Origin of the sequence: Streptomyces hokutonensis, assembly GCF_042751305.1 — a bacterium.
GTDB classification, from domain to species: Bacteria; Actinomycetota; Actinomycetes; order Streptomycetales; family Streptomycetaceae; genus Streptomyces; species Streptomyces hokutonensis_A.
This window is the reverse complement of the sequence record NZ_JBHYWD010000002.1, coordinates 116,655-170,700: the sequence shown is the minus strand read 5'-3', so window position 1 is coordinate 170,700 and position 54,046 is coordinate 116,655. Positions and strand designations below refer to the sequence as shown.

The 54,046-nt window shown below is 70.7% G+C and carries 57 protein-coding genes and 2 pseudogenes (1 of these 59 running past the window's edge); 23 read left to right on the top strand and 36 right to left on the bottom strand.

Annotated elements, in window-relative coordinates:
* The 5 genes from ACFXC1_RS06920 to ACFXC1_RS06900 all read right to left on the bottom strand — a co-directional run.
* Positions 1-1,419: the 5' portion of an MFS transporter gene (locus ACFXC1_RS06920; protein ID WP_381241109.1), read on the bottom strand. The gene continues 72 nt to the left of window position 1, outside the view; the window shows 1,419 of its 1,491 coding nt (coding positions 1-1,419); the start codon lies at positions 1,417-1,419; the stop codon falls past the left edge of the window.
* Between the two features lie 93 nt (positions 1,420-1,512).
* The gene (locus tag ACFXC1_RS06915; RefSeq protein ID WP_381239834.1) at positions 1,513-2,730 is read right to left on the bottom strand and encodes an FAD-dependent monooxygenase; all 1,218 of its coding nucleotides are present in this window, start codon (positions 2,728-2,730) and stop codon (positions 1,513-1,515) included.
* 124 nt (positions 2,731-2,854) lie between these two features.
* Positions 2,855-3,223, bottom strand: a complete 369-nt coding sequence (locus ACFXC1_RS06910) for a roadblock/LC7 domain-containing protein (protein WP_262060447.1) — start codon at positions 3,221-3,223, stop codon at positions 2,855-2,857.
* 102 nt (positions 3,224-3,325) lie between these two features.
* Entirely contained in the window at positions 3,326-4,180 is an 855-nt protein-coding gene (locus tag ACFXC1_RS06905) for a hypothetical protein (protein WP_381239832.1), read from the bottom strand.
* Positions 4,177-4,467, bottom strand: a complete 291-nt coding sequence (locus ACFXC1_RS06900; RefSeq protein ID WP_381239830.1) for a hypothetical protein — start codon at positions 4,465-4,467, stop codon at positions 4,177-4,179. The genes ACFXC1_RS06905 and ACFXC1_RS06900 overlap by 4 nt, the downstream gene beginning before the upstream one ends.
* A gap of 222 nt (positions 4,468-4,689) precedes the next feature.
* Between ACFXC1_RS06900 and ACFXC1_RS06895 the strand changes: the two genes are divergently transcribed.
* Positions 4,690-5,055 carry a hypothetical protein gene (locus ACFXC1_RS06895; protein WP_381239829.1) on the top strand — a complete coding sequence of 122 codons (366 nt, stop codon included), beginning with the start codon at positions 4,690-4,692 and terminating at the stop codon, positions 5,053-5,055.
* Positions 5,056-5,218: 163 nt separating this feature from the next.
* Here ACFXC1_RS06895 and ACFXC1_RS06890 read toward each other — a convergent pair whose 3' ends face one another.
* Positions 5,219-5,917, bottom strand: coding sequence for a ribonuclease H family protein (locus tag ACFXC1_RS06890; RefSeq protein WP_381239827.1), 699 nt, complete (start codon positions 5,915-5,917; stop codon positions 5,219-5,221).
* A 132-nt stretch (positions 5,918-6,049) separates the two neighbouring features.
* On the opposite strand from ACFXC1_RS06890, the gene ACFXC1_RS06885 reads away from it, so the two are divergent.
* Positions 6,050-7,219 (top strand): low temperature requirement protein A, encoded by a 1,170-nt coding sequence (locus tag ACFXC1_RS06885; RefSeq protein ID WP_381239825.1) that lies wholly within the window; start codon positions 6,050-6,052, stop codon positions 7,217-7,219.
* Between the two features lie 13 nt (positions 7,220-7,232).
* On the opposite strand, the gene ACFXC1_RS06880 is transcribed toward ACFXC1_RS06885, so the two are convergent.
* Complete coding sequence (locus ACFXC1_RS06880; protein ID WP_381239823.1) at positions 7,233-7,490, bottom strand: nuclear transport factor 2 family protein; 258 nt, start codon at positions 7,488-7,490, stop codon at positions 7,233-7,235.
* A 121-nt stretch (positions 7,491-7,611) separates the two neighbouring features.
* A pseudogene (locus ACFXC1_RS06875) lies at positions 7,612-7,701 on the bottom strand (nuclear transport factor 2 family protein); the annotation flags it as partial.
* A 49-nt stretch (positions 7,702-7,750) separates the two neighbouring features.
* Here ACFXC1_RS06875 and ACFXC1_RS06870 point away from each other — a divergent pair.
* Positions 7,751-8,371: a TetR/AcrR family transcriptional regulator gene (locus ACFXC1_RS06870; protein WP_381239821.1), complete on the top strand. Its 621-nt coding sequence runs from the start codon at positions 7,751-7,753 to the stop codon at positions 8,369-8,371.
* 16 nt (positions 8,372-8,387) lie between these two features.
* Here ACFXC1_RS06870 and ACFXC1_RS06865 read toward each other — a convergent pair whose 3' ends face one another.
* Entirely contained in the window at positions 8,388-9,182 is a 795-nt protein-coding gene (locus ACFXC1_RS06865) for a VOC family protein (protein WP_381239819.1), read from the bottom strand.
* Positions 9,183-9,474: 292 nt separating this feature from the next.
* Between ACFXC1_RS06865 and ACFXC1_RS06860 the strand changes: the two genes are divergently transcribed.
* The 3 genes and pseudogenes from ACFXC1_RS06860 to ACFXC1_RS06850 all read left to right on the top strand — a co-directional run bounded on the left by ACFXC1_RS06860 (position 9,475) and on the right by ACFXC1_RS06850 (position 12,899).
* Positions 9,475-10,917, top strand: coding sequence for a family 2B encapsulin nanocompartment shell protein (locus ACFXC1_RS06860; RefSeq protein ID WP_381239817.1), 1,443 nt, complete (start codon positions 9,475-9,477; stop codon positions 10,915-10,917).
* Positions 10,916-11,974: pseudogene (locus tag ACFXC1_RS06855) on the top strand (family 2 encapsulin nanocompartment cargo protein terpene cyclase); the annotation flags it as partial. The gene ACFXC1_RS06860 and the pseudogene ACFXC1_RS06855, both read left to right, overlap by 2 nt.
* Before the next feature lie 49 nt (positions 11,975-12,023).
* Positions 12,024-12,899, top strand: coding sequence for a geranyl diphosphate 2-C-methyltransferase (locus ACFXC1_RS06850; protein ID WP_381239815.1), 876 nt, complete (start codon positions 12,024-12,026; stop codon positions 12,897-12,899).
* A 3-nt stretch (positions 12,900-12,902) separates the two neighbouring features.
* On the opposite strand, the gene ACFXC1_RS06845 is transcribed toward ACFXC1_RS06850, so the two are convergent.
* Positions 12,903-13,295 carry an STAS domain-containing protein gene (locus ACFXC1_RS06845; RefSeq protein WP_381239814.1) on the bottom strand — a complete coding sequence of 131 codons (393 nt, stop codon included), beginning with the start codon at positions 13,293-13,295 and terminating at the stop codon, positions 12,903-12,905.
* A 232-nt stretch (positions 13,296-13,527) separates the two neighbouring features.
* Between ACFXC1_RS06845 and ACFXC1_RS06840 the strand changes: the two genes are divergently transcribed.
* The 3 genes from ACFXC1_RS06840 (at position 13,528) to ACFXC1_RS06830 (ending at position 16,889) form a co-directional block, all read left to right on the top strand.
* A complete protein-coding gene (locus tag ACFXC1_RS06840; protein ID WP_381239812.1) occupies positions 13,528-14,202 on the top strand; it encodes a response regulator transcription factor in 675 nt (224 codons plus the stop codon).
* 42 nt (positions 14,203-14,244) lie between these two features.
* Positions 14,245-15,909, top strand: coding sequence for a hybrid sensor histidine kinase/response regulator (locus tag ACFXC1_RS06835; RefSeq protein ID WP_381239810.1), 1,665 nt, complete (start codon positions 14,245-14,247; stop codon positions 15,907-15,909).
* Positions 15,910-15,986: 77 nt separating this feature from the next.
* Complete coding sequence (locus ACFXC1_RS06830; RefSeq protein ID WP_381239809.1) at positions 15,987-16,889, top strand: SGNH/GDSL hydrolase family protein; 903 nt, start codon at positions 15,987-15,989, stop codon at positions 16,887-16,889.
* On the opposite strand, the gene ACFXC1_RS06825 is transcribed toward ACFXC1_RS06830, so the two are convergent.
* The 7 genes from ACFXC1_RS06825 to ACFXC1_RS06795 form a co-directional block, all read right to left on the bottom strand.
* Positions 16,843-17,541, bottom strand: a complete 699-nt coding sequence (locus ACFXC1_RS06825; RefSeq protein WP_381239807.1) for a TetR/AcrR family transcriptional regulator — start codon at positions 17,539-17,541, stop codon at positions 16,843-16,845. The genes ACFXC1_RS06830 and ACFXC1_RS06825 overlap by 47 nt on opposite strands.
* Positions 17,508-19,514 (bottom strand): CocE/NonD family hydrolase, encoded by a 2,007-nt coding sequence (locus ACFXC1_RS06820; protein ID WP_381239805.1) that lies wholly within the window; start codon positions 19,512-19,514, stop codon positions 17,508-17,510. Before ACFXC1_RS06820 ends, ACFXC1_RS06825 begins: the two co-directional genes overlap by 34 nt.
* On the bottom strand, positions 19,511-21,241 hold the full coding sequence (locus ACFXC1_RS06815) for a dipeptide ABC transporter ATP-binding protein (RefSeq protein WP_381239802.1): 1,731 nt from the start codon (positions 21,239-21,241) through the stop codon (positions 19,511-19,513). The genes ACFXC1_RS06820 and ACFXC1_RS06815 overlap by 4 nt, the downstream gene beginning before the upstream one ends.
* On the bottom strand, positions 21,241-22,128 hold the full coding sequence (locus ACFXC1_RS06810) for an ABC transporter permease (RefSeq protein WP_381239800.1): 888 nt from the start codon (positions 22,126-22,128) through the stop codon (positions 21,241-21,243). The genes ACFXC1_RS06815 and ACFXC1_RS06810 overlap by 1 nt, the downstream gene beginning before the upstream one ends.
* Complete coding sequence (locus tag ACFXC1_RS06805; RefSeq protein ID WP_381239798.1) at positions 22,125-23,081, bottom strand: ABC transporter permease; 957 nt, start codon at positions 23,079-23,081, stop codon at positions 22,125-22,127. Before ACFXC1_RS06805 ends, ACFXC1_RS06810 begins: the two co-directional genes overlap by 4 nt.
* A 2-nt stretch (positions 23,082-23,083) precedes the next feature.
* Positions 23,084-24,667, bottom strand: a complete 1,584-nt coding sequence (locus ACFXC1_RS06800; RefSeq protein ID WP_381239796.1) for an ABC transporter substrate-binding protein — start codon at positions 24,665-24,667, stop codon at positions 23,084-23,086.
* 185 nt (positions 24,668-24,852) lie between these two features.
* Positions 24,853-25,611 (bottom strand): ABC transporter permease, encoded by a 759-nt coding sequence (locus tag ACFXC1_RS06795; RefSeq protein WP_381239794.1) that lies wholly within the window; start codon positions 25,609-25,611, stop codon positions 24,853-24,855.
* A 220-nt stretch (positions 25,612-25,831) separates the two neighbouring features.
* On the opposite strand from ACFXC1_RS06795, the gene ACFXC1_RS06790 reads away from it, so the two are divergent.
* Positions 25,832-26,686 carry a LamG-like jellyroll fold domain-containing protein gene (locus ACFXC1_RS06790; protein ID WP_381239791.1) on the top strand — a complete coding sequence of 285 codons (855 nt, stop codon included), beginning with the start codon at positions 25,832-25,834 and terminating at the stop codon, positions 26,684-26,686.
* A gap of 4 nt (positions 26,687-26,690) precedes the next feature.
* Here ACFXC1_RS06790 and ACFXC1_RS06785 read toward each other — a convergent pair whose 3' ends face one another.
* Positions 26,691-27,173 carry a VOC family protein gene (locus tag ACFXC1_RS06785; RefSeq protein WP_381239788.1) on the bottom strand — a complete coding sequence of 161 codons (483 nt, stop codon included), beginning with the start codon at positions 27,171-27,173 and terminating at the stop codon, positions 26,691-26,693.
* Between the two features lie 133 nt (positions 27,174-27,306).
* On the opposite strand from ACFXC1_RS06785, the gene ACFXC1_RS06780 reads away from it, so the two are divergent.
* The 3 genes from ACFXC1_RS06780 (at position 27,307) to ACFXC1_RS06770 (ending at position 29,875) form a co-directional block, all read left to right on the top strand.
* Positions 27,307-28,515, top strand: a complete 1,209-nt coding sequence (locus ACFXC1_RS06780) for an epoxide hydrolase family protein (RefSeq protein WP_381239785.1) — start codon at positions 27,307-27,309, stop codon at positions 28,513-28,515.
* Positions 28,516-28,617: 102 nt separating this feature from the next.
* Complete coding sequence (locus ACFXC1_RS06775) at positions 28,618-29,271, top strand: ATP-dependent Clp protease proteolytic subunit (RefSeq protein ID WP_381239782.1); 654 nt, start codon at positions 28,618-28,620, stop codon at positions 29,269-29,271.
* A gap of 1 nt (position 29,272) precedes the next feature.
* The gene (locus ACFXC1_RS06770) at positions 29,273-29,875 is read left to right on the top strand and encodes a ClpP family protease (protein WP_093630931.1); all 603 of its coding nucleotides are present in this window, start codon (positions 29,273-29,275) and stop codon (positions 29,873-29,875) included.
* A 9-nt stretch (positions 29,876-29,884) separates the two neighbouring features.
* Here the strand turns inward: ACFXC1_RS06770 and ACFXC1_RS06765 are convergent, their stop codons facing one another.
* Positions 29,885-30,274, bottom strand: coding sequence for a helix-turn-helix domain-containing protein (locus ACFXC1_RS06765; RefSeq protein WP_381239780.1), 390 nt, complete (start codon positions 30,272-30,274; stop codon positions 29,885-29,887).
* A gap of 87 nt (positions 30,275-30,361) precedes the next feature.
* Here ACFXC1_RS06765 and ACFXC1_RS06760 point away from each other — a divergent pair, with 87 nt between their 5' ends.
* Entirely contained in the window at positions 30,362-31,141 is a 780-nt protein-coding gene (locus ACFXC1_RS06760; RefSeq protein ID WP_381239778.1) for a class I SAM-dependent methyltransferase, read from the top strand.
* On the opposite strand, the gene ACFXC1_RS06755 is transcribed toward ACFXC1_RS06760, so the two are convergent.
* Positions 31,138-31,590, bottom strand: coding sequence for an ATP-binding protein (locus ACFXC1_RS06755; RefSeq protein WP_381239776.1), 453 nt, complete (start codon positions 31,588-31,590; stop codon positions 31,138-31,140). The two genes, ACFXC1_RS06760 and ACFXC1_RS06755, sit on opposite strands and share 4 nt — an antisense overlap.
* 80 nt (positions 31,591-31,670) lie before the next feature.
* Positions 31,671-32,933, bottom strand: a complete 1,263-nt coding sequence (locus ACFXC1_RS06750) for a DUF6777 domain-containing protein (RefSeq protein WP_381239774.1) — start codon at positions 32,931-32,933, stop codon at positions 31,671-31,673.
* A 162-nt stretch (positions 32,934-33,095) separates the two neighbouring features.
* Here ACFXC1_RS06750 and ACFXC1_RS06745 point away from each other — a divergent pair, with 162 nt between their 5' ends.
* Both ACFXC1_RS06745 and ACFXC1_RS06740 read left to right on the top strand, forming a co-directional pair.
* Positions 33,096-34,385, top strand: coding sequence for a streptophobe family protein (locus ACFXC1_RS06745; protein ID WP_381239771.1), 1,290 nt, complete (start codon positions 33,096-33,098; stop codon positions 34,383-34,385).
* Positions 34,386-34,416: 31 nt separating this feature from the next.
* On the top strand, positions 34,417-34,833 hold the full coding sequence (locus ACFXC1_RS06740) for a nuclear transport factor 2 family protein (RefSeq protein WP_381239769.1): 417 nt from the start codon (positions 34,417-34,419) through the stop codon (positions 34,831-34,833).
* 56 nt (positions 34,834-34,889) lie between these two features.
* Here the strand turns inward: ACFXC1_RS06740 and ACFXC1_RS06735 are convergent, their stop codons facing one another.
* The 4 genes from ACFXC1_RS06735 to ACFXC1_RS06720 form a co-directional block, all read right to left on the bottom strand.
* A complete protein-coding gene (locus ACFXC1_RS06735; protein ID WP_381239767.1) occupies positions 34,890-35,840 on the bottom strand; it encodes a serine/threonine-protein kinase in 951 nt (316 codons plus the stop codon).
* Complete coding sequence (locus ACFXC1_RS06730; RefSeq protein ID WP_381239765.1) at positions 35,830-36,378, bottom strand: thioredoxin domain-containing protein; 549 nt, start codon at positions 36,376-36,378, stop codon at positions 35,830-35,832. The genes ACFXC1_RS06735 and ACFXC1_RS06730 overlap by 11 nt, the downstream gene beginning before the upstream one ends.
* Before the next feature lie 9 nt (positions 36,379-36,387).
* On the bottom strand, positions 36,388-38,727 hold the full coding sequence (locus ACFXC1_RS06725) for an ABC transporter ATP-binding protein/permease (protein ID WP_381239763.1): 2,340 nt from the start codon (positions 38,725-38,727) through the stop codon (positions 36,388-36,390).
* Between the two features lie 86 nt (positions 38,728-38,813).
* Entirely contained in the window at positions 38,814-39,224 is a 411-nt protein-coding gene (locus ACFXC1_RS06720) for a hypothetical protein (protein WP_026178618.1), read from the bottom strand.
* 371 nt (positions 39,225-39,595) lie between these two features.
* Here ACFXC1_RS06720 and ACFXC1_RS06715 point away from each other — a divergent pair, with 371 nt between their 5' ends.
* Both ACFXC1_RS06715 and ACFXC1_RS06710 read left to right on the top strand, forming a co-directional pair.
* Positions 39,596-39,979: a nuclear transport factor 2 family protein gene (locus ACFXC1_RS06715; RefSeq protein WP_381239760.1), complete on the top strand. Its 384-nt coding sequence runs from the start codon at positions 39,596-39,598 to the stop codon at positions 39,977-39,979.
* 75 nt (positions 39,980-40,054) lie between these two features.
* Positions 40,055-40,342: a DUF1905 domain-containing protein gene (locus ACFXC1_RS06710; protein ID WP_381239757.1), complete on the top strand. Its 288-nt coding sequence runs from the start codon at positions 40,055-40,057 to the stop codon at positions 40,340-40,342.
* On the opposite strand, the gene ACFXC1_RS06705 is transcribed toward ACFXC1_RS06710, so the two are convergent.
* Complete coding sequence (locus ACFXC1_RS06705) at positions 40,332-41,261, bottom strand: AraC family transcriptional regulator (RefSeq protein WP_381239755.1); 930 nt, start codon at positions 41,259-41,261, stop codon at positions 40,332-40,334. The two genes, ACFXC1_RS06710 and ACFXC1_RS06705, sit on opposite strands and share 11 nt — an antisense overlap.
* A 104-nt stretch (positions 41,262-41,365) precedes the next feature.
* On the opposite strand from ACFXC1_RS06705, the gene ACFXC1_RS06700 reads away from it, so the two are divergent.
* Positions 41,366-42,352: an oxidoreductase gene (locus tag ACFXC1_RS06700; RefSeq protein WP_381239753.1), complete on the top strand. Its 987-nt coding sequence runs from the start codon at positions 41,366-41,368 to the stop codon at positions 42,350-42,352.
* Here the strand turns inward: ACFXC1_RS06700 and mgrA are convergent.
* Positions 42,342-43,334, bottom strand: a complete 993-nt coding sequence (gene mgrA, locus ACFXC1_RS06695; RefSeq protein WP_381239750.1) for an L-glyceraldehyde 3-phosphate reductase — start codon at positions 43,332-43,334, stop codon at positions 42,342-42,344. The genes ACFXC1_RS06700 and mgrA overlap by 11 nt on opposite strands.
* Before the next feature lie 125 nt (positions 43,335-43,459).
* On the opposite strand from mgrA, the gene ACFXC1_RS06690 reads away from it, so the two are divergent.
* Together ACFXC1_RS06690 and ACFXC1_RS06685 are read left to right on the top strand one after the other, a co-directional pair.
* Positions 43,460-44,350: a LysR substrate-binding domain-containing protein gene (locus ACFXC1_RS06690; protein ID WP_019069142.1), complete on the top strand. Its 891-nt coding sequence runs from the start codon at positions 43,460-43,462 to the stop codon at positions 44,348-44,350.
* Positions 44,351-44,377: 27 nt separating this feature from the next.
* Positions 44,378-44,893 carry a mycothiol transferase gene (locus tag ACFXC1_RS06685; protein ID WP_381239747.1) on the top strand — a complete coding sequence of 172 codons (516 nt, stop codon included), beginning with the start codon at positions 44,378-44,380 and terminating at the stop codon, positions 44,891-44,893.
* On the opposite strand, the gene ACFXC1_RS06680 is transcribed toward ACFXC1_RS06685, so the two are convergent.
* From ACFXC1_RS06680 to ACFXC1_RS06665, 4 genes are all read right to left on the bottom strand, one after another.
* Positions 44,875-45,945, bottom strand: coding sequence for an adenosine deaminase (locus ACFXC1_RS06680; RefSeq protein ID WP_381239746.1), 1,071 nt, complete (start codon positions 45,943-45,945; stop codon positions 44,875-44,877). The two genes, ACFXC1_RS06685 and ACFXC1_RS06680, sit on opposite strands and share 19 nt — an antisense overlap.
* A 51-nt stretch (positions 45,946-45,996) precedes the next feature.
* The gene (locus ACFXC1_RS06675; protein WP_381239743.1) at positions 45,997-46,392 is read right to left on the bottom strand and encodes a VOC family protein; all 396 of its coding nucleotides are present in this window, start codon (positions 46,390-46,392) and stop codon (positions 45,997-45,999) included.
* A 95-nt stretch (positions 46,393-46,487) separates the two neighbouring features.
* Positions 46,488-47,420, bottom strand: a complete 933-nt coding sequence (locus ACFXC1_RS06670; RefSeq protein WP_381239740.1) for a M48 family metalloprotease — start codon at positions 47,418-47,420, stop codon at positions 46,488-46,490.
* Between the two features lie 51 nt (positions 47,421-47,471).
* The gene (locus tag ACFXC1_RS06665) at positions 47,472-47,843 is read right to left on the bottom strand and encodes a BlaI/MecI/CopY family transcriptional regulator (RefSeq protein WP_381239737.1); all 372 of its coding nucleotides are present in this window, start codon (positions 47,841-47,843) and stop codon (positions 47,472-47,474) included.
* A gap of 224 nt (positions 47,844-48,067) precedes the next feature.
* Here ACFXC1_RS06665 and ACFXC1_RS06660 point away from each other — a divergent pair, with 224 nt between their 5' ends.
* Both ACFXC1_RS06660 and ACFXC1_RS06655 read left to right on the top strand, forming a co-directional pair.
* The gene (locus ACFXC1_RS06660; protein WP_381239734.1) at positions 48,068-48,778 is read left to right on the top strand and encodes a dienelactone hydrolase family protein; all 711 of its coding nucleotides are present in this window, start codon (positions 48,068-48,070) and stop codon (positions 48,776-48,778) included.
* Between the two features lie 113 nt (positions 48,779-48,891).
* Positions 48,892-49,350, top strand: a complete 459-nt coding sequence (locus ACFXC1_RS06655; protein WP_381239732.1) for a pyridoxamine 5'-phosphate oxidase family protein — start codon at positions 48,892-48,894, stop codon at positions 49,348-49,350.
* Positions 49,351-49,366: 16 nt separating this feature from the next.
* On the opposite strand, the gene ACFXC1_RS06650 is transcribed toward ACFXC1_RS06655, so the two are convergent.
* The 5 genes from ACFXC1_RS06650 to ACFXC1_RS06630 form a co-directional block, all read right to left on the bottom strand.
* Positions 49,367-50,272 (bottom strand): aldo/keto reductase, encoded by a 906-nt coding sequence (locus ACFXC1_RS06650; protein ID WP_381239729.1) that lies wholly within the window; start codon positions 50,270-50,272, stop codon positions 49,367-49,369.
* A 42-nt stretch (positions 50,273-50,314) separates the two neighbouring features.
* Positions 50,315-51,679: an RICIN domain-containing protein gene (locus ACFXC1_RS06645; RefSeq protein WP_381239727.1), complete on the bottom strand. Its 1,365-nt coding sequence runs from the start codon at positions 51,677-51,679 to the stop codon at positions 50,315-50,317.
* 134 nt (positions 51,680-51,813) lie between these two features.
* Positions 51,814-52,869, bottom strand: coding sequence for an NAD-dependent epimerase/dehydratase family protein (locus tag ACFXC1_RS06640; RefSeq protein WP_381239725.1), 1,056 nt, complete (start codon positions 52,867-52,869; stop codon positions 51,814-51,816).
* 84 nt (positions 52,870-52,953) lie between these two features.
* On the bottom strand, positions 52,954-53,586 hold the full coding sequence (locus ACFXC1_RS06635) for an SRPBCC family protein (protein ID WP_381239723.1): 633 nt from the start codon (positions 53,584-53,586) through the stop codon (positions 52,954-52,956).
* On the bottom strand, positions 53,583-53,948 hold the full coding sequence (locus tag ACFXC1_RS06630; protein ID WP_381239721.1) for an ArsR/SmtB family transcription factor: 366 nt from the start codon (positions 53,946-53,948) through the stop codon (positions 53,583-53,585). The genes ACFXC1_RS06635 and ACFXC1_RS06630 overlap by 4 nt, the downstream gene beginning before the upstream one ends.
* Between the last annotated feature and the right edge of the window lie 98 nt (positions 53,949-54,046).

Below are 54,046 nucleotides of genomic sequence, written 5' to 3'. Positions count from 1 at the left end.
GGGGTCGCCCGGGATGGTCAGTGCCGCCGCGCTCGCCACCAGGGCGATCACGCCCGCGATGCCGAACGCCATCAGGTATCCGTGCAGTGTGGGCAGCGGGAGCCCGCCGATGAGGCTGGTGTGGTGCACCAGGACGGCGGCCACCACGGCGCTGGACACGGCCTGGCCGATGGTCCGCATCAGGACGTTGACGCCGTTCGCGGACGCGGTCTGGCCGGCCGGGACGGCGCGCAGGATGAGGGTGGGCAGCGCCGAGTAGGCGAAGGTGGTGCCGGTGGCGACGACCGTCGCGCCCAGGATGATCGTCCACAGGTCGCGGCTGTCGGCGATGCGCACCACATAGCCGAGCGCGATGATCGCGGCCCCGAGGGCGAGCGTGATCCGCGGGCCGCGGGCCGCCGAGATGCGGGCCGAGACGGGTGAGAGCAGCAGCATGGTGATGCCGCCGGGCAGCAGGCACAGGCCGGTCTGGACGATGGACAGTCCGAGCCCGTAGCCGGTGGCCTTGGGCGCCTGTACCAGTTGGGCGGTGACCAGGGAATTGGCGTAGAACGCGAAGCCGGTCAGCAGGGCCGCCACGTGGGACAGGCCCACCCGGGGCCGGGACACCAACCGCAGGTCCACCAGGGGCTGTTCGACGCGCAGTTGCTGCCACCACCACAGGCCGAACACGACGACCGTGGCGAGGAACAGCGCCAGGATCCGCGTACTCCCCCACCCCCACTGTCCGCCCTGGGACACGCCGAGCAGCAGACACACCAGTCCTGCGGCGAGTCCGAGCGCGCCGAGCACGTCGAAGCGGCCCGGTGCGCGGACGGGCGACTCGCGCACCGCCCACCAGATCGCCCACACGCCGAGCGCGCCGAGTGCGCTGGTCGCCCAGAACATGACGTGCCAGTTGGCGTACTGGACGATCAGTGCGGCGAGCGGCAGTCCGAGGGCGGCTCCGATGCCGACCGTGGAACTCATCAGCGCCACCGCGCTGCCCCGGCGCTCCGGGGGCAGTTCGTCCCGCAGGATGCTGATCGACAGGGGGACGACGGCGGCCGCGGCACCTTGCAGGGCGCGGGCGGTGATCAGTACGCGGATGTCGGAGGACAGGGCGCACATGACCGAGCCGACGGTCATCAGGGTCAGGGCACCGATCAGGACCCGCCGTTTGCCGTACATGTCGCCGGCCCGGCCGAGCACGGGGGTGAGGACGGCGCCGGAAAGCAGGGTCGCGGTGACCATCCAGGAGACGGCGCCCGCGGAGGAGTGGGTCAGCCGGGGCAGGGACGGGAGCAGCGGGACGACCACGGTCTGCATGACCGCCATCAGGATCCCGCCGAAGGCCAGCACCGGGATGGTGAGCCGGTCCCGCAGGGGGGTCCGCCCGGTGGTGCCGGACGGGTCGGGTATCGGTACGGGCTGGCCCATGGGCACTCCAGCGGACACGCAAAAAAGGTGAATGGCTATTCACCCTATCTGGTGAATAGCCATTCACCCAAGCTGCCCGGGAGGCCCGGTGCCCTACTTGCGGGCGGCGAGCGCCCGCGCGTGGACGGTGCGCGCCAGCCTGGGGCCGAGCCAGCGCTTGAACCGGCGCAGCGCCTCAAGGCGTCCGGCCGCCTTGTCGAGGCCGTAGTAGACCTGCGGCGGGACGTACGGCAGCAGCGGCGAGTGGCGCTGGCCGAGCAGGGCGAACATGCGGTGCGGGGGCAGGTGGATGTAGCGCTGGAGGTTCTCGTACCACTGGGCGCTGTAGCGGGCCGCGCTCTGGATGGACAACAGGGCGGATTTACGGCGCTGTTCGTAGGCGGCGAGGGCCTCCGGCAGTTCGGTGTGCTCGCGCAGGGCGTCGGCGAGCGCGATGGCGTCCTCCAGGGCGAGGGTGGTGCCGGCGCCGATCGAGTAGTGGGTGGTGTGGGCGGCGTCGCCGAGCAGGACGAGGTTGTCGCGGTGCCAGGTTCGGTTGGTGAGGGTGCGGAAGTTGAGCCACTGGGCGCTGCCGTCCGAGGAGGCGCGGCCGATCAGGGAGTGGCCGTCGAGGAGGTCGGCGAAGAGCTTCTCCAGGAGGGCGAGTCCGTCGGCCTCGGCGGCGGTGTCGAGGCCGAGGCCGGTCCAGGTCTCGGGGGCGCACTCGATGACGCAGGTGCTGCCCTCGGGGCCGAACGCGTAGCCGTAGCACCAGATCCAGCCGTGGTCGGTCTCCACGAAGGCGAAGGTGAAGGAGCCGAAGACCTTGCTGGTGCCGAGCCAGATGTACTGGTTGCGGCCGGGCCTGAGTTCGGCGCCGAAGTGATCGGCGTGGCGGGTGCGCAGCGCGCTGTTGACGCCGTCGGCGGCCACGATCAGGTCCGCGTCGGGGAGGTCGTCGGCGGTGACCTCGCGGTCGAACTCCAGCCGTACGCCCAGCGATCGCGCCCGTTCGGCGAGGATCTTGAGAAGGCGGTGGCGGCCGATGCCGTGGCCCTCGTCGCCGGGCTGGGTGGTCGTGAGGTCCCGGACGCGGGCGACGCCGTCGCTCCAGCGCACCGAGTGCTCGTCGACGGCCTGCGCGGACTCGGGGTCGTACTCCCGGAGCTGGTCGAGCAGTCCGCGCCAGTACGTGACACCCCAGCCGTAGGTCGAGCCCTCGGGGTTGCGCTCGTAGACGGTGACGTCGTGGGACGGGTCCTGCCGCTTCAGCAGGATCGAGAGATACAGACCGGCGGGCCCGCCTCCGACACAGGCGACCTTCACGCGCACACCCCTGGATTTTACTCAAAGTGGTCAAGTGGATCCGCAGAGTAGCAGGATGGGGCGGCACGGAATTCGCGTCACCCCGCACAGGACCGATGAGACGACCGGGACGGCTCAGACGTGTTGTCGATCAGACGTCCTTGTCCAGATGGCGGCGCAGTTCCGCCGTGAGCGCCGGGATCTCCCGGCGGAAGGCCGCTTCGTCGAGGCCGTCGTCGGCTACCACGGCGAGCAGCGCGCGATCTCCGACGGCCGTCACGATGACATGGCCCGTGCTGCCCCGCGCGGTGATCTCGCGGAGATGGCCCGCGCCGCCGTGGTCGGCGAGGCGGTGGCCGAGTGCGAGGCCCGCCGCCGCGAGGGCGGCCATGGACTCGGGGTGGGTCTTGTTCGCGTCGCTGGCCACGACGAGCCCGTCGCTGGTGGCCAGGGTGGATTCGGTGACTCCCATTACGTTGTCCCGCAGGGCGATGAGGAGGTCGGTCACGGGGTCGCTCATGGCGTCTTCTTCCTGTTGCGTGCAGGCGGTGGGACAACGAGGCGGGAGGGGGCCGGGTCGCGGTTTCAGCCGGAATCGGCGCGAACGGACGGGTCGGGTCGTTCAGTCGTGGGGCCGAGGCTCCGGTGCGGAGTTCCGACCGGGTTCGCGGCGCGGGAGAGGTACGGGGCGGGGTGCGGCGGAGGGGGCGGTGGACGGAGGCGCGGTGGGCGCGCCGCGGGCCGCCGTGCTGGGCCTGTTGTCCGCCGAGGGCGTGTGGGGCTGGACGAGTCCGCGGTCCAGCAGGTGCCGTAGGTCCATCATGACGGCGAAGAGGCCTCGGCCGAGGGCGAAGGCGATGTCCCTCGCCGTGCCGCGGCCGTTCGCGTGGGCCAGGACCTCCTGGTGCCGGGCGGGCAGCCTGGCGGCGGTCCCCGGAAGACTCCCGGCGGACACCGACCGGACGCGGGTGCGGGCGAGGGCGGCGACCGAACCGGGCTCCCCGGCAAGGAGGTTGACCCGCCGGGACACCTCGCCGACGAGTCGCTCGGGGGTGACGCCGTCGTTGCGGTACAGCGCCGGTACGGGATCGGCGACCTCCCAACTGTCGGGTACGGCGAGGGAGAGCGCGAAGGCCGCGTCGAACAGGGCGCTGACGCTGATGACTTCGAGTTCGCCGGCGCCGACGAGCCCGCGCGCCACGAGTTCGGCGGCGAGATGTTCGTGGGTGGTGTCGGAAGCCCTGACCTCCGACCACGCCTCCTCACTGATGCGGCCCGACCGGAGCAGCAGGCCCTCGATGCCCGGTGCGCCGGGTGTCTCCATGGCCACCACCAGCCCGTCGCGCACATGGATCGCGCCGCCCGGTGTGCCGGTGACGAGCACGGTGCAGGAGTGCGCCCGGTCCCGGAGGGCCGACAACAGGGCGGGAACGTTGCGGGAGTCGGCGAGCGGTTCCCCGGTGCCGGGCTGCGTCATGCCAGCAACTCGTCGGCGTGCCGGTGCAGTTCGCGCAGCGCCCAGGTGAGGTTGGTGCGCTCGCGGTCGACGGTCGCGCACAGCAGCAGGGGGTCGCCCCGCCGCGTGAGTTGGAGCGTCACGAGATGGCGGGTGGAGGTGGTCACGACGACGCTCTCCAACTCCCCCGACGCACCGGCCCGGATGAGGCGGGTACGGGCGATCTCCGCTATTTCACAGGAATCCTGGCTGCCGCTCACATCGCCCGACTCCGCATAGGAGAGGCCGGTGACGGCATCGAGCAACATGGCTCCGCTGATACCGGGCGCAGTCAGAGCACGGTCCAGCGCGGTGTCGAGCGATGACAAAGGCCCCCCCTTCAGTCACTCCGCGAGCAGACTACTTTATTTGCCAACTATCGCAACACTGACCAAAGATGGTGTTGTCTGTTACCCGCACGGTTCGCATTGAGACCGTTTTCGTGGCGAGACCCACCGTCTTGCCGGCTCGTGAGGGAAACGAGGCACCACGTGAACATTGAGGCGACGCTCAAGGAAGCGATGACTATCGACGGGGCCCTGGGGGTGTCCCTTGTCGACTACGAGAGCGGCATGACGCTGGGGGCGTTGGGCGGCGGTCCGCATCTGGACCTGGAGGTCGCGGGGGCGGGCAACACCGAGGTCGTGCGGGCGAAGGTGCGCACGCTGAAGTCCATCAACGTGGACGACCGGATCGAGGACATCCTGATCACCCTCGGGAAGCAGTACCACCTGATCAGGCCGCTGGCGAGCGCACGCGGCTCGCTCTTCCTGTATCTGGCGCTGGACCGGGAGCGCAGCAATCTGGCGCTGGCGCGGCACAACTTGAAGCGCCTTGAGGCGAGTTTGGAGATATGAACGCGTCGCGGCATATGACAATCGAGTAGTCGCGACTTCAGAAGTCCCGGGCGGTCTCGGCGCGGCCATATCCGCCGGGACCGGCCCGACTATCAAGTCCGACCTTTGCGGGGCCGAATTCCCGGACGGCGCACGACCGTTAAAGCGGAGCGACTGTAATTGTCTAGTCCACTTTCTCGGTACGGCACTCCGGATGCCCCCAGCCCTGGGCGTTCTTGCTGATCGGCTCGCCCGCCGCATAGGCGCGCCCGCACAGGCAGCGGCCGGGGAACTTCGCCTTGATGGTGCGCGAGGACGAACTCGCGCCCTTCCGGGCCGACTTGGCACCGGCCGGACGGGCGGACTTCTTCGGGGTGTCGGGCGAGGGGGGCGGCTCCGGCGAGCCGAGGTCGCTGCCCGCGGGCTCCTGCACGACGGCGGCCTGGCTGGCGGCGCGGTCGGCGAAGTCGTTCAGCGGGTCGCCGTCGACCTGGTGGGCGGGGACGTAGCGGAACTCGACCGAGCGGCCGTCGAGCAGTTCGTCGATGCGGACGACCAGTTCCTGGTTGGCTACCGGCTTGCCGCCGGACGTCTTCCAGCCGTTGCGCTTCCAGCCCGGCAGCCAGGTGGTGACCGCCTTCATGGCGTACTGCGAGTCCATCCGGATCTCCAGCGGTACGTCCGATGCGGTCGCCGTCAACAGGCGCTCCAGCGCGGTGAGTTCGGCGACGTTGTTGGTGGCCCTGCCGAGCGGTCCGGCCTCCCAGCGGGCGGGGCTCTCCGCATCGTCCGACACGACCCACGCCCAGGCCGCGGGCCCCGGATTTCCCTTCGAAGCCCCGTCGCACGCGGCCACCACACGTTCACGCATGGGCCCGATCATGCCACGACCGCACCACGCGCTCTCCCCCGACCCGACCCGGCCGTACGCCCCGTCCGGGGATCCGCCCGCCCGGCTCTCTACGCTGCGCGCACGACCTCGCGACACGAGCAGTGGGCCCGCCTGCGCCAGCTGTTGTGGCTGCCGCCGCGCCCGCACGGGGAACAGCCGCGCGAGCGGGTGGTCGGCCCGCTCGAACTCTTCTACGACTTCGTCGTGGTCGTCCTCGTCGCCCAGGCCGCCGACCACCTGGCCGGGGAGCTCGACTGGCACGGACTGGGCCTGTTCGCCGCGGTGTTCGCGCTGGTGTGGATCGCCTGGCTCAACGGCAGCCTGCACCACGAACTGCACGGGCACGAGGACGCCCGCGGCCGGAGTATGTTCCTGCTGCAGATCCTGGTGCTGGTGCCGCTGGGCGCGTTCATCCCGGAGGCGGGCGACGCGCGCGGGGCCGCGTTCGCCGTGGACGCGGGGGCGCTGTTCGCGCTTCTGGCGCTGCTGTGGCTGCTGGCCTCGCGGGCGGACACGCCCGAATTCCGGCGCCCCAGCGTGCTGTTCGTTACGGGGACCGCGCTCTGCTCGGTCGTCCTGGCTGCGAGCGCCGCACTGCCCGCGGACGCCCGGGTGCTGACGTGGGGCGCGCTGGCCGTCGTCTATCTGCTGGGGTTCGTGTTCGTGCTCGCCAGGGCCATTCCGGAACGGGTGGTCGGCTTCAGCCTGACCGACACGCTCGCCGAGCGGTTCGGGCTGTTCATCATCATCGTGCTCGGCGAGAACGTGACCGGCGTGGTCCACGGGCTGTCCCACGAGCCGACCGGCGCGCTCACCCTCGCCGTCGGGCTGGTCGCCGTCGTGGTCGGCTTCGGCGGCTGGTGGACGTACTTCGACTTCGCCGGGCACCGGCTGCCGCGGCCCACGCGGGCGAGCGCCCTGCAGTGGATGATGATCCATCTGCCGCTCACGGCCGCGGTGGCCGCCATGGGCGCCGCGATGGTGGGCCTGGTCGAGCACGCCCACGACGGCCGGACCCCGGCCGCCACGGCCTGGGTGCTCTGCGGGGGTACGGCCGTCGTGTTCTGCGCGACGATGGTGCTCGCGGCGTCGCTGCGGGTCTGGAGCGAGGACCTGGGCCTCTACCGGCCGCCGGCCCGGACCTGCGTCGCCATGGCGGTCGTATGCGTGGCACTGGGCGCCCTGCGTCCGGCTCCGCTGCTCCTGGGTCTGGCCCTGGTGGTCGTGCTCGGGGTGCTTTGGGGTCTGGCCGTGGCGCACCGCGTGGCCCACGAAGGGGAACCGGCGGTGTGACCGCGCGCGGGTGTCAGGGCGTCGAGGGGCGGGTCTCGGTCCAGTCGACCATCAGCCGGCGTTCGGCGAAGTACCAGTCGCCGTCCAGCTCGGCGAACTCGTCGAGGTGGCGGATGGACGCGATCATGAGGGTGCGCTGCCCCGACTCGTCGAGCGAGACGTGGTGGGCCAGGCAGTAGCTCTCGCCGGTCGCCCGGTCGCCGTCCAGGGTGATCGTGCTCTGGCCGTTGAAGTGCGTGGTGGCCCGGGAGACGTTGAGGTTGTCGAACACCGGGGCCAGGGACTCGCGGCCGTGCAGCTCCTGTGTCGGCTTCCGCCGCTGTGGCGTCCATGAACACCAGGAAGCGGGTGTCCTCGGTGAACAGGGCCATCTGCCCCTTGGCGTCCCGTCGGTCCGCGCAGTGCGCGTAGGCGTCGACCAGTTCGCGGACGGCCAGCCGGTCGGCGGCCTCCTGGGGTGTGATCGCGGTGTGCGAGGCCATGACCGTTCCTTTCGCCGCACTATTTGACATGTGTATAAAATCACTCGTCATGGCAGTGCAACGTGAAGGCAGGGAGGGCGGAGCGCTGAACCAGCGGATCGATCCACGCGTCACCCGCACGACGCGGGCCTTCGAGGAGGCCGTCGTGGAGCTCGCCGCGCAGCGGTCCGTCTCCCGGATCTCCGTCGCGGAACTGGCCGACCGCGCGGGGGTCACCCGCGCCACGTTCTACAACCGCTACAGCTCCCCGCTGGACCTGCTCATCCAGGTACTCCAGGCCGATCTGGACCGCGGCCACCGCAGGGAGGCCGAGGCCCGCGCACAGGGCGGGCACTCGGCCGCCGAACTGCTCCGGCTGGCCACCGCCGAGGTCGCCGACCACGTCGAGCGGCATCTGCCGATCTACCGGCGCGCCCTCACTGATCCGGCGGACAGCGGTGTGTACGAGGCGCTCGTGCGCCACTTCGGCGACTACACGCTCTCCTTCATGGCCGAAGGCGACCGCCCGGGGCTGCCCGAGGCCAATCGCCGGGTCGCCGCGCAGTTCCTGGCCCACGGCTTCGCGGGCGCCATCAGGGCATGGCTGGAGGACCCGGCGGTCACCAAGGACGACATGGTCGACGCGGCCGTGGCCTGCGCCCCCGCCTGGTGGACGGCCGACGGCCGCTGACCGATGACCCGCCCGGTCAGATGTCCGTCATCGCCGGCATCTCGCCCTCGGTCGTGCTCATGTCGATCACCGAGAACGAGGCGCCCTGCGGATCGCTGAGCGCCGCGAACCGCCCGAAGGGGCTGTCCATGGGGCCGAAGCGGAGGATGCCACCGAGCTTGGTGGCCTTGGCGACCGCGTCGTCGCAGTTGTCCACGCCGAAGTACACGTTGACGTACGACGGCACCTCGGGCGGGAACTCGTCGCCCATCTGCATCCGTCCGATGACCGTGTCCTCGCCGACGTTGTAGACGCGGTAGTCGACGCCGGCGTCGTCCATGCTCTTCGCCGAGTACGGGAAGACCGCAGGGAAGAATCCGTCCGCCTTCGCGGGCTCGCGGGTGAAGACCTCGGCCCAGGCGTACGCGCCGGGTACGCCCGACACCTCGAAGCCCTCGTGGGTGCCGCCCTGCCAGACGCCGAACACGGCGCCGCTGGGCTCACGGGCCAGGCACATCGTGCCGAACTCGCCGACCTGCATCGGCTCCATCAGCACCTCGCCGCCGTTCTCCCGGATCTTCGCCGCGGTCGCCGCCGCGTCCGGCGAGGCGAGATAGAGACACCACTGCGACTGCCCCTCCTGGCCGGGCATCGGCGGTACGACGGCGGCCACGGCCTTTCCGTCGACGTAGGCCTGTGTGTAGTTGCCGTACTCCGACGACGCCTCGCCGAAGGTCCAGCCGAGGACGTCGCCGTAGAAACTCTTGGCTCCCTCGACGTCGCCGAACATCGCGTCGGCCCAACAGGGGGTTCCCTCAGGTTGTACGGCCATGGTTGCGGCCCTCTCCGGTAGGTCGGGTTGGCTGGATCGTGCTGTCCGAAATCTCACGCTAGTCACCCGGGGAGTGGGGCGCGCGTCGAACGCCGGAATCGCCTGCCGCCGCGCCTGCGCGCCCTGTACGCCGGGGTGCGGGCACGAACCCCCGCCGCCCCGACTCGACCGGCGGGTTTACGACCTCCGGGACGCGAAGCCGCCCCTTTCGCGCGGTTACCGGTGCTGGGCAGGACTGTTTGGCTTGTAAACCGACGACGCGCTCACCCCTGTTCACCTCCCGGGAGGGAATGTGTCCACACCGGAAAGCGTCAACGGACCAGCCACCGACGACTCCGCCGCCGAACCACCGGGCAACGGCCGGCTCACCAGCCTCAGCACCGTCGCGGCCCGGCAACTCGCCACGACCACCAAGTCCGAACCGCAGATGCAGGCCATCACCTCGCGCTGGCTGCTGAAGATGCTCCCCTGGGTGGACGTCAGGGGCGGCGCCTACCGGGTCAACCGGCGGCTCCAGCTCAGCGTCGGCCGCGGCCGGGTGCGGTTCGAGCAGAACGGCGCCGACGACGTCAAGGTCATCCCCGAGACGCTCACCGAACTGCCCGTGCTGCGCGGGTACTCCGACACGGAGGTCCTGAAGGAGATCGCCACCCGGTTCCGGGTCCGGGAAGTGCGGGCGGGCCAGGTCCTGTTCGAGGCCGGACAGCCCGTCACCGAGGCCTACTTGGTCGCCCACGGCCGCTTCACCCGCTACGCCGCGGGACCCTACGACGAGGAGGAGATCCTCGGAGTCGTCACCGACGGCGACCAGATGGGCGACGAGGCGATAGGCCAGTCCGACCCGCTGTGGCTGAGTTCCGTGCGCGCCGAGACCGCTGGCGTGCTGCTCGTCCTGCCCTGGGACGTCGTGTCCGAATTCACCGACCGCGTACCGTCGTTGGCCGCCCATCTGGAGGCGTACGCCGAGCGGCAGCGGCTGCCGATGAACCGCAGGGGCGAGGCCGATGTGCCGGTGCAGGCCGGCCATGTGGGCGAGCCGACGCTGCCCGGTGGCTTCGTCGACTACGAACTCGCCCCGCGCGAATACGAGTTGTCCCTCACCCAGACCGTGCTGCGGGTGCACACCAGGGTCGCCGACCTCTACAACGACCCGATGGACCAGACCCGGCAGCAACTGCGCCTCACCATCGAGGAGATCCGCGAGCGGCAGGAGTGGGAACTGGTCAACAACCGGGACTTCGGGCTGCTGCACAGCGTCGACTACACCCAGCGCATCAGCACCTTCACCGGTCCACCGACCCCGGACGACCTCGACGAACTGCTCGCCATGCGCCGCAAGACCAAGCTCTTCCTCGCCCATCCGAAGGCGATCGCGGCCTTCTTCCGGCAGTGCAACAGGCGCGGTCTGGTGCCGGGCACGGCGAACGTCGACGGGCACGAGATCCCCGCCTGGCGCGGGGTGCCGTTCTTCCCGTGCGGCAAGATCCCGGTCTCCCCGCAGCACACCAGCAGCATCATCGCGCTGCGCACCGGCGAGGCCGACCAGGGTGTCGTCGGCCTGTTCCAGACCGGTATCCCCGAGGAGTACCAGCCCGGACTCAACGTCCGCTTCATGGGCATCGACTCCGCCGCGATCATCCGCTACCTCGTCACCGCGTACTACTCGATGGCCATCCTGGTCCCCGACGCGGCGGGAATCCTGGAGAACGTCCAGATCGGCCGGACCGCCGAGTGACGGCCTGGAGAAGCTCATGACCACCTCCCTCTCGCTGCCCGGCCCGCCCAACCTGGCGGGCACCCTGCGGGCCCGGCGCACCGGCGCGATCCCCGGACTCACCTACCGCCCGGCGGCGCCCGCCGACCCGGAGAAGGCCGCCGAGCTCGACCGCAGACTGGAGACCTGGGCCCGCGGCCTCGACCTGTTCCCGGCCGCCTGGAACGGGGACTTCGCCGGGTTCCAGTTCGGCCGGGCCGTGGTGCTCCAGCACCCGGGGGCGCTCGACCTCGAACGGCTCACCGCCGCAGGCAAGTTGCTGCTCGCCGAGAACATCGTCGACAACTGCTACTGCGAGGAGGACGAGGGCAAGGGCGGCGCGCACCGGGGGCTGGGCGGGCGGCTGATCTTCGCGCAGTCGGCGCTCGACCCGTTCCACTCCACCCCCGAACTGGAGGAGGAGTGGCGGCACGGTGTCCAGGCCGACGGCCCGCTGCGCTCGTACCGCTTCGCGATCCAGGACTACGCCCTCCTCGCCACCCCCAGCCAGACCGACCGGATCGTGCACGACCTCGCGCGGCTGCACCTCGGCTATCTCGCCGAGGCCGCGTGGGCCGAGATCAGGTACAAGCCGCGGGTCTGGGAGTACCTGGTGATGCGGCAGTTCAACAACTTCCGGCCCTGTCTGTCGATCGTCGACGCGGTCGACGGCTACGAACTGCCCGAACAGGTCTACGCCCGGCCCGAGATCCAGCGGGTCACGGCCCTGGCCTGCAACGCCACCACCATCGTCAACGACCTCTACTCCTTCACCAAGGAACTGGCGAGCGACCCGGACCACCTCAACCTCCCGCAGGTCGTCGCCGCCAACGAGCGGTGCGGGCTGAAGGCCGCCTATCTGAAGTCCGTCGACATCCACAACCGGATCATGGACGCCTTCGACGAGGAGTCCGCGGCGCTGTCGGCCGCCTCGCCCCTCGTCGCTCGCTACACCGAGGGCCTGGCCGCCTGGGTGTCCGGCAACCACGAGTGGCACGCGACCAACACCCACCGCTACCACCTGCCCAACTACTGGTAAGAGTCCGGTCCCTGACGTCCCGTCAGACGCAGCACGCTAGGAGTCACCGTTGACCACCGCCGACGCCGGCACCACAGCACCACCGGTGCCGACCCAGTCCACGTACCAGAGCCGTGTCGCGGACTACTGGAACGCCGAAGAGAACCCGGTCAACCTCGCCCTCGGACAGATCGACGACCTGTACCACCACCACTACGGAATCGGCGGGGCCGACGAGTCCGTACTGGAGGAGCCCGACCCCGTCCGGCGCCGGGAACGACTCACCGCCGAACTGCACCGGCTTGAACACGCCCAGGCCGAGCTGCTCACCTCGTACCTGGGCCAACTCACCCCGGACGACCGGGTGTTCGACGCCGGCTGCGGGCGCGGCGGGGGCAGTGTGGTGGCGCATCTGCGCTACGGCTGCCGGGCCGACGGGGTCACGATCTCCGCCAAGCAGGCCGAGTTCGCCAACGAGCGGGCCCGTGACCGGGGCATCGACGGCAAGGTGCGCTACCACCACCGCAACATGCTCGACACCGGTTTCCCGACGGGCGAGTTCGCCGCGTCCTGGAACAACGAGTCCACGATGTACGTCGAGTTGGACCTGCTGTTCGCCGAGCACGCCCGGCTGCTGCGCCGCGGCGGGCGCTATGTGGTGATCACCGGCTGCTACAACGACACCTACGGCCGGGCCTCGCGCGAGGTGTCCCTCATCAACGCCCACTACATCTGCGACATCCACCCCAGGTCGGAGTACTTCCGGGCGATGGCGCGCAACCGGCTGGTGCCCGTCCACGTCCAGGACCTCACCCAGGACACGATCCCCTACTGGGCCCTGCGCAGCCGGGCCGACCATCTGGTCACGGGCATCGAGGACACCTTCCTGACCGCGTACCGCAACGGCAGCTTCCAGTATCTGCTGATCGCGGCCGACCGGGTCTGAGTCTCAGCGGCCGGCGATCCTGGAGGCCGCCTCCGGGATCCCGGGCGCCGGATCGAGGACGTCCAGCGTGCCGTGCGCCCGCAACAGGCGCACGGTGCGCGGGGCGCACACCACGGCGAAGCCCGCCTCGTGCTCCCGCACCCGGCGGCGGAAACGCAGCACCAGGTTGAGTCCGGTGGAGTCGATGAAGGTCGTACGGCGCAGATCTACGACGTAGGCGGGCGCGCGCAGGGCGACGACCGAGTCCAGCCACTCGCGCAGCGGGGTCGCGGTCGCCAGATCGATGTCGCCGTGCAGGTCCACGACCAGCAGGCCGTCCCTGGCGCCCAGCAGGGCATGGCCGCCGGGCGCCGGCCAGGCCGCCGCGGTCACCGGCTCCAGGCTGTTCTCGTGCAAGGTCTTCCGTCCCCGTTCCGTGCCTCTCGCGCGCGGGCGCGCGATCCGGCGCGGGTCCGTACGGCGGCTTCGACATCCCCGCACCGTACGAGCCCGCGCCGGAACTCCCCCCGAGCGGCTCCCCCTTGAACCGTGGGTGCCTACTGTTCTACCTTCGCCACATGGTCGGGGCATCAACGCCCGCTCATCAGCGACACAACGAGCGGGCCGAGGTCGGGCCGGGTGATGCGGAATGCGTCCGCACCTGGCACTGATCGAGGACGAACCCGATTTCGCACTGATGTGCCGTTCCTACCTGGAGCACGAGGGATTCACCGTCACCTGGGCCATGGACGCCCGCGCCGGCAAGTCCGTCCTCCACGAGAGCCGCATCGATCTCGCCGTCCTCGACCTGGGACTCCCGGACGGCAGCGGCCTGGAACTCCTGCGCGCGCTCCGCTCCACCAGCCGCCTTCCGGTCATCGTGGTCACCGGCCGGGGCGCGGAGGCCGACCGGGTGGCGGGCCTGGAGATCGGCGCCGACGACTACCTCGTCAAGCCGTTCTCGCAGCGGGAGCTGGTGGCCCGCATCAGAGCGGTACTGCGCAGGTCGCAGCCACCGGAGACCCCGGCGGTGATCCAGGTCGGCTCACTGCGGATCGACACAGCGGCACGGCAGGCGTCGGCCGAAGGCGTCCTGCTCGTCCTCCGCCCCAAGGAGTACGCGCTTCTGGAGATGCTCGGTGAGGCGCCCGGCCGGGTCTTCTCCACCGAGCAGGTGCTGGAACAGATCTGGGGCGCGTCCTGGCAGCAGCCCGCGACCGTGATCGAGCACGTGTACCGCCTGCGCGGCAAGCTCGCGGCACTCCCCGTGCCGGCGCCCCGGATCACCACGGTCCGCGGCTACGGCTACCGCCTCGACCCCTGAGACCCCGAGACCGCTGACACCCCGAGACCTCTGAGAGCCGCCATGCCGCCCCTCGCCGCCCCGGACTTCCGGCTGCTCTTCGACTCCTCGCTGTCCCCGCTGCTGATCCTCAGCCCCGACTTCACCATCGTCGAGGTCAACCGCGCGTATCTCGCGGCCACCCGTACGGAACGCAGAATCGTCGGACAGCGGATCTTCGACGTCTTCCCCGACAACCCGGACGACCCCTCCGCCGACGGTGTCGCCAATCTGCGCCGCTCGCTGGAGTCGGTGGTGGCGACGGGCCGCAAGGACACGATGGCGCTCCAGCGCTACGACATCCCGACCGGCGAGGCGGGCGGTTTCGCCGAGCGGTACTGGAGTCCCGTCAACTCCCCCGTCCTGGACACCGATGGACGGGTCACGCACATCATCCACCGGGTGGAGGACGTCACGGACTTCGTGCATCTGCGCCGGGTCGGCCGGGAGCAGGAGCGGGCCGCGGCCGAGGCTCAGATGCGGGCCGAGGGCATGGAGATCGACCTGTTCGTCCGGGCCCGGGAGATCCGCGAGGTCAACGAGCAGCTGAGCCGAGCGAACGTCGAACTGAACGCGGCCGGACGGCAGTTGAGGGAGGAACAGCGGGCCAAGGACCGGTTCATCGCCACGCTCTCGCACGAACTGCGCAACCCGCTCGCCGCCGCCACCGCGGCCGTGGAACTGCTGGCGCTGGACCTGCCGGACACGTGCCGTCCCGCACTGGCCGTCCTGGAACGGCAGTTGGGCACGCTGGTCCGGATGAGCAACGATCTCCTGGACGGGACACGGGCGTTGACCGGCCGCCTTGAACTGGTGTCAGAGCGGGTCGACGTACGGTCCGTGGTCGAAGGCGCCTGCGCCGACATCAGGAGCCTGTTCGGACACGAGGAGCGCACCCTCCGACTGACCATGCCCGACACACCCGTTGCGGTCGACGGGGACCGGCTGCGGCTGGCGCAGGTGCTGACGAACCTGCTGTCCAACGCGCTCAAGTACTCCCCGCCCGGCGGCCGTACGGAGGTCCGGCTCACGGTCGAGGACGAGCGGGCCCGGCTGACCGTGCGGGACGACGGCATAGGCTTCCAACCCGCCCAGGCCGAGGAGCTGTTCGGGGTGTTCGTGCGGGCGGCCCCGGCCGGCCCCAACACACCAGAGGGGCTCGGTCTGGGACTCGCGGTCGCGCGGACGGTGGTGGAACTGCACGGCGGCCGGATCAGCGCGCACAGCGAAGGCCCCGGCAAGGGGGCGACGTTCACGGTCCTGTTGCCGCGGGCCGACGAGGCGGCTCCGGAACCGGTACGCCCGGCCGCACCACCCCGTGCCCGGCGCCAACTGGCCATCCTGATCGTGGAGGACAACACCGACCTGGCCACGACGTACCGCACCCTCCTGGAGCGCCAGGGCCACCATGTCACCGCCGTGCACACCAGCGCCGACGCGCTCACCGCGACCGAGGCCGACGTCTTCGACGTGGTGCTGTGCGACCTGGGCCTGCCCGACACCGACGGCTACACGGTGGCCCGTACGGTACGGGCCCGGCCGCACGGCGACCGGCCGCGGCTGATCGCGGTCTCCGGCTTCAGCCGGGGCACCGACCGCTCGCTGTCCCGGACGGCGGGCTTCGACGCGCACCTCGCCAAACCGCTCCCGCTGACCGATCTGCTCGACCTGCTGGAGCGCCTGGAGTAGCCGCGCGTCTTCCCCCTTCCGCCCGGCTGTGCTTGCCTGGGGAGCCGTTTGCCGCTGCCCGGGGCGGGAGTCGCCGTATGCGGAAGCCGTGGATCGTGGGTGTGCTGCTGACCGGAGTGCTGCTCGGCGCGTGCACGGACCCGGCGTCCGGACCCGAGGTCATGCCGCCGACCCCTTCCGTACCGGCCACCACACATCGACAGGTCCCCGTCGCCCCGGTGAAGTCGGCGCCCGGTGTGCTGTATCTCGGGGACTCGCTCGCGATGGAGAGCCAGAACGTGCTCGGGCGGGAACTGCGGAACACGTTGGACGCGACGTACACAAGCGCCCCCTACTCGGGAACCACGCCGTGCGACTACCTGGAGGGCGCGAAGACGGGTTCGCTGGTCCCGGACGCCGACAAGGCCGCCGCACTGGTGCGTTCGCTGCACCCGGACTACGTGGTGCTGCAGTTCTGGGGCAACGCGTGGGCCTACACACCCTGCATGGACGGAATCACCTACGCCGCCGACCGGGAGACGTACTTCGCCCGGTACAGGGCCGACGTCAGGAAGCTCACCGCACAGATCGCAGCGGCCGGGGGCGCCCAACGGCCCACGATCGTCTGGGTGTTGCAGGGCCCCGACCTGATCACCCCCGAACGCGTCCGGGCTGTGAACGCGCTCTACAAGGCGCAGGCCAGGTCCACGGGCGACACCGTCGCCGACGCCGGCAAGGCCGTGAGCCCCGCCGGAGCCCGCTACACCTGGACCCAGTACCTCCCGTGCACCGACTACGAGCGCGCCCACCCCGACTACTGCACCCAGCCGGGCAACGGCCGTACGGCCCTGCACCTCGACACGGACTACCTGCACTTCTGCCTGGCGCCGACCACCTCGACACCCAGGCCGTGCCCGGTGCCCTCGCCCGGCATCCTGCGCATGGCCCGGGAGATCACCCGTGTGATCGGCGCCCGAGCTCCGTCTCGATCAGCCGGTTGAGGTGACGGCGGGCGTCCTCGGTGCTCAACGGGGGTGCCTGGCGCAGCCGTTGCAGGGCGAGGCCGTCGGCGAGGGCGGCGAAGCGGACCGTGAAGCCGTCGAGGTCGTCGGAGTGGAACTCGGCGTCGGCGACGCCCCGTTCGGCCAGGGCGCGGATCTGCTGGTGCCAGCTCTCGTAGCGCCGGGCCTGACCACTGCTGAAGGCCTCGTCGGTGCCCTGTTCGCCCGCGTTCCAATAGTCGAACCACATCCGCCAGTGCCGGTCGGTGTCCTCGGTGAACAGCGCGTCGACCAGCAGCCGCAGCGCCTCGGCTCCGCTGGTCGCCTGCTCGGCGGCCTCGTTCAACTCGGCGTAGTAGCGCTCGATGTGCAGGACCATCGCCTCGGAGAGGATCTCCTGCACACTGCCGAAGTGGTACGTCACGGTACCGACGGAGACCCCGGCGGCGGCGGCCACGTCCCGCACGCCGACCGAGGCGTAACCGCGTTCCGCTATCAGCGGGACGGCCGCCTCGACGATCAGCCGGCGCCGCACCTCGGTGGGCTGCCGCGTGCGGTCGGCGGCGGCGACGGCCCGGCGGGGGGACTTGGCGGCCTGCTGGGGCTGCTTGGCGGCCGTCATCCCGACGTCCTCGGGGTGGTGCGGTGCCATGCGCGCTTGGCCACTGTCTCTCCGTTCGCCCGTGCTTCGACGCGACTGTCCATGACGAAGTCAGCCGCCGTGGCGCGCAGCTCCGTCCGCGCCATGATCTCAGCGTCGTAGTCGTCCCCGCGCCGCAACCGGATCCGCCACTCCGACACGGCGTGCGCGGACAGCGGGTCGTCACTCCGGATGCGGTACGTCTCCCGCGCGCTCTCCTCGTAGCGCAGCCCGTCCGGATAGGTCCGCGACCCTCCGTAGTTGGGGTCGACCTCCAGCGTCCACTCCCCCTTGGCCACATCGTGCGTGACCAGCCGCTCGGGCGTCGGCTCGGCTGGCCGGTCGTAGGTCACGTCGAGCGGGACCGCCTGTTCGGGCTCCTCGAAGCGGATCGGCGGCTCCGATCCCCTTTCCCGCACGGGCAGTTGTACGGCGCTCTCGGCCGGTACGACCCGCAGCTCGCCGCGCTCGCCGTGCGGCCAGACCCACGGCCAGTAGGTGTCGGAGACGGCGAGCCGGATCCGGTGGCCGGGCGGGATCGCGCAGCCGATGCCGGTCAGCTCGAACTCGACGTCCTCGTACGTCCCCGGTGTCCACTCGACGGACCGGTCCCGGCCGTGCCTGCTCAGCAGGTTGAGCACACCACGGGTGACGAGCGTGGACGAGCCGTCCGGGGCGACATCGCAGAGGCGGGCGACGACATGGGCGCGCGGGGTGGCGCTGTCGAGGCGGAGCCGGACGCGCGGCCGGCCGAGGATCTCGACGCGTTCGGTGAGCGGCTCGGAGTCGAAGCAGACCGATCGGCCGTCCTCCTCACGCTGGTCCAGCGGCAGGTCGCTCGCGTTGCCGAAGGGGAAGAAACGCCCGGCGTCGAGTCCGGTGTGCTGCGGCGAACGTACGAGAACGGGATCAGCGCCTGCACCGAGGGGCCGCGATTCCCAACTGACCTTCGGGCTCGGCCACTCGGCGTCACCCACCCAGCGGCCGGGCAGCACGTCGTACGATGTCGCCGGCGGGACCGGGTCGGTGATCCAGGCCCGGAGCAGGGGCTCCCCCATCGCCCCCGTGTCGATGCCCTTGAGGTGCTGGTCCCACCAGCGCAGGGTCTCCTGGAGGAAACCGATCGCGGGCCCCGGCGGCAGTCCCCGGTCGGGGTACTGGTGCGACCAGGGGCCGACGATCCCTCGGACGCGGTCGCCCGGAAGGTGTTCCACGAGCCGCAACACAGTGTCCCGGTACGGGTCGTTCCAGCCGCCGACCGCGAGGACGGCCGCGTCGATCGCGGTGTAGTCCTCGCAGACGCTGCCGTGCTTCCAGTAGTCGTCGCGCTGTTGATGGTCGAGCCAGGTGTGCAGGAAGGGTTCGAGGGCGTCGAGGCGTTCGCGCCACATCGGCAGCCACCGGTCCGCGCCGACACTCGAAGGGTCCGGCGGGCGGGCGGCGAAGGCGAGCATGGTCCCGGCCCAGGCGAGCATGTCGATGCCGAGGACGGCGCCGCCCATGTAGTGGACGTCGTTGTCGTAGCGGTCGTCGGTCGAGCAGACGGTGACGATCGCCTTCAGCGGCTCCGGTGCGAGAGCGGCGATCTGAAGGGCGTTGAAGCCGCCCCAGGAGATGCCGAACATGCCGACCTTGCCGGTACACCAGGGCTGTGCGGCAAGCCAGTTGACGACGTCGACACCGTCCGCGAGTTCCTGCGCGTCGTACTCGTCGCCGGGCAGGCCCTCGCTGTCACCGTGGCCCCGGATGTCCACCCGGACTGAGGCGTATCCGTGCCCCGCGTACCAGGGGTGGCGCTGGGCGTCCCGGGGCGCGGTCCAGTCGCTCTTGCGGTACGGGAGGTATTCGAGCAGCGCGGGTACCGGGTCGGCCTCGGCGTCATCGGGCCGCCAGATGCGGGCGTGCAGCCGGGTCCTTCCGTCCCGGGTGGGGATCCAGACCTCCTCGCGGACGACCCGGCGGTCGAACTGCTCGCGGTACCTCACGAAACTCCTTCCGCCACGGGGGCGTTGAGGGGGCGCCAGCGTCGGACGCGGTGGCCGTCGGGGCCGTGGTCGGTCCAGATGTCGTCGCCTTCCGCCGCGTCGGCCCAGTCGGCGGTGTCGTCGACGTAGGGCTGGGCGTCGGGGTCGGGTTCGAGGGCGGCGGCCATGAGTTGGCGGGTGTACGGGTGTTGGGGGTCGGCGAACACGATCTCCGTCGGGCCCTCCTCGACGACAACTCCGTGGCGCAGGACCACAACCCGGTCCGCGATGCCGCGTACAACAGCCAGGTCATGGCTGATGAACAGGCAGGCGAGGTCGCGTTCGCGCCGGAGGTCGTCGAGGAGGCGGAGTACGTCCGCCTGGACCGACACGTCCAGGGCGGTGGTGATCTCGTCGGCGATCAGGACGTCCGGCTCGCCCGCCAACGCCCGTGCGATACCGATGCGTTGGCGCTGACCGCCGGAGAGCTGTGCGGGGAGGCGATCGGCGAGGGCCGGGTCGAGCCGTACGTCGGAGATGAGTTGGCGGGCCCGCTCGGCCGCCTCCGTGCGGTCGGTCGCCGTGCCGAAGAAGCGCAGGGGGTGGCGGACCGCGTCGCCCACGGAGCGGCGGGGGTTGAGCGAGGTGTCCGCGTTCTGGAAGACGAGCTGGACCCGGCGGCGCAGGGAGAGGGGTCGCTGCTGCGCCGGGCGGGCCAGGTCGCCGTCCTCGTGGCGCATGGTGCCGCCGGACGGGGTGCGCAGTCCGGCCAGGGTCCACGCGAGGGTGGACTTGCCGCTGCCCGACTCGCCCACGAGGGCCAGGACTTCGCCGCGCCGGACGTCGAAGGAGACGCCGTGCACGGCACGGGTGCTGCCGTAGTCGATGGTGACGTCCTGCGCGGAGACGGCCACGGGAGCGTCGGCGGGCACCTCGGCCTTGGGCCTGACCTCACGTTCCCCCGCCTCGCCGACGACCGCGAGCCCGGCGTCGTCGAGGCGCGGCACGCTCGCCAACAGGCGCTTGGTGTACGGGTCTTGGGGCCGGGCGAACAGCTGCCTGGTGGGCGCCGATTCGACCACCTGGCCCGAGCGCAGGACGGTCACCTCGTCGGCCATGTGGGCGACGACTCCGAGGTCGTGGCTCACCAGCACGGCGGCCAGGCCGAGTTCGTCGCTCAGGGCGGCGATCAGGTCGAGGACGCTGCGCTGGGTGATGACGTCCAGGCCGGTGGTCGGCTCGTCGAGGACCAGGACCTTGGGGCGGGCCGCGATGGCCATGGCGATGGCGACGCGCTGCTGCTGGCCGCCGGAGAGTTCGTGCGGGTAGCGCCGGGCCAGGTCGGCGGGGTTCGGCAGCCGGACCTGTTCGAGGAGTTCCACGACGGGGACCTCGCCGCCGGCCTCCGCGATCTGGCGTCCGATGCGCATGGAGGGGGTGAGGGCGTGGCCGGCGTTCTGGCCGACCATCGCGACCGTGCCGCCACGCAGGCGCCGCAACTCCCTCGCGGGCAGGGCGAACACGTCGGCGCCGGCCACCAGCACCGATCCCCCGGTGATCCGTGAGCCGTGGCGCAGATGTCCGAGGAGGGTCGCGGCGACGGTCGACTTGCCGCTGCCCGACTCACCTACGAGCGCGTGGGTACGGCCCTCGGCGACATCGAGCGACACCTCGTGCACGACGGGCACGTCCCGGCCGCCCGAACGGTAGGCCACGGACAGGGAGTTGACGGAAACGATCGAGGTCATCAAAAGCCCTCCCTGATCCGGTCGACGCCCCACGCCTTGGACAGGCCGTCGGCCGCGAGGTTGAGCCCGACCACGAGGGTGGCCAGGGCGACGATGGGCGCGATACTCGCCATCGGGACGACGGTGATGGCGGTGCGGTTCTCGGCAACCATCAGCCCCCAGTCGGGAGTTGGCGGGTCGGCGCCGAAGCCGAGGAAGGACAGCGAGGAGATCAGCAGGACGACCCAGGAGGCCCGCATCGCGAACTCCACGCACACCACGTCCGTGATGTTCGGCAGGATCTCCCGACGCAGGATCGACCAGGTGCTCTCACCTCGGGCGCGGGCCGCGGTCACGTAGTCGGCAGGGACAACCGCGAGGGCGGCGCCGCGGACGACCCGGACGACCTGCGGGACGTAGACGATGGCGACGGCGAGGACGATGACCGCCGGGCCGGTGCCCAGGGCGGTCACGACGACGAGCAGGGCCAGGATCGACGGTACGGAGAGGACCGCGTCCAGGACCCGGCCCAGTACGTCGTCGAACCAGCCGCCGCGCAGTGCCGCCGCGCAGCCGATGACCGTGCCGAGGGCGACGGTCAGGAGGGTGGCGGCGACGGAGACACCGAGGGCGTACCGGCCGCCGTAGAGGACGCGGGCGAGGACGTCGCGGCCGTACTGGTCGGTGCCTGCCCAGTGGCTCCAACTGGAGCCGAGCAGGGCGTGGTTGGCGTCGTTGGCGATCGGGTCGTAGGAGGTGAGGAGCGGGGCCAGCAGGGCGATCAGGACGTGTACGGCGACGATCGCGAGGCCGACGAGCGCCGTGCGGGAGCTGGTCAGGGTGCGCCAGGCGCGGACGGTGCGGGCGCCGCGTACGGTGGTCGGCGGGACGGTGTCGAGCGTGGTCATCGGGTCCTCCCTCGGGTGCGGAGCCTGGGGTTGAGGGCCATGGTGGCCAGGTCGGCGGCGAGGTTGCAGACGACGTAGACGACCGCGCTGATCAGGGCGATGGCCTGGATGGTGGGCAGGTCGCGGTTCTGCACGGAGGAGAGCATCAGCTTGCCGATGCCCGGGTAGTTGAAGACGTTCTCGACGACCGCGACCCCGCCGACCAGCCAGGCGACGTTGAGCGCGATGACGTGCAGGGTGGGCAGCAGGGCGCTCGGGAGGGCGTGCCGGGTGACGACCCGCCAGGTGGAGAGGCCCTTGAGGCGGGCGGTGGTGACGTACTCGGTGGCCATCACGTCGATGACCGAGGTGCGGGCCATGCGGACGATGTAGGCCGCCATCACCACGGCGAGCGCGAGGGCGGGAAGCCATACGGCGGGCAGGAGTTGACCGACAGTGGCGTCGGGGCCGTAGAGGACGACCGCCGGGAACCACGGGAGGGCGACCGAGAAGCACAGGACGAGGACGGTCGCGACGACGAACTCGGGGACGCTCATGCCGACGAGGCTGACGGTCGAGATGAGGTGGTCGGGCCAGCGGTCGCGGTACAGGCCGGCGAGGATACCGAGGACGATCGAGCCGGTGACCGCGAAGAGGACCGTGACGAGGGCGATCAGTGCGGAGTTGCCGAGGTACATGGACACTTCGCCGCCAACTGCCTTGCCGGAGACAAGAGATCTGCCGAAGTCGCCGTGCAGGGCGCCTCCCACCCAGTCGACGTACCGCTCCCAGGCGGGCTTGTCGAGTTTCAGTTTCTCTCGCAGGGCGGCCACCGCGTCCGGGGTCGCGTCCTTGCCGAGGATCTGGGTGGCGACATCGCCGGGCAGTGCCTGGACGGCGAGGAAGACGAGGACGGAGGAGAGGAAGAGGGTGCCGACTGCCGCTGCGATACGGCGGGTTATGAAGGAGAGCATGGTCAGGCTCCCTTCAGGCCGATGCCCAGGTAGTCGAACTCGAAGCCGTGCTCGGCATATCCGCGTACCTTGCGGGAGATGCCGACGAGCCGGTCGGCGAACATCGGGGTCATCGCCCCGCCCTTCTCGATCACCAACGTCTGTGCCTCGCCGTACAGTTCGCGCCGCTTGGTGTCGTCGAGTTCGGCGCGGGCGCGGTCGAGGACCGCGTCGAAGTCCTTGTCGGACCAGGCGGTCTCGTTGTAGGAGGAGCCGCTGCGGAAGATCTGGGTGAAGAGCTGGTCGACGGGACGGCCCGTGAACCAGTAGGTCGCCATCAGCGGCTTCTTCATCCAGATCTGCGTGTAGTAGGAGTCCGCAGAGGCCGTCTTGACCTTGATGCGGATGCCGGCCCGCTTCGCCGAGTCCTGGTAGGCGAGCGCCATCGGTGTGAACAGCGGGTCGTAGGACGAGGTGTAGAGGTCCATCGCCAGGCCCTCGTGGCCCGCCTTCTTGAGCAGGTACTTGGCCTTTTCCGGGTCGTGCTTGGGGTGCGCGGAGATGTAGGCCGGGTCGCTGGGTGGCACCGGGTTGTCCCAGCCCGCCGTGCCCGCGCCCTGGAGGGCGACCTGCACGACGTGTTCGGGGTCGTAGGCGAGCTTCATGGCCTGGCGGACGCGGACGTCGGTGAAGGGCTTCTCGGTGGTGAGCATCGGGAGGACGTACCACTGGGCGTTCTTCACGCGGGCGATGGTGGCGCGGTCCGAGGCGGCGACCACGCGGGCGGTCGCGAAGTCGAGGTTGGTCTGGGAGAGCAGGTCAACCTGCCCTGCCAGCAGGGCGTTTGAGCGGGCCGACATGTCGGCGACCGAGTAGAAGGCGATCGCGTCGAGGACCGGGCGGCCCGCCCAGTGGTCCGTGTAGGCGGTGACGCGGCCGGGGCCCGCCGGTGCGAACGACTCCAGCTTGAAGGGACCGGTGCCGATGCCGGTGCGGCCGATGGACTTCGCGCTGCCGTCGGGGATGACGTAGCAGTTGTAGTGCGTCAGCAGGCTGGGGAACTCGGCGTTCGGGGTCTTGAGGGGGACGACGAGGGTGTGGGCGTCGGGTGTGCCCAGCTTCGCCGGGTCGATGAGCGGGGCGAGGACCGCGGCCTGCGGGGACGCCGTCGCCTTGTCGAGGATGTGGCGCAGGGTGTAGGCGGCGTCTGCGGAGGTGAAGGCGCGGCCGTCGTGGAAGGCGACGCCCTTGCGCAGGCGGAAGGTCCAGGTGCGGGCCTTGGCGTCGGGCTCCCAGGACTCGGCGAGGTCGGGGGCCGGCTCGCCGTTCGCGGCGACGCGGACGAGCCGGTTGTAGAGGGCGCCCAGGTATTCGTACGCGGACAGGGAGCTGGCGGGGTCGAGGGTCTCGGCGTCGGAGGCGGGCGGCCGGGCGATGCGCAGGGTGCCGCCGCGGTCGGGGGCACCCTTCGCGGCGGCGGCCGGCAGGACGGGGGCGGCCTCCGCCCCGGCACAGCCGGTCAGCAGCCAGGACCCGCCGAGTGCCGCCGCCGAGGCGAGGCCCGCAGTGAGCACCGACCGGCGGCCCGGGTGGTGGATGTCGGACATGTACCGACCGTCCTTGTCGCTATTCGTTCAGCTATTCGTTCAGCGGAACGATTGAGTGAAGTGCGTGAACGATAACGAGGGGATGGTTTTCCGCCAACCCTTTGGGCCCGAAAGTTAACGTCCGAAACGCACTGGTTACCGGGAGGCTTCGCGCAGGGCACGGCCTTGACCGGTGACGGGTCGGCTCAACCGGTGATCTCGCCGGCCCAGGGCAGCAGGGCCCGCTCCGCGAGGACGACGGCCTGGAAGAGCAGCCCGCTCATGGCGCTGAGCAGGGCCATCGCGGCGAACGCGAGCGGGGTGTCGGCGTTGCTGCCGGAGGCCACGATGACGTAGCCGAGGCCCTGGTCGCCGCCCGCGAACTCACCGACGACCGCGCCCACTACGGCCAGGGTGACGCCGAGGCGCAGGCCGATGAAGACCTGGGGCAGGGCCCAGGGGATGCGGAGCTTGCGGTAGGTCTGCCAGCGGGACGCAGTAAGGGAGTGGGCCGGCTCGGTCGGCTCCAGAGGGACGGACGTCAGTCCTGCCATGGTCGAGACGACCACGGGGAACCAGGCGAGCAGCGCCACCATGAACACCTTCGGGGCCGTGCCGAAGCCGAGCCACACCACGAGGAGCGGTGCCACCGCGATCTTCGGTACGGCGTTCACGGCGACCAGCAGCGGCAAGACCGCGCGTTCCACGCCCCGGGACGCGGTGAGCAGCACGGCGGTCACGTGTCCCGCGCCGACGGCCAGGCCGAAGCCGACGGCCGTCTCGGTGAACGTCTGCCAGGGCTGGCGGAGCAGATAGCCGGCCAGCCGGCCGAAGGCGTCCACGACGTCGGGGGGCGTGGGCAGCAGGAACGGCCGGATGCCGAAGACGACGGTCACCAGCCACCAGCCGGCGAGGGCGCACACGGCCGCGAGGACCGGCGGTCCGGCCGACAGGACGCGTTTCACGCCGGAGGCCCGCGCCGCCCGAACGCGTATCACGCCGAGGGCCTGCGGCCGATGGTCGAGTAGCTGAAGTGGCCGCGCACCAGCAGCCGGGGGTCGGCCACCAGCCGGTCCAGCTCGGCGAGTTGGGCCTCCGTCATGCCGGCCGCGAGGAAGTCCTCGCGGGCCTGCGCGATGTTCGCGGCGATCAGAGCCGACCCCCGACGACCCGGATGTGCAGGCGGTGCTGCACGGTCCGGTGGTGCTGGCCGGGGCGTTCGGTGACCGGGCCGACCCCTGGCTGTCACGCCTGGACGTCGACTCCGTACGGCAGTTGTCGTCGGATCCGCTGCGCTTCACCGCCCGCGCGGACGACACGGACGTGACCCTGCTGCCGATCGCCCGCGTCCACCACCAGCACTACTCGGTGTACTGGCTGACCGGCGAACCCCCGCCCCCTCCGCCTGAGTTTGCCGCCTGGCACCGCTTCGACGAGACCTCGGGCACGACGGCGGCCGACGCGACGGGCAACGGCCGTACGGCCCAACTGGTCGGCGGAGCAGCGTGGTTGGCGGACGGACGGCTCGGTGGAGCGGTCACCCTCGACGGGGTCGACGGTCATGTCGCCCTCGCCGAGGACCTGTTGGCGGGTGCGTCGGCGTACTCGCTCGCCACCTGGGTCCGGCTGGACGGCCGGCCCGGCAGCTGGAGCCGGATCTTCGACCTCGGTACCGGCGTCACCGCCAACATGTTCCTGACCCCGCTGAGCGGTGACGGCACCCTGCGGTACGCGATCACCGCGGGCGGGGCGGGCGCCGAGCAGCGCATCGACGCCGAGCCGCTGCCCACCGACCGCTGGGTGCATGTGGCCGTGGCCTACGGCGACGGGACCGCCGTCCTGTACGTGGACGGCGCGGAAGCGGCCCGGAACACCACAGTCACCGTGGAGGCGCGCCGCTTCGGCAACCACGTCCGGGTCGGCTACGTCGGCCGGTCGCAGTACGCCGACCCGTACCTGAAAGGCGCGGTCGACGACTTCCGGGTCTACGGCAGGGCGCTGAGGGCCGCCGAGGTGGCGACGCCGGCGCGACCGACGTAGCCGGTCACTCCCCCGCGAAGGCCTTCTCCAGAGCGGCGAGGTCGAACTTGCCCATCGCCATGAAGGACTCCGTCGCCCGGGCGACCTTCGCGGGGTCCGGGTCGGTGATCATGTCGATCAGCCGGGTGGGGACGACCTGCCAGGACAGGCCGAACTTGTCCTTGAGCCAGCCGCAGGGGCCGGGCTCGCCGCCGCCTTCGGTGAGCTTGGCCCAGTAGTAGTCGATGTCCTCCTGGTTCTCGCAGGGGATCTGGAAGGAGACCGCCTCGGTGAACTTGAACATCGGGCCGCCGTTCAGCGCGACGAACTTCTGCCCGAAGGCCGTGAACTCGACGGTGAGCACCGAGCCCGCAGGCTGCGGGGCGCCCTCGCCGTAGTGGCTGACGCGACCGATGCTGGAGTTCTTGAAGATCGACACGTACAGGTGGGCGGCTTCCTCGGCCTGGCCGTCGAACCAGAGACACGTGGTGAATCCGTCGGTGGTCATGCGTTCCTCCATGGGCTCCTGGGGCGTCGAACACGGTCATCTGTATCGACTGGCGCCCCCCGCGAAACTCATCGGTCGGGGCGCCGGACAATTCAGGTGGCCGATCCGCCGCCCGGAACTAGTCTCGGACTCCATGACGTCCTCGCAGGCAGACAGCATCAACCCGTTCCGCATCGACATCCCGCAGGCCGACCTCGACGACCTGCACGCCCGCCTCGACCGCACGCGCTGGCCCGACGAGCTGCCCGGCATGGGCTGGGCGTACGGCGTGCCGGCGGACTATCTGCGGGAGCTGGTGCGGTACTGGCGGCACGAGTACGACTGGCGGGCGGCCGAGGCCGAGCTGAACGCCTGGCCGCAGTTCACGACCACCATCGACGGGTCGAACGTGCACTTCGCGCACATCCGCTCCCCGGAACCGGACGCCACCCCGCTGATCATCACGCACGGCTGGCCGGGCTCGATCGTCGAATTCGTCGACATCGTGGCCCTGCTGACCGATCCGGCGGCCCACGGCGGCGACCCGGCCGACGCCTTCCACGTCGTCGTGCCCGGCATCCCGGGCTTCGGCCTCTCCGGACCCTCGGCCGACACGGGCTGGGAGGCGGGCCGCATCGCCGCCGCCTGGGCCGAACTCATGCACCGCCTCGGCTACGAGCGGTTCGGCGCGCAGGGCGGCGACTGGGGCGCGGCGATCTCCCGCGAGCTCGGCCGCGCCCACCCCGACCGGGTCATCGGCGTCCATCTCAACCTGTTGCCGGGCGCGCAGGCCCTCACCGAGCCCACCCCCGAGGAGCTGGCCGCACTCGGCCCCGAGCAGCGGGCGGACGCCCTGGAGTCCTGGCGCCGCTGGACCGCGTGGTCACGCGAGGGCACCGGGTACGCCGTCCTCCACTCCACCCGCCCGCAGACCCTGGCGTACGCCCTCACCGACTCACCGGTCGGCCAACTCGCCTGGATCGTCGAGAAGTTCAGGGAGTGGACCGACTCGGAGGAACTGCCCGAGGAGGCCGTGGACCGGGACCGGCTGCTCACCGACGTGATGCTGTACTGGCTGACGGGGACCGCCGGTTCGGCCGCCCGGATCTACTACGAGCGGGCCCACGCCACCGGTGCCAGGGCCGCCGCGCCCACCCTCCCGTCCACCACCCCCACCGCGCTCGCCGTCTTCCCCGCCGAGCTCCAGATCCCGCTCCGCCACAAGGCCGAGCGCACCGAGAACATCGTCCGCTGGACCAAGCTCGACCGGGGCGGCCACTTCGCCGCCATGGAGGAGCCGGACCTGCTGGCCGAGGACGTACGGGCCTTCTTCCGGCAGCTGCGCGAGAAGGGCTCTGAGTGACCGCTCTGCCCACGGCGAATCTGCTACGAGCCTAGAAACCCGCAGTTCGGACGCCTACCGGCCGACAGTGGAGACACCACAGAGCCTCGACAAGGAGTGCCGATGTCTTCACTCACGGCCGGCTTCGCGCCGGCCCTCATGCCGCGCGCCGAGGAGGGCGACACCCCGCCCTCCCGCTTCGACGACCACCTGGCCGCGCAGCTCCTCGCCCAGCGGATCGTCCTCCTCGGCACCCAGGTCGACGAGGTCTCCGCGAACCGGATCTGCGCCCAGCTCCTGATCCTGTCCGCGGAGGACCCGCGCACGGACATCAGCCTGTACGTCAACAGCCCCGGCGGCTCGGTGACGGCGGGCCTCGCGATCTACGACACGATGCAGCTGATCCCGAACGACGTCTCGACGCTCGCGATGGGCTTCGCGGCGAGCATGGGCCAGTTCCTGCTGACCGTCGGCACACCCGGAAAGCGCTACGCCCTCCCCCACGCGCGGGTCATGATGCACCAGCCCTCGGCGGGCATCGGCGGCACCACCGCCGACATCGAGATCCAGGCGGAGAACCTGGAGCACACGAAGCGGACCATCGAACGCCTCACCGCCGAGCACACCGGCCAGAGCGAGGAGACCATCTCCCGCGACGGCGACCGAGACCGCTGGTTCACGGCCGAACAGGCCAAGGAGTACGGCATGGTGGACCGGGTCGTCGCCTCCCTGGCCGACGTCCGCCCGGCCGCCTCCAAGCGACGGATGGGGCTCTGACATGGGGACGTACACGATTCCGAACGTCGTCGAGCGGACCCCGCAGGGCGAGCGGTCCTACGACGTGTTCAGCCGGCTGCTGTCCGAGCGGATCATCTTCCTCGGCACCGAGATCGACGACGGGGTCGCCAATGTCGTCATCGCGCAACTCCTCCATCTGGAGTCGTCGTCCCCGGAGAGCGAGATCGCGATCTACATCAACTCCCCCGGCGGCTCGTTCACTTCGCTCATGGCGATCTACGACACCATGACGTACGTGCAGGCTCCGATCTCGACGTTCTGTGTCGGTCAGGCGGCTTCGACAGCGGCCGTACTGCTCGCGGGCGGCGACCCGGGACGGCGGTTCGTGCTGGAGCACGCGCGCGTGCTGCTCGGCCAGCCGGCCAGCGGCGGGCAGCGCGGCATGGTCTCCGATCTCGCGCTCCAGGCCAAGGAGATGGTGCGGATCCGCTCCCAGGTCGAGGAGGTGCTGTCGCGGCACACGCACCACGACATCGCGACGCTGCGCGCCGACATGGACCGCGACAAGGTGTTCACCGCGCCGGAGGCCGTGGCGTACGGCCTCGCCGACGAGGTGGTCAGCCGACGCCTCGTCGCGGTCTGACGGACACCGTCAGGCGGCCACCAGGCACAGCCCGTTGTACGGCGAACTCACCCTGCCCTGACGCCTGTTCCGGTGTTCGGTGAACTCGTTCTGCGTCAGCGACAGCAGGTCGCCGAGGTCGAGACCGAGGGCGTGGGCGGCGGCTGCGAGGACCTCCGAGGAGGCCTCCTTGCGGCCCCGCTCCACCTCCGAGAGATACGGCATGGAGATCCGGGCGGCGTCGGCCACATCCTTCAACGTGCGTTCCTGGGCGAGGCGTTCACGTCGTAGGACGTCACCGACCAGGTCGCGCCACAGGGGTTCCTTGGGCGCGGGAACCGTGGGCTCCGGCAGGTGGGGGGCCGGCTCGTGCGGGCGCAGGGGGATCACGCGGGCTTGGTTCGGCGCTTGGTTGGTCACCCCCTCAGACTAAAAGCGCTGGACGCCAGGGCAAGGGATCAGCATTCTGCCCTGGGTGGAATCGCCGATCCGAAGGGTGCGGGAACAGTGCTGCGCGACACGTTCGACGGTGCGGCCGAGCGGTACGACCGGGCCCGGCCCCGCTATCCGCGCCCCCTCGTGGCGGAACTGGCCCGGTTGGCGGACCTCGGCCCGGACAGCCGGGTGCTGGAGATCGCCCCGGGGACCGGTCAACTCACCGTCCCGCTGGCCGGGTTCGGCTGCCGGCTGACCGCCGTGGAACTGGGACCGTCCCTGGCGGCGGTGGCCCGGCGCAACCTGAGCGCGTTCCCCCGGGTGGACGTGCGGGTGGCGGACTTCGAGCGGTGGGAACTACCGGACGAGCCTTTCGACCTGGTGGCGGTCGCGACGGCTTTCCACTGGTTCGATCCCGTGATGTTCCTGGCGAAGGCGGCGTCCGCGCTGCGCCCCGGCGGGCAGCTCGCCGTCGTCACAACGCACCATGTGGCGGGCGGCACCCAGGAGTTCTTCGACCGGATGCAGCGCTGCTACGAACGCTGGGACCCGGCTACCCAGCCCGGCTTCCGGAGTCCCACCGAGGACGAATCGGCCACGGACACCCGGGAGTTCGAGCGCTCCGAGCACTTCGAGAACGTCACGGTGTGGCGCGGTGCGCAGGAGGTCACCTACACGACCGACGAGTACCTCGACGTCGTGCTCACCTACTCGGGCCATCTCGCCCTGGACGAGCCCTCGCGCCAGGGTCTCCTGGCCTGCCTCCGGGAACTGCTGGAGACACGGCACGGCGGCCGGGTCACCAAGCGGTACCTCCACGAACTGATCACGGCCACTCGGACCGCGACCTAGCCGCTCAGCTCCACCACCGCACGCACCTGCTTGCCGACCGGTACCCGTTCGACGGTCACCCGGGCGGCCAGGGCGTGCACGATCTCCAGGCCGTGGCGGCCGATCCGCTCGGGGTCTCGGGCGAAGAGCCGGGGCAGGGCGACGCTGCTGTCGCAGACGGACACCGTCACCGACGCGTCCGTACCCTCCAGTTCCAGGATGTACGGGCCGTTGCTGTGCCGGTCCGCGTTGGTGACCAACTCGCTCACCACCAGCAGCAGTTCGCCCTCGGACCGGTCGTCGATCAAGGCGCACCACTCGGTTCTGAGCCGCTCGAGGAACTGGTGGGTGAAGTGCCGGGCATCGGAGATGCAGCCCGGTTCCCCGGTGTAGTGCGCCGCCCGCCTCAGCGGTTCCACGGGCACGTCGAAACGAGTCGGTATCACTACCCCGTCCCGGTGGTCGATCATGCGTGTCTCTCTCGAAGGCGGGCGCCGGCCTGTTGCTGTCGCACCAGTGCTCGTACCCAGCCCCACGCCGGACACTCCCCCTAGAAGAGTGACGGTGAACTCGTCCCCGGCGAAACCGGCGCGCTGAAGCCCGACACCGCAGCCGACGCGGACGTCGTGGTAGCGCTGGAGGATACCGATTCGGGCGCTGAGGACGAGGCCGACGAAGCAGCCGACGACTCGGTGGACGGTGGCTCGGAGGACGGTGATTCCGAACTCGGCGACGACGAGGAAGGAGCTGAGGGCGACGACGGAGAGCTCGACGTCGGCGGGCACGGGCTCGTGGACGCGCCGGGCGTGCCCGGTGTGCCGGGGGACGTGGAGGCGCACGGCGACGGGGAGTTCGAGGACGGCGAGGTCGGCGGGGACACGGTCACCGAGGGGCTGGCCGGGTTCAGCGGCGGCGGGGTCCGGTGGTCGTGCCGCCCCGTGTCGCCGTGGTGGCGGCCGAACCAGTGCCCGTTGTGGGGGTCGTAGATCACGAAGATGTTGATCACCTGCGGTGCGGGCGTGACCACGACGACGTTCTGCGGCCGGTACGACGACCAGGTGTCGCCGGTCGGCTTCGGGGTGGTCTGCTGGGCGACCGGCGGCGACAGCGGGTTGCCGCAGGCGCAGCGGACGCGGGGCACGCCGTGGCTGTCGACGAGGACGGCGGTACCGGCCTGGAGGACGGCCTGGTAGCTGGTGGCGACGCCGGCGCGGTAGCCGTGGTTGGTGACGCGGGTGTCCATGCGCAACTGTACGGGGGTGAGGGAGCGCAGATAGGCCGGGACCCCGGCAGGCTGGACGCCGACGACCGACGCGAACGCCTTGTTCTTCGCCGGGTTCGCCTGGAGTGCCTTGATCTGCTTCTCCACGTCGCAGCTGGCGACGTTCTGGGTGCCGCCGTAGAGACCGGGGGCACCGCCGTCGACACCGCGCACGGCGTTCGCCGGTTCCGAGGCGCTGGGTGAGGCGGAGACGGGCGGGGCGGAACTCTCGCTCGCCGTGGACTCCGTGAACGGGTCCGGACCGGTCTTCGCCGCCGCCTGCAGAAAGACCTCGCCCTTGCTCGCCGTACCGGACGAGCCGCCGTCGGAGCGGGTGAAGACGAGGCCCAGCACCACGGCGGCCACCACGACCGCGGTGAGGATCGCGACGCGTGGCGCCGACTTCCACCAGGGGCGGTGCGGCTCCGGTGCCCCGGCGCCACCGCTGCCCGAGGGCTGCGAGGGTGGGCCCGAAGGCGGCTGGGAGGGTCCCGACAGCGGGCCGGAGGGCGGTCCGGTGGGGCGGCCTGAAGACGGAGGTTCGACGCTCACGAGTTCTTCTTCCCGACGCGGTCACAAGCGGCATTCATGATGATTGATCCCGCTTTATTCACAACGAACCCATTGTGTGCTCCGGCCCCCGTCCGCCCGCAAGCCGACGCGGACGGCCCTCCCGGCGGGCGCGCTCCGCAGGCGCTGCTTAGCGTGGCAGGCGTGACCCCCCGAACCCCCTCCGACCAGGCAGTCGCCCGCCACGGCTGGGTCCAGGCCCTGAGCACGGTCCTGGCCGGGCTGATCACCATGGGCGTGGTCGCCGCGCTGGGCCTGTGGGCGGCGGGCGCGACGGACCTCCCGGACGGCGCGTTCCCCCGGGTCGTCACGGCGACCGTGGTGACGGCCGTCGGCGGCACCGTGAAGCTCTCCGGAAACGCGGGCGCCCTCGCCGACACAAAAGCGGGCCTGACGGTCATCCCCCTCTCGGTGACCCTGGCCGGCGCCCTGGCAACCGCTGCCGCGTTCCTACGGCCCCTGCGGCACCGCGCGGTCGCCTCGGCCGCGGAGCTGGCGGGCTGGGCCGCCCGTATCGCCGTCCTGTGGCTGCTCGGCCTGATCGGACTGGCCCTCGGCGCCCGCCAGAAGTTCTCGATCTCCCTCGGCACTGGAACGCTCGGCGACATCGGCGACCTCGTCGGCGCCTCACCCGAGGTCGGCTTCGAGGCGGACGTACCGCAGACGGTGCTGTTCGGCCTGCTGTGGCTGGCCGGCGTACTGGTGCTGGCCCTTCTGGTGTCGCCGGGCGCACCGCTCCCCGCCGCGCTGCTGCGCTTCCACGCGTCCGTCCGCCCGGCCGCGTACGCCGTGGTGGCCCTGCTCCTCGCCTACGTCGCGCTCGGCGTCGTCGTCGCCCTGCTCACCGCGGTGACACGCGGGAACGTCACCCAGACCTTCGCCCTGATCCTGCTCGGTATGCCGAACCTCGTGTGGCTCACCCTCACGATCGGACTGGGCGCCACCTGGAACGGCCGGGTCGACGGCCCCTTCGGCCTGCCCATGCCCCACCTGCTCGACGAGGTCCTGCGCACCCCGGACATCTCCACCCTCAACCTGCACTCCATCGCCGCCCTCGACGGCAGGGTGTGGTGGCTCCCGGTCGTGAACGCGGTCCTCCTCCTGTCCGCCGCGTTCCTGATGGCCGCCCGCTCACCGGCCCACACCCGCGCCTGGCAGCACGCCGTCCACCTGGCGGTCGCCTTCGCCCTCGCGGTCCTGATGATCTGCCTCGTCGGCCGCGTCTCCGCCCACTACGGCCTCTCCCTCCTCGGCATCGGCGACGTGGGCGGCGGCCTCTCCGGCGACCTGTTCCTGAAGCCCGAGCTGTGGTCGGCGGTGGGGCTCGCGGCGCTCTGGGGACTGATCGCGGGCTTCCTGGGCGCACTGCTGGCCAAGCCGGTACGCCGCCACGGCGAGATCGAAATCCCCGAGCAGTCGCAACGCCCGGCATGAGAGTGTGCGCCCAGCCGAGGAAAGGGCAGACATGGCGCTGACGCTCGAAGACCGCCTGGCCATAACGGAGTTGATCGCACTGCACGGCCACTTGGTCGACGAGGGCGAACTCGGCCGTCTGCACGAGGTGTTCACCCAGGACGTCGAGTACGACCTCACCGACTTCGGCCAGGGAACGGTCACCGGCCTTCCCGAACTCGTGGGCGCGTCCCTGGCGTTGGGAGCGGGGAACCCCGTCGCCCATCACGTCACGAACGTGGTGATCGAGGCTGCGGCGGAGGGACGGGTCCGGGTCCGATCGAAGGGACTGGGAATCCGGACGGACGGCTCGTGCGGTTCGGTGACGTATGAGGACACGGTGGTGCCCATGGGAGCCGGCTGGCGGATAGCGCGCCGCAGGGTGTCAGCACGGCGAGTGCCACTGAATGGGACGCGCAGCGTCCTTTGAGGGGCGCGGGGAACTGCGCGACCAGCCCCCACCGGCCCGCAGCTGACAAGGAGACCTCAGCGCCCCCTGAACACCGGCGCAGCCCACGCCGGCACCGCCCCCACCCCCACATCCACCTCCGTCGCCGCATGCCCGGACACCCCACCCCGCAACTCCGTCACGAACGCCAGACACGACTCGTACCGATCGTCAGGACTCTTGGCCAATGCCTTCGCGAAGACCGCGTCGACATGCCCCGGCAGATCGGCCCGGGACTCGGTGACCGCCGGCGGCATGTCGTACTGGTGCGCCCACAGCAGCGCCATGTCGTCGTCCCGCCGGAACGGCGGACGCCCCGCAAGGGTCTCGTAGGCGACACAGGCAAGCCCGTACACGTCACAGCGCCCGTCGACCGGCCGCCCGGAGATCTGCTCGGGAGCCACGTAGTCGAGCGTGCCGACGAACTGCCCGACCGTCGTGAACCCGGTCAGCGAAAGGGACTTCTTCGTCAGGCCGAAGTCGGTGAGGTACACGTGTTCGGGATGTTCGTCGTCGGTGCCGCGCGCCACGAGGATGTTGCCGGGCTTCACATCCCGGTGGACCAGCCCGTGTTCGTGCGCGGCGTCCAGCGCGGAGGCGACCTGGCCGACGATGCGGGTGGCCGCCGAGAGCCCCAACGGGCCCGCCCGGTCCAGGAGATGGCGCAGGTCGCTGCCAGAGACGTAGCGCATGGCGATGTACAGGACGCCGTCCGTCTCGCCCGCCTCGAAGACCGGCACGATGTGCGGGTGGTCGATCGCGGCGGCGACCCGGGACTCGTGGGTGAAGCGTTTGCGGAAGGTGTCGTTGCGGGCGAGTTCCGGGGCGAGCAGTTTGAGGGCGACCGTGCGGTCCAGGCGGAGGTCGTGGGCGCGGTAGACGACCGCCATGCCGCCGCGGCCGATCTCGTCCTCGATGCGGTAACCGGCGATCTGCTTGCCGATCAGTTCGGAGGGGCGCCCGGAGAAGTGGCTCGCGTCACGGGCCATCGGGGCTCACGACCTGGGTGGGGGCGTGGCCGGGGTCGGCCGGTTCGGCGCGGGGTCCGTCGTCGGTGGCGTAGGTGCTGAGCCGGGTGCCGTCGCCGTAGACCCAGCGTTCGTGGTCGGCGTCGTACAGCCAGACGGAGGCGCCGTCGACGACCACCCCGATACGCAGGCCCTTGGTGCGGGTCTCGAAGGACGCGCCGTCGAGGCCGCCGGCCGCGAGTTCCTCCACGGCGCTGCGGTAGCGGGCGAGGGCCTGTTCGGCGCGGGCGAGGAGCGGGCGTGGGTCGGCGGTGCGGGCCTGTGGGGCGCCGGCGGCGGGCGGGTCCTGGGAGACGGAGATCAGGTGGCGGCCGTCGACCCAGGCGGACCAGCCGTTGGAGCAGAGCGCGTGGGCCCAGTCGCCGCGCCGCTCCAGGAGCTGCACGGGCAGCAGCGCGTCGAGCGGCACGGTGGGGCGGGCGGGGTCCGGGGCCTCCCAGGCGGGCATCCCGTGCTCGGGGACGACGTGCGTGGGCCGGAAGCCGGGGGTGGTCGTCATCGTGGCGCCCTATTTCCGCATCACGGCGGGTTCGTGCCGGCGCAGCAGCCGGGACACCAGGAAGCCGAAGAGCAGCGACAGGACAATGAGCATGCCCATGTTGAGCAGCCAGGCCCCGGCCGAGTGCCGGAACAGCGGATCGCCGGTCAGTTCGCCGGGCACGATGCGGGCCAGCCCGATGGTGCCGGCCATGCCGCCGAGCGCCCACCGCGAGGGCACGAGCCAGGAGAGCTGTTCGAGGCCGGGTACGCCGTGCAGTTTCAACAGGGCGCCGCAGAACACCACTTGGACGATGGCGAGCAGCACGAGCAGCGGCATCGTCACCTCCTCCTTGCGCACCAGCGCGGAGACCAGCAGGCCGAGCATCATCGCGGTGAACGCCAACAGGGCGACGGCCACGGTGATTTCGATCAGGGGTGGCATCAACACCCCTTTCCCACGTGGTGCGTTGAGGTCGACGCCGAACAGGCCGACCAGGGTGAGCACCACGGCCTGTGCCACGGTGATCGCGCCCAGTACGACGACCTTGGAGAGCAGGTACGCCGATCTGGACAGGCCGACGGCTCTCTCGCGCCGGTAGATCGCGCGTTCCTTGACGAGTTCGCGCACGGCGTTGGCCGCCCCGGTCAGCACACCGCCGACGCAGAGGATGAGCAGCGCGTTCATCGCGGTCTCCCGCGTCAGGGTGCTCCCGGCGAGCGCGCGGGCCATCGCACCCATCACGAACGGCAGGGCGATCATGATGGCGAGGAAGGTCCGGTCGGCGGCGAGGGCGGCGGCGTAACGCCGTACCAGCGTGCCGAGTTGTGCGCCACGGCTGCGGGGCCTGGGCGGCGGGGACACGGCGACCGGGCCGGAGCCGAGCAGATGGGGCTGTGCGGTGGAGTTGCGGATGTACTGGCGTTGGAAGGGGGACTCCCTGAACTCCCCCGCCCAGTCCCGGTCCTGATCGCGCTCGAAGGACTCGAAGGCCTCGGGCCAGTGCTCGAAACCGAAGAAGGCGAGGGCGTCGCCGGGAGGCCCGTAGTAGGCGACCCTGCCGCCGGGCGCGAGCACCAGGAGGCGGTCGCAGACGTCGAGGCTGAGGACGCTGTGGGTGACGACGATGACGGTGCGGCCGTCGTCCGCGAGGCCCCGCAGCATGTGCATCACCGAGCGGTCCATGCCGGGGTCGAGTCCTGAGGTCGGTTCGTCGAGGAAGAGCAGCGACGGCTTGGTCAGCAGTTCCAGGGCCACGCTGACCCGCTTGCGCTGGCCGCCGGAGAGGCTGTGCACGGGCTGCTCGGCCCGCTGCTGGAGGCCCAGTTCGCGGACGACCTCCTCGACCCGGGCCTGCCGCTCGGCCTTCGCCGTGTCCTGGGGGAAGCGCAGTTCGGCCGCGTAGGACAGGGCGCTGTGCACGGTCAGCTGGGCGTGCAGGATGTCGTCCTGCGGGACCAGGCCGATGCGCTGGCGCAGTTCGGCGTAGTCGCGGTAGAGGTCGCGGCCGTCGTAGAGGACGGTGCCGCGGTCGGCGGGGCGCTGGCCGGTGAGCGCGTTGAGGAGGGTGGACTTGCCGGCGCCGCTGGGGCCGACCACGGCGAGCAGGCATTTCTCACCGACCGGGAACGACACCTGGTCCAGGAGGACCTTGCGGCCGTGGTCGACGGCGACCGTGAGGTCCTGGACGTCGAGGGAGACCTCGCCGGTGTCGACGTACTCCTGCAGCTGGTCACCGACGAGGCAGAACGCGGAGTGTCCGATGCCGACGATGTCGCCCGGGCCCATGGGTGCGCGGGTGACGGGCTGGCCGTTGAGGTAGGTGCCGTTGTGGCTGCCGAGGTCGACGATCTCGTACGTGCCGTCCGGCATGGCGCGGAGTTCGGCGTGGCGGCGGGAGACGATCAGGTCGTCGACGACGAGGTCGTTGTCCGCGGCCCGGCCGATGCGGACGGTGCGGGTGGGCAGCGGCCGTACGGTGGTCGGCTGCCGGAAGGTGCCCGTGAAGGCGGGCATGGACACGGCCGAGGGGCGTTCCGGGGCCGGGGCCGGGCGGTCGGCCAGGGTGACGCACGGGCCGTCGGCCGCGCTGCCGAAGCGGATCACACTGCCGGGGCCGACGCCCCACTGCTGGACTCGGCGGCCGTCGGCGTAGGTGCCGTTCGTGCTGTGTTCGTCCTCCAGCGTCCAGTGGTCGGCGTCGGGCCGCAGTACCGCGTGGTGCCAGGAGACCCGGGCGTCGTCGATGACGATGTCGCTCAGCGGATCGCGGCCCACGTGGTAGTCGCGGCTCGGGGTCATGACCGTGGAGCCCGACTCCGTCTCCAGGAGGAGTTCGGGCGCGGTCGGCGCCATCGGCCGCTCTGACATGACCCGAATTCTACCGATTCGTTCACCCGGGCGCCCGGTCAGCGGTCAGCGGTCAGGGGTCAGGGGTGTGCCATGGGCGACGCGTGTCAGGCGACAGGGACGACGAGTGCGGGAACGGTCCGCTGCATACGGAGGGCGTCCACCGATTCGGCGAGCAGCTCGTACTCGGTGGTCTCGTCGCTGATGGCGATCTGCACCAGCCGGCCGGCCGCCAACTCGTAGGCGACCTGCTCCTGATGACCGACGTCACGGGCCCAGGTGCGTAACGCCTTGGGCACGTCGGGCGCCGTGTCGGCGACCGGTACCAGAGCACCCCTGGGGAAGCGCGGGTTCTCCGGCTGCGGGTCGAGCCGGTCGGCCATCCACACAGCGCGGTCCCGTAACCACCACAGGGCCAGTGCCAGTGTGGGAGCGCGGTAGGTGCCCAGGGGCACACCGACGCGCTGTCCGCCGCAGGTACCGTACGCGGTGACATGGCACAGGAATTCGTCGTGCACGATCACTCCCCCGTCGCGTGTCTCGATTGCCGGTCGGGCCTCGCTTTCCATGCGGCTCTGGCTGGCGGCTCGGGTGGCTCAGGTGGTGCGCACGATGGCGGATTCGCATCGTGAAGTAGTGCCCTAGCAGACGAGTATGTTCACTCCTGAAACACTGTCACCACGACTTTTTAGCCAGTCTCTTGGCATATTCACAGCCTCTTATGGCCGAAAACCTTCGGGATCCCTTTTGCGGTGATCTCCGACCGCCATTACCCGAGGGGTAATCGACCCTCCGCGCGGTCCCCGGCATGGTGGAACCACCGGGTCGGCACTGACCGAGATCCGGGCCCTGACCAGTACGAACAAACCTCGACGGAGGCTGATTCACCATGTCCGAGAACACCGACCGCTACGAGAACGCCGTCGCCCGCTACTTCGAGGCCTGGAACGCGGGCGAGCCGGAGGCACTGACGAAGGCGGTGGCCGCCGCCTGGTCCGTCGAGGGTACTTATACCGATCCATTGGCGACAGTCACCGGCCACACGGAGATCGCCGGACTCATCGCCGGGGCGCACGCCCAGTTCCCGGGGTTCGCCTTCCGTCCCCTGGGGACAGTCGACGGGCACCACGACACCGCACGGTTCGCCTGGGAACTGGTGAGCGAGGCCGACGGGTCGGCGCCCGTCGCCGGCTTCGACGTGATCACGCTGGACGCGGACGGCCGTATCCGCTCCGTGCTCGGTTTCCTGGACCGGGTGCCCGCCGGGGCCTGAGAGCCGGTGTCCGCGATGAGTTCTCCCGCTCGGGGCGGTCTTTCGTACGACAGGCCACTCCGAGCGGAGGACATCATGAGCACCGGCACCCCGTTGAACGAGGAATTCACCGCCGTATTGATCAAAAGCCCGAACGACGCCGGCTGGACCTATCTCGTCTGGCCCGAGTCCGTCGCGTTCTTCGGCACCCGCGGTCTGGTGAAGGTGCGCGGCACGATCGACGGTCACCCTTTCCGCAGCTCCTTCATGGCTCTCGGGGACGGCACCCACAAACTGCCCGTGAAGGCCGATCTCCGCAAGGCCATCGCGAAAGGCGAGGGCGACCGGGTGACCGTACGGCTCGAAGAACGGCTCAACTCCTAGTCAGGGCTTCCTCGCGGTACCGCCTCGGTGCCACCCCGACCGCCCGTTTGAAGGCGTTGCTGAAGGCGCTCTCGGAGGTGTAGCCGACGGACCGGGCGAGGGCGCCGACCGGGGCGGCGTCCTGGCGGAGGGCCCGGGCGGCGAGGTTCATGCGCCAGTTCAGCAGGTACGTCAGGGGCGGCACTCCGGCCGCCTCCTTGAACCGTACGGCGAACGTGGTGCGGGACATCGACGCCGCCCGGGCCAGCTCCTCCAGCCGCCAGGGGTGGGCCGGGTCGCCGTGCATCAGGCGCAGGGCGGGGGCCAGCCGCTCGTCGGCGAGGGCGCGCAGCCAGCCGGGCGGCAGCCCGTCCGACTCGGCCAGACAGACCCGCAGCACCTGGACGAACATCAACTGGGCGAGCTGCGCCGACACGAGCTCGACGCCCGCCCTGCGCGTCCGCATCTCGGCCGCCAACTGCCCGATGAGCCACCGCAGTACACCGGCCTCGGGCGAGTCGGCCCGGACGTGGACCAGCTCCGGCAGCGCCCGGCGCAGCAGGTCGCCGCGGTCGCGGCTCAGGTCGATGTGCCCTGAGACGCAGGCGACGTCCACCGCCTCGCCCTGCCCCAGGCGGCCCATCCGCGTCTCCGGGTCCATGACGACGTCGTCGGAGTCGGTCGGCTCGACACCGGGCCGGCTGCACAACGTGTACGGCTGTCCGCCGTCGGAGATCACGACGTCCCCCTCGGCGAGCCGCAGGGGTTCACCGCCGTCGTCCCGGACCAGCAGGCAGCCGCCCTGAACGACCGCGTTCACCTTCAGCCGGTCGCGTCCGCGCAGCTGGACGGCCCAGTCGCCGCCGGCCGTGAACCCTCCGGAGAACACGCTGCGTGCGTCGGCGACGGCGAGGGCATCGGAGAGGGGATCCACGGTCATGCTCGAACTATCACGCAAGTAATGCGGATTCTCAAGTATTCATCGTACGGAACGGCCGACCTACGGTGGTCTCACCAGCTCAAGCTGACAAGGAGAGAGCAGACATGACCACCACCGCACAGCAGCCCCTGAACTCCGGCTTCGGCGCCACGTCCACCGCCGAGGAGGTGATCAAGGGCATCGACCTCACCGGCAGGGTCGCGATCGTCACGGGCGGCTACTCCGGCATCGGCCTGGAGACCGCCCGCGTGCTGCGCGCCGCGGGCGCCGAGATCGTCGTACCGGCCAGGGACGTGGAGCGGGCCCGGACGGCGCTCAAGGCAGTGCCCGGAGCCGAGGTCGAGTACCTGGACCTGTTGGACCCGGCGTCCATCGACACCTTCGCGGAGAAGTTCCTCGCCTCCGGGCGCCCGCTGCACCTCCTGGTCAACAGCGCCGGGATCATGGCGACCCCACTGAAGCGCGACGCGCGCGGATACGAGACGCAGTTCGCCACCAACCACCTGGGGCACTTCCAGCTGACCACCCGGCTGTGGCCCGCGCTGGTCGCGGCCGAGGGCGCACGGGTCGTGGCGCTGTCCTCGCGGGGCATCCGCTTCGCCGGAATCGACTTCGACGACCTGCACTTCGAGCACCGGGCCTACGAGCCGTTCGCGGCCTATGGCCAGTCGAAGACGGCCAACGCCCTGTTCGCCGTGGAGCTGGACCGGCGCGGGCGGGCGCAGGGCATCCGGGCCTTCGCCGTGCACCCGGGTCTCATCATCGACACCGGACTCGTCAAGCACCTCGACACGTCAGTACTCCAGGCCGCGGGGGCGCTCGACGGCGAGGGCAGGCCCGTCCGTGATCCCGAGCGCCAGATGAAGACCGTGCAGCAGGGCGCGGCCACCGGCGTCTGGTGCGCGACCAGCCCGCAACTGGCCGGCCTCGGCGGGGTGTACTGCGAGAACGTCGACATCAGCCCGCTGGTGACCGCCGAGAACGAGGCTGCCTGGTACGCCGGCGAGAACACCCCTGGCGTGCTGCCCCGCGCCGTCGACCCAGAGGCGGCGGCCCGCCTCTGGGAGATCAGCGAGCGGCTTACGGCCTGACGATCGCGTCGATGCGGGCCAGTTCCTCGGCGTCGAAGTCCAGGTTGCGGGTGGCCGCGACGCTGTCCTCGATCTGCTGCGGGCTGCTCGCACCGACCAGGGCGGAGGTCACCCGGCCACCGCGAAGCACCCACGCCAGGGCCAGCTGCGCGAGGGTCTGCCCGCGCCCCTTGGCGATGTCGTCGAGGGCGCGCAGCTGCCCCACCAGGTCCTCGGTGACCGCGTCCGAGTTCAGGAACGGGCTGTCGCTCGCCGCCCGGGAACCCTCCGGGATGCCGTCGAGGTAGCGGGAGCTGAGCAGGCCCTGCTCCAGCGGGGAGAAGACGATGGACCCGACCTGCAACTCGTCGAGGGCGTCGAGCAGGCCCTCGTCCTCGGGGCGGCGGTCGAGCATCGAGTAGCGCGGCTGGTGGATGAGGAGCGGGGTGCCCAGCTCGCCGAGGATGCGGGCGGCCTCCCGGGTCTGCTCCGCCGAGTAGTTGGAGATGCCGACGTAGAGCGCCTTGCCCTGCTGTACCGCCGAGTGCAGGGCGCCCATCGTCTCCTCCAGGGGAGTCTCCGGGTCGGGGCGGTGCGAGTAGAAGATGTCGACGTAGTCCAGGCCCATGCGCGTGAGGCTCTGGTCCAGCGAGGACAACAGGTACTTGCGCGAACCCCACTCGCCGTAGGGGCCGGGCCACATCAGATAGCCGGCCTTGGTGGAGATCACCAGCTCGTCGCGGTACGACCCGAAGTCCGCCTTCAGCGCCTCGCCGAGGGCGGACTCCGCGGCGCCGGGCGGCGGACCGTAGTTGTTGGCCAGGTCGAAGTGGGTGACGCCGAGGTCGAAGGCGCGGCGCAGGATCGCGCGCTGGGTGTCGACCGGGCGGTCGGGCCCGAAGTTGTGCCACAGGCCGAGCGAGATCGCGGGGAGTTTCAGACCGCTGCGTCCGGTGCGCCGGTAGGGCAGCTCCGCGTAACGGTCGGGGTGTGCGGTGTACAACGCGACTCCAGAGGGGTTGGCACACGGGATACCGGTTCCAGGGAACCGTCGTCCACTCTGTCCGACCTGCGGGCAGTGGTCCAACAGAAGAATCCGATGGAATTCAGCGGTTACGCTTCTCAATCATGGAGCTGCGTCATCTTCAGCATTTCATCGCCGTCGCCGAGGACCAGCACTTCACCCGGGCGGCGGAGCGGTTGATGGTGTCCCAGTCGGGCCTGTCGGCGTCGATCCGTGCCCTGGAGCGGGAGTTGCAGACCCCGCTGTTCGTGCGCACCACCCGCCGGGTCACGCTCACGGAGGCCGGCCGGGCCCTGCTCGGCGAGGCGGAACGGATCCTCGCACAGGTACGGTCGGCGCACGAGGCAGTGGCCGCCGTGCAGGGCGTGCTGCGCGGCACCCTCTCCCTGGGCACCGAGCAGTGCATCGCCGGAGTGCATGTGGCGGGACTGCTCGCCGCGTTCCGGCGTCGGCACCCGGATGTGGAGATCCGGCTGCGGCAGGCGGGTTCCGGGGCGCTCGCGGAGGAAGTCGCGGCCGGACGCCTCGACCTGGCCTTCGCCTACCGCACCCAGGCGGACACCGACCAGCTGCGCTCGGTGTCCCTGACCAGCGAGCCGATGACCGTGCTGTGCCATCCCAGCCACCGGCTCGCCCGGATCGGCGCGGCGGTCACTCCGGACGACCTCGGCGGCGAGGTCTTCGTCGACTTCCACCCGGACTGGGCCTCGCGCCGCACCACGGACGCCGTCTTCGCCGCGGCGGGCGTACGGCGGACCGTCGCGCTGGAGGTCAACGACGTGCACAGCCTCCTCGACCTGATCGACGAGAACCTCGGGATCGCGGTGGTCCCCCAGCACTTCCGTCACAAGCGCGAGCCCCTCACCGCCCTCCCCCTCAAGGGAACGGGCGAGGAGGTCTACGAGACGGTGGCCCTGCTGCCGCCTCCCCAGGCCACCAGTCCGGCGGCGAGGGCGCTCATGACCCTCCTCGAAACCGGGACTCCGGCCGCGTGAGCGACGGCGATGCGCGAAGGTGGTCGTATGCATGCCAACGACATCCTCATTGACGCGTACGGCCGTATCCGGGAAGAAGTCCACGCCGCCGTCGACGGCCTGACACCGGACCAGCTGCACGCGCGCGTGGCCGCCGACGCCAACTCCATCGCCTGGCTGATCTGGCATCTGACCCGCGTCCAGGACGACCATGTCGCCGACGCCTCCGGCCTCGACCAGGTGTGGCTCACCCAGGGCTGGGAGAAGCGCTTCGGACTCGACCTGCCCGCCCGGGACACCGGATACGGCCACACCTCAGCGAAGGTCGGCAAGGTGCGCGTCGAGTCGGCCGGGCAGCTGACCGGGTATTACGACGCGGTGCACGAGCAGACCCTGGAGTATCTGCGCGGGCTGGCCCCGGAGGACTACGAGCGGATCGTGGACGAGCGCTGGGACCCGCCGGTCAGCCTGGGCGTACGGCTGGTCAGCGTCCTGTCCGACGACCTGGAGCACGTCGGACAGGCCCAGTACGTACGGGGGCTGCTTCAGAGCGCGGCGGCGTAGCCCGGCAGGACGACGTCCTCGATGAGGGCCTTGCGCTCGTCGTACGGGATGAACGCGCTCTTGAGGGCGTTCACCGTGACGGTGCGCAGGTCCTCGACCGTCCAGCCCGCCTCCTCGACCAGGAGGGACATCTCGCGGGTCATCGTCGTACCGGACACCAGTCGGTTGTCGGTGTTGAGGGTGACGCGGAAGCCGAGGTCCTTCAGGGCGGTGATGGGGTGCTCGGCGATCGAAGTGGCCGCGCCCGTCTGGAGGTTGGAGGTCGGGCACATCTCCAGGGCGATACGGCGGTCGCGGACCCAGCCCGCGAGGCGGCCGAGCTTGCCCTCGACGATGTCCTCGGTGATGCGGACGCCGTGCCCGATGCGCTGGGCGCCGCAGACCTGGAGGGCCTGGTGGATGCTGGGCAGGCCGTGGGCCTCGCCGGCGTGGATGGTGAACGGGACGCTCTCGCGGCGCAGGTGCTCGAAGGCGGCGAGGTGGTCGGCGGGCGGGAAGCCGTCCTCGGCACCGGCGATGTCGAAGCCGACGACACCGGCGTCCCGGAAGGCCACCGCGAGGTCGGCGGCCTCACCGACCCGGTCGAACATCCGCATTCCGCACAGCAGCGTCCGCACCTGGACCGGCGTCCCCGCCGCCGCGGCCTTCGCCATACCGGCCGCGAGGCCTTCCTGGACGGTCTCGACGACCTCGGCGAGCGTGAGTCCGCCGTCGGTGTTCAGCTCCGGGGCGTAACGCACCTCGCCGTAGACCACGCCGTCGGCCGCCAGGTCGAGGACGTACTCCTCGGCAACGCGCAGCAGGCCCTCACGGTTCTGCATGACGGCGAGGGTGTGCTCGAAGGTGGCGATGTAGCGCACCAGGTCACCGGAGTTGGCTGCGTCGAAGTACCACGCGGCGAGCTCGTCGGGGTCGGTGGTGGGCAGGGTGTGCCCGACCGTCTCCGCGAGCTCCACCACGGTGGCGGGGCGCAGGCCGCCGTCGAGGTGGTCGTGCAGCACGGCCTTGGGGAGCCGGCGGAGGGTGTCGGCGTCTATGCGCGTAGATGACATGTGCGGTCGTTCCTCGGTCGTTCGGTGAGCGGGGTCGGGCGGTACGGAGGTTCAGGCGGCGGGCTGGAGCAGGTCCCAGCGGTTGCCGTACAGGTCCTGGAAGACGGCGACCGAACCGTACGGCTCGTGGCGCGGCTCCTCCAGGAAGGTCACGCCCGCGGCGAGCATCCGGGCGTGGTCGCGGGCGAAGTCCTCGGTGTGCAGGAAGAAGCCGACGCGCCCGCCGGTCTGGTCACCGATCCGGCCGCGCTGGTCCTCGCCCTTTGCGCGGGCGAGCAGCAGACCGGTGCCGGAGCCGTCCGCGCCGGGCGGGGTCACCACGACCCAGCGGGAGCCGTCGGGGCGGGGCGCGTCCTCGACGAGGCGGAAGCCGAGAGCTTCGGTGTAGAAGCGGATCGCCTCGTCGTAGTCGTCGACGACGAGGGTGACCAGGGCGATACGGCTCATCGGGATGCTCTCCGTGCGGTTCCGTTCGACGGGATATTGACGGGTGAGGTTATACGTAAAACGTCACTCGCGCCAGTCGCCGTCGGGCCCGCCCCTCAGCGGGCCTCCTCGCCCTGCGCCACCTCCACCCGATGGTGGACGTCGATCATCGAAGTGGCCGAGGCGGCGAAGGAGAGCGCGGCGCAGGCGATCAGCAGGGCGGCGAGTCCGCAGGCGGCCGTGCGGTGGATGACGCGCGGGGCCGCGAGGAGGGCCTTGACGCGTTGCGGGACCGGGCCGGTGGTGGCGCCGGGGACGAAGTCCGGGCGGCGGGAGCGGGCCGACTGTCCGGCGAGGGCCGCGCGGGCGATGGCTCGGGCGATCAGGCGCCGGTCCCCGACGACGGTGGCGGCGGCCTCGTCGGCCGCGCGTTCGGCCGCGAGCCGGATCGTGTCGCGGACCGGGCCGAGCGCGGGGTGGCAGCGGGCGGCGAGTTCGGCGGCGACGAGGAAGTAGTGGTGGCCACCCGCGTTGTGCGCCCGCTCGTGCGCGAACAGCGCCTCGCGCTCGGCGGCGTCGAGGCTGCGCAGCATGCCGGTGGTGACGACGATGCGGTGCGGTCGCCCGGGCAGGGCGTACGCGTCCGGGTGCGGGGAGTCGACGACGCACAGGTCACCCGCGACGGGCCCGCACCCGGCCTGCGTGCGGGCGACACGCAACCCACGGGACTGGTGCAGCGCCCACCGGGTCAGCGTCCAGGCGCAGACGGCCAGTGCACCGGCGGACAGCACTGCCGCCGGCGGGACGAGACCGCCGTAGGAGGTGCGCAGGGGGTGGATCAGTTCGCCGAGCGACGCGAACAGCGGCAGTCGGAACAGTCCGGTCAGGACGAACGCTCCGAGAGCGGCGATGGTGCAGCCGGCCGCGGTCACCGCGGAGCCGGTGAGCAGCCACAGGGCGGTGACCGGCGTGAGCCGCTCCAGGGCGCGCCGGGCCATGGGCCGCAGCGCGAACGGCAGCACGAGCGGGAGGAGCAGCAGGGCGATCATCGGTCACCGGATTTCATCGCACCCAGGATCCCACGCCCCACCGCGTCGCAGCTACTGCTCACCGGATTCGAGAAGGTCGCGCAGGACGCGTTCGTCGTCGGGGCTGAGCTGGGCGACGAAGCGGGCGAGGACGGTCTCCCGGTCGCCGTCCCGGTCGAGTTCGGTGTGCATACGGCGGGCGGTGAGGCCCTGCGCGTCCTGGACGGGGAAGTAGGCGTACCCGCGGCCCTGGCGCCTGCGGTCGACGACGCCCTTGTCGTGCAGCCGGGTCAGGATCGTCGTCACCGTGGTGCGGGCCAGGCCCGTGCCGAGGCTCTGCTGCACCTCTCCAGGGGTCTGGGGGCCGCCGGCTGCCCAGAGGGCGGCCATGACGGTGGCCTCCAGCTCACCCGCCGGTCGGCGTTCGTCCTTCGCGTCGGCCATGGGAACGATCCTCACCCCGTCCTCTTCTGCGGTCCGGCAGACCGTCTACAGAATTGTAGTCATCAAGGTGCCGTGACGTCACTGCACCCGTGTGCCCGTTCCCGCGGACCCCTTGAGGAGGGGCCGGAGCGACCTCCGGGTCCGGGCGTGACAGGCTGGTGATCGTGTCGAGGCCGCCCCGGCACACTCCCCCATCGCGCACCGCCGTACAGGAGTTGAGCGTCATGTCCTCCGAGCTGCCGAAGTCGACCGGAGCTCCGGCCCGTCAGAACGTCACCTTTCCCAGCGCCGGGGGCACCGCCCACGGCTATCTCGCGCTGCCGCCGTCCGGGAGCGGGCCGGGGGTGATCGTCATCCAGGAGTGGTGGGGCCTGACCGACCACATCGCCAACGTGGCCGACCGGCTCGCGCAGGAGGGCTTCGTCGCGTTCGCCCCCGACCTGTACGGCGGGAACGTGGCCCACGAGAGCGACGAGGCCCTGCGGATGATGCGGGCCCTCCCGGTCGCCCGCGGTGTCGAACTGCTCTCCGGCGCGGTCGACCACCTGCTGTCCCTGCCCGAGGTCACCTCGGACACGGTCGGCGCGGTCGGCTTCTGCATGGGCGGCGGCTTCGTCCTGTACCTGGCGGCGGCCGACCCCAGGGTCAGCGCCGCCGTACCGTTCTACGGCGTGATCCAGGGCGAGTTCCCCGACTTCTCCGGGCTGAAGGCCCAAATCCTGGGCCACTACGGCGAGTTGGACGAGAGCATCCCCGCGAAGAGCCTCGACGCCCTGCGCGAGACCGTCGAGCGGGAGTCCGGCATCATCGCGGACCTGCGCCTCTACCCGGCGAACCACGCCTTCTTCAACGACGGCCGCCCGGTCTACGACGCCGACTCCGCGGCCCGCGCCTGGGCGAGCACGGTGCCCTTCCTGCACGCGCAACTGGGCTGACGCCAAAGCGCTTTCCCGCACGCCTCTCTCTGCTGACACCACGGCGCCCTGGTCCGAGGTCCTACGACCCCGGCCCGAGGCGCCGCGCGGGCGCCGCCGGTAGCGTCCCCGGCATGAAGATCACCGTGCCGCCCCGCGGCTACGAGGAGCGCAGGCGTGACGTACTGGCGCGTCTGGAACGGGAGTTGGACATCTGGGTGGCCTCGGCGGACGCCGGCGGGCTGCCCTTTCTGGTCCCGCTGTGGTTCGTGTGGGACGGGGAGGCCGTGTGGCTGTGCACCCGGCCCACGAACCCCACGGGCCACAACCTCAGCGCCGGGCGGCGGACGCGGCTCGCCTTCGCGGACACCCGGGACGTCGTGCTCATCGACGGTGAGGCCACGGCGTTCACCGCCAAGGACGTCCCGGCCGCCGCTGCCGAGGCCTTCGACGCGAAGTACGGCTGGGATCCCCGGGAGGAGCGTGCGCCCTACTCTTTCTTCCAGGTGAGGCCGCTGGCCGTCCAGGCGTGGCACGAGGTGCACGAGCTGCCCGAGCGAAATCTGATGCGGGACGGCGTATGGCTGGCGTGAGCAGCCCTGCTCCGGCTCAACCGGCCTTTCTGTGCAGGTCGTTGAGCCCGGCCAGTTCGTCGTCGGTCAGGCGGATCGAGCCGACCGCGACGTTCTCGGCGAGGTGGTCGGGGTTGCCCGTACCGGGGATGGCGAGGACGTGCGGACCCTGGGCCAGGGTCCAGGCCAGGCGGATCTGGGCGGGGCTGGTGTCATGCGCGTCCGCGACGGCCAGGACCCCGTCGTCGTGGGCGGTGGTCGCACTCCTGGCACCCCCCGCGCCCGCGATGGCGAAGAACGGCACGAACGCGATGCCCTGTTCGCCGCAGATCCGCAGCATGTCGTCGGTCTCGGCCTGGTACGAGTCGAGCGCGAACCGGTTCTGCACGCTCACCACCGGGGCGATCTCCTGCGCCTCGGCGAGGTGCCGGGGCTCGACGTCGGAGAGCGCGAGGTGCCGGACCAGACCCTCTTCCTGGAGTTCGGCGAGCGCGCCGAAGTGCTCGGTGATCGTGTCCTGCCCCATCCGGCGCAGATAGACCACGTCCAGCTGGTCGCGCCCGAGCTGGCGGAGGTTCTCCTCGACATGACCGCGCAGGTCGTCGGGGCGTGCCGCGCTGCCCCACTCCCCCGAGTAGGTGCGGAAGGGGCCGACCTTCGTGGCGATCACGAGGTCGTCGGGGTAGGGGGCGAGCGCGGTGTTGATGAGTTCGTTGGCCGACCGCAGCGTCGAGAAGTAGAAGGCGGCCGTGTCGATGTGGTTCACCCCGAGCTCAACTGCCTTGCGCAGCACGGCGATCGAGCGGTCACGGTCACTGGGAGTGCCGAGGTTGAAGGCGGCGCTGCCCGTCAGCCGCATCGCGCCGAAGCCGATGCGGTTGACGGACAGGTCGCCGAGTTTCCAGGTGCCCGCGGCTGCGGCGGTGATCTTCGCTGAGGTCATCAGCGGAGTTTCGCACATGCGCGCGGCGCGGCCACCCGCACTTTACGGATATGTGTAGGTGTTCAGGCTGTCGACGGCCGAGGCGGGGTTGCCCAGGTCGTAGCGGTCCACGGCGAGGAAGTTGGGCTTCTTGCGGGCGGCCGGCTGGCAGAACCGCTGGGCCCGGTCGAGGACCTTGGTGTTGTCGGTCCCCGCCGTCCCGGCGATGGTCGCGTCACGGAAGTGGTTCATGACGAACAGTGGGCGGAACCCCGAATAGGTCTGGGTGAGCGGGACGTTGAGGTCGCTGCCGTACCAGCGGCTGTAGCAGGACCAGTCGGAGGTGCCGGCGCCGGAGCCCATGGACCAGTAGTTCTCGACGGTCCACTCGCGCTGGTACATCACGCCGAAACTGTCCCGGGTCAGTCCGGCGGACTGGTCGGAGGCGCGGCTGTGGTCGGTGAAGATCAGCAGGCGGTGGTTGGCGGCGATCAGGTCGGCCATCTTCGGCCAGCCGTTCTGCTGCACACCGGTCTGGTCGGGGCGGTACAGGACGTCGTACAGGCCGTTGACGCGGGCGAGTTCACTGCGCAGGACGGTCGGGTCGACGTAGTCCTCCAGGAAGACGGTGACGAACTGGTCGGTGTGCGCCCTGAGGAAGTCCACGATGCGCTGGAGGTCGACGTTGAGGGCGACCGGGCTGCTGACCAGGGTGCAGCTGTCGTGGCAGAGGATCGCGCCGTCGGGGGTCTGGTGGATGTCCAGCATGAACCCCCTTACACCGTCGGAGAGTTGCTGGTTGATGCCCCGGGCCTGGTTGGGGAAGAAGTTCACGAAGGGCGGGGCGAAGCCGCCGTCGACTCCGTTGGCGTAGGCGTTGTGCGCGGTGAGGAACGTGACCTGGTCCAGGGTGCGTTGGTCCTGGGCCGGGATCGGCTTGGTGGGTGAAGTGATCGGGGTCAGGTACCAGGAGGCGAGGCCGCCGGAGGAGCCGATGGCCAGCTGGGCCGGGTAGTTGGCGCCGGAGGGCTTGGCTGCCACGGTCAAGTAGCTTGCCGTGCCGGGGACTTGGAGCGAGTACTGGTCACCGCCGGTCGCATTGATCTGCCAGGCCGCGTCGGCGCTCGTGCATGCGACGGTCTTCGCCTGGGCGCCCGAGCGGCCGAGGCAGCTGCCTGCGGTGTCGGCGCTCTCCAGGACGTACGAGGACCCGCTCGCCTTGAGGTTCCACTGCTGGTGATCCTCGTTGCCCTTGGGGTTGTGCTGCTCCACCACTCCCCCCTTGTCGGCCGCGTCGAGCCCGGTGGTGGCGCTCTGGACGTAATAGGTGCCGGGCGCCGGGACCGCGTCGGCGGCACCGGCCGGTGGAGAGACGAGCGTCGTGGCCAGCGCCGCGGTGATGGCGAACAGGGCGTGGGGGGTTCGCATGGGTGCCCTTCGGTTGAGTGTGGTCAGGCTCATGACACCGGAAAGGTGATCGGCCCACACCCAAGCGCCTCTGGTCTGAACCAGTCAAGAGGCATGAACGGTCCGCGGAATGAACGGCGAAGGGCGGTCACCGATCAGCGGGATCTCCTCAACTCCCGCCACGCCACGTAGTGATCGAGCAGAGTCTCCTCCAACGGCCGGTAGCGGATGCCCAGTTCCTCCACTCCGCGCCGGTTGTCGACCGCGAACCTGATCCCCAGGTGCTTGCGGATGTAGTCCTGGGTGAGCCCGAACGCGGGGCCCAGGATGCGCACCGGCCAGTGCGGGAGGCCGTGCCCGGGCAGCCGGTAGTTGCGGGGGAAGTGCTGCCGCAGGGCGCGGGACATATCGAGGAAGGACGCCATCCGGCTCGCGGCGACGATGTATCGGCCGTGCGCGTCGGGGCGTTCGGCCGCCGCGATGTGCGCGCTCGCGACGTCCCGCACGTCGGCGACGGTGAAGCTGAAGTCCGGTGCCCCGTAGAAGAAGTAGCCCTTGAAGAGTTCGTCGAGGAGGAACAGGCTGCCGGAGTCCGAGGCCGGGGTGAGTGAAGGACCCAGGATCAGGCCGGGGTTGACGGAGACCATGCGCCAGCGGTCCTGTGCGTGTGCCGCGTCCCAGGCGGCGCGTTCGGCGACGGTCTTGGCGTAGTGGTACGGGTTGTTCTCGACCGTACTGGTGGTGTTGACGTAGTCCTCGGAGAGGATCTCGTCCTTCATCTCCCGTACGTCGGCGTAGTCCCCGAAGATCGCGCCGACCGTCGATGTGAACACCAACTTCTCGACGGTGGGCGTGCGTTCGATGCCGGCGAGGACGTTCCGGGTGCCGGTGAGCGCGGGTTCGACGACGTCCTTCCGGCCGTCCTTGATCTTCTCCGGCATCAGGAACGGCGAGGCCACATGGAACACGACCCGGCAGCCCTCCATGGCCGCGTCGAAGGAGCCCGCCGCCAGCAGATCGGCCTCGAACAGCTCGAGAGCGCCCGGGAATTGGGTCTGCATCGCCCGCAGCGGCGCGACCTTCGCCTCGTTGCCGAGGGACCGCACGGTGGTGTGCACCCGGTAGCCGCGCTCCAGCAGTTGCCGGACCAGATGGCTGCCGACGAATCCGCTGCCGCCGGTCACCAACACCGTCCCGCCGCCGACACTCATCCCTGGCTCCGATCACCCGTGGCATCCAGCGCGCACGCTACAACGGTGATCGGTCCCGGGTCAGCGGTTCGGCCGCTACGACTCTCAACTCCCGCTTCCCGTATAGGCGGCCGTGGTCCGGTCGGCGGACGCGCGGGCCGCCGCCTCGTCCTCACCGCTCGCGACGTTGGCCGCGTACCAGGCCTCGCTGCTCAGCGTCACGAAGCGGCGGCCCTCCTCGGACGCCATCCAGGCCATGGCGTCCTCGGGCTTCACGGGACTGGCGCCCGACAGGTTGCCGCCGAGCCCCAGGAGGATCGAGTCCCAGCCGACGCCCACCGCGCCGGGTCCGAACTCGGCCCACTTCGTGTCGTCGACATGGGCGATGTGCTCCAACTCGAAGCGCGCTCCGTCGCCCTCGGGCGTCAACCGCAGCTCGATCCAGCTGACTTCGCCGCCGAACTCCCAGGTCGCGAAGAAGCCGTTGGGCGGGTCGCAGCGCTCGATCGTGCCGCCCGCGTTGCCCTGCAACTGGTACTTGCCGCCCAGCCGCAGTTCGCCGGTGACCGGCAGGAACCAGCGCGGGATGCGCTCGGGGTTGGTGCAGGCGTCCCAGACGTCGGCGACCGGTGAGTCGTAGGACTGGGCGATGGTGATCACGCGGGCCTCGCCCGCCTGGAAGTCGCGGCGGCCGACCCGGCGGCTCACGGAGTTGATCTGATGGGTCACGTCGATCACGGGGTGCTCCTCGGAGTGTCGTCGTCGGCCTCGTGGAGCCGGCGCTCACGCTTGCCCCGGGCCAACTCCGTGGCCAGGGCGTCCAGATGCGGGGTCCAGTGGCGGCGGAACCGGTCGAGCCAGGCGTCGATGTCACGCAGCGGCTCGGAGTTCACCGCGTACAGGCGGCGGGTGCCGTCCGGCCGTACCGTCGCGAATCCGTTCTCCCGCAGCACCTTCAGATGCTGGGAGACCGCGGGCTGCGATATCCCGAACTCCCGCCGGACGACATCGCTGACCGTCCCGGCGGGCTGCTCGCCCTCGGCGAGCAGCTCCAGGATGCGGCGGCGCACGGGGTCCCCGAGCACATCGAAAGCGTGCATGAGCACCAAAGTATCACCGGTCGCTTATATAATAAACCCTGTATAAAATGAGTGGTTTAGGTTGAGGCCAGCGGGTTAGACAACAGCGCCGTTGGGTG

Excerpts from the sequence above, each read along its gene's own strand:
- ACFXC1_RS06910 (WP_262060447.1), bottom strand. The coding sequence starts at position 3,223 with ATGAGCGACCCCGTGACCGACCTCCTCATCGCCCTGCGGGACAACGTA.
- ACFXC1_RS06905 (WP_381239832.1), bottom strand. The coding sequence starts at position 4,180 with ATGACGCAGCCCGGCACCGGGGAACCGCTCGCCGACTCCCGCAACGTT.
- ACFXC1_RS06900 (WP_381239830.1), bottom strand. The coding sequence starts at position 4,467 with ATGTTGCTCGATGCCGTCACCGGCCTCTCCTATGCGGAGTCGGGCGAT.
- ACFXC1_RS06890 (WP_381239827.1), bottom strand. The coding sequence starts at position 5,917 with ATGATCGGGCCCATGCGTGAACGTGTGGTGGCCGCGTGCGACGGGGCT.
- ACFXC1_RS06870 (WP_381239821.1), top strand. The coding sequence starts at position 7,751 with ATGGCAGTGCAACGTGAAGGCAGGGAGGGCGGAGCGCTGAACCAGCGG.
- ACFXC1_RS06865 (WP_381239819.1), bottom strand. The coding sequence starts at position 9,182 with ATGGCCGTACAACCTGAGGGAACCCCCTGTTGGGCCGACGCGATGTTC.
- ACFXC1_RS06840 (WP_381239812.1), top strand. The coding sequence starts at position 13,528 with ATGCGTCCGCACCTGGCACTGATCGAGGACGAACCCGATTTCGCACTG.
- ACFXC1_RS06835 (WP_381239810.1), top strand. The coding sequence starts at position 14,245 with ATGCCGCCCCTCGCCGCCCCGGACTTCCGGCTGCTCTTCGACTCCTCG.
- ACFXC1_RS06830 (WP_381239809.1), top strand. The coding sequence starts at position 15,987 with ATGCGGAAGCCGTGGATCGTGGGTGTGCTGCTGACCGGAGTGCTGCTC.
- ACFXC1_RS06825 (WP_381239807.1), bottom strand. The coding sequence starts at position 17,541 with ATGGCACCGCACCACCCCGAGGACGTCGGGATGACGGCCGCCAAGCAG.
- ACFXC1_RS06815 (WP_381239802.1), bottom strand. The coding sequence starts at position 21,241 with ATGACCTCGATCGTTTCCGTCAACTCCCTGTCCGTGGCCTACCGTTCG.
- ACFXC1_RS06810 (WP_381239800.1), bottom strand. The coding sequence starts at position 22,128 with ATGACCACGCTCGACACCGTCCCGCCGACCACCGTACGCGGCGCCCGC.
- ACFXC1_RS06805 (WP_381239798.1), bottom strand. The coding sequence starts at position 23,081 with ATGCTCTCCTTCATAACCCGCCGTATCGCAGCGGCAGTCGGCACCCTC.
- ACFXC1_RS06800 (WP_381239796.1), bottom strand. The coding sequence starts at position 24,667 with ATGTCCGACATCCACCACCCGGGCCGCCGGTCGGTGCTCACTGCGGGC.
- ACFXC1_RS06785 (WP_381239788.1), bottom strand. The coding sequence starts at position 27,173 with ATGACCACCGACGGATTCACCACGTGTCTCTGGTTCGACGGCCAGGCC.
- ACFXC1_RS06780 (WP_381239785.1), top strand. The coding sequence starts at position 27,307 with ATGACGTCCTCGCAGGCAGACAGCATCAACCCGTTCCGCATCGACATC.
- ACFXC1_RS06775 (WP_381239782.1), top strand. The coding sequence starts at position 28,618 with ATGTCTTCACTCACGGCCGGCTTCGCGCCGGCCCTCATGCCGCGCGCC.
- ACFXC1_RS06770 (WP_093630931.1), top strand. The coding sequence starts at position 29,273 with ATGGGGACGTACACGATTCCGAACGTCGTCGAGCGGACCCCGCAGGGC.
- ACFXC1_RS06755 (WP_381239776.1), bottom strand. The coding sequence starts at position 31,590 with ATGATCGACCACCGGGACGGGGTAGTGATACCGACTCGTTTCGACGTG.
- ACFXC1_RS06740 (WP_381239769.1), top strand. The coding sequence starts at position 34,417 with ATGGCGCTGACGCTCGAAGACCGCCTGGCCATAACGGAGTTGATCGCA.
- ACFXC1_RS06735 (WP_381239767.1), bottom strand. The coding sequence starts at position 35,840 with ATGGCCCGTGACGCGAGCCACTTCTCCGGGCGCCCCTCCGAACTGATC.
- ACFXC1_RS06730 (WP_381239765.1), bottom strand. The coding sequence starts at position 36,378 with ATGACGACCACCCCCGGCTTCCGGCCCACGCACGTCGTCCCCGAGCAC.
- ACFXC1_RS06725 (WP_381239763.1), bottom strand. The coding sequence starts at position 38,727 with ATGTCAGAGCGGCCGATGGCGCCGACCGCGCCCGAACTCCTCCTGGAG.
- ACFXC1_RS06715 (WP_381239760.1), top strand. The coding sequence starts at position 39,596 with ATGTCCGAGAACACCGACCGCTACGAGAACGCCGTCGCCCGCTACTTC.
- ACFXC1_RS06710 (WP_381239757.1), top strand. The coding sequence starts at position 40,055 with ATGAGCACCGGCACCCCGTTGAACGAGGAATTCACCGCCGTATTGATC.
- ACFXC1_RS06705 (WP_381239755.1), bottom strand. The coding sequence starts at position 41,261 with ATGACCGTGGATCCCCTCTCCGATGCCCTCGCCGTCGCCGACGCACGC.
- ACFXC1_RS06700 (WP_381239753.1), top strand. The coding sequence starts at position 41,366 with ATGACCACCACCGCACAGCAGCCCCTGAACTCCGGCTTCGGCGCCACG.
- ACFXC1_RS06690 (WP_019069142.1), top strand. The coding sequence starts at position 43,460 with ATGGAGCTGCGTCATCTTCAGCATTTCATCGCCGTCGCCGAGGACCAG.
- ACFXC1_RS06685 (WP_381239747.1), top strand. The coding sequence starts at position 44,378 with ATGCATGCCAACGACATCCTCATTGACGCGTACGGCCGTATCCGGGAA.
- ACFXC1_RS06680 (WP_381239746.1), bottom strand. The coding sequence starts at position 45,945 with ATGTCATCTACGCGCATAGACGCCGACACCCTCCGCCGGCTCCCCAAG.
- ACFXC1_RS06675 (WP_381239743.1), bottom strand. The coding sequence starts at position 46,392 with ATGAGCCGTATCGCCCTGGTCACCCTCGTCGTCGACGACTACGACGAG.
- ACFXC1_RS06670 (WP_381239740.1), bottom strand. The coding sequence starts at position 47,420 with ATGATCGCCCTGCTGCTCCTCCCGCTCGTGCTGCCGTTCGCGCTGCGG.
- ACFXC1_RS06665 (WP_381239737.1), bottom strand. The coding sequence starts at position 47,843 with ATGGCCGACGCGAAGGACGAACGCCGACCGGCGGGTGAGCTGGAGGCC.
- ACFXC1_RS06660 (WP_381239734.1), top strand. The coding sequence starts at position 48,068 with ATGTCCTCCGAGCTGCCGAAGTCGACCGGAGCTCCGGCCCGTCAGAAC.
- ACFXC1_RS06655 (WP_381239732.1), top strand. The coding sequence starts at position 48,892 with ATGAAGATCACCGTGCCGCCCCGCGGCTACGAGGAGCGCAGGCGTGAC.
- ACFXC1_RS06650 (WP_381239729.1), bottom strand. The coding sequence starts at position 50,272 with ATGACCTCAGCGAAGATCACCGCCGCAGCCGCGGGCACCTGGAAACTC.
- ACFXC1_RS06645 (WP_381239727.1), bottom strand. The coding sequence starts at position 51,679 with ATGCGAACCCCCCACGCCCTGTTCGCCATCACCGCGGCGCTGGCCACG.
- ACFXC1_RS06640 (WP_381239725.1), bottom strand. The coding sequence starts at position 52,869 with ATGAGTGTCGGCGGCGGGACGGTGTTGGTGACCGGCGGCAGCGGATTC.
- ACFXC1_RS06630 (WP_381239721.1), bottom strand. The coding sequence starts at position 53,948 with ATGCACGCTTTCGATGTGCTCGGGGACCCCGTGCGCCGCCGCATCCTG.